This window comes from Salipiger bermudensis HTCC2601, from assembly GCF_000153725.1.
Taxonomy (GTDB): domain Bacteria; phylum Pseudomonadota; class Alphaproteobacteria; order Rhodobacterales; family Rhodobacteraceae; genus Salipiger; species Salipiger bermudensis.
Genome location: NZ_DS022276.1, coordinates 3,403,345 through 3,448,549 on the forward strand (window position 1 = coordinate 3,403,345; position 45,205 = coordinate 3,448,549).

41 protein-coding genes and 4 pseudogenes are annotated in these 45,205 nt (G+C 66.6%); 19 read left to right on the top strand and 26 right to left on the bottom strand.

Annotated elements, in window-relative coordinates; translation table 11 throughout:
* The 3 genes from R2601_RS16130 to purF form a co-directional block, all read right to left on the bottom strand.
* The coding region (locus R2601_RS16130) for an SDR family NAD(P)-dependent oxidoreductase (protein ID WP_007800234.1) at window positions 1-481 on the bottom strand (481 nt) is incomplete at its 3' end.
* Between the two features lie 32 nt (window positions 482-513).
* A complete protein-coding gene (locus R2601_RS16135) occupies window positions 514-777 on the bottom strand; it encodes an amidophosphoribosyltransferase (protein ID WP_040544810.1) in 264 nt (87 codons plus the stop codon).
* Between the two features lie 167 nt (window positions 778-944).
* Window positions 945-2,411, bottom strand: a complete 1,467-nt coding sequence (purF, locus tag R2601_RS16140; protein WP_007800237.1) for an amidophosphoribosyltransferase — start codon at window positions 2,409-2,411, stop codon at window positions 945-947.
* A 223-nt stretch (window positions 2,412-2,634) separates the two neighbouring features.
* Between purF and R2601_RS16145 the strand changes: the two genes are divergently transcribed.
* From R2601_RS16145 to R2601_RS26395, 3 genes are read left to right on the top strand one after another with little or no spacing between them, the layout of a single operon-like run.
* Window positions 2,635-4,062, top strand: coding sequence for a cytochrome ubiquinol oxidase subunit I (locus tag R2601_RS16145; RefSeq protein WP_007800239.1), 1,428 nt, complete (start codon window positions 2,635-2,637; stop codon window positions 4,060-4,062).
* A 16-nt stretch (window positions 4,063-4,078) separates the two neighbouring features.
* The gene (gene cydB, locus R2601_RS16150) at window positions 4,079-5,095 is read left to right on the top strand and encodes a cytochrome d ubiquinol oxidase subunit II (RefSeq protein WP_007800241.1); all 1,017 of its coding nucleotides are present in this window, start codon (window positions 4,079-4,081) and stop codon (window positions 5,093-5,095) included.
* Window positions 5,095-5,199: a hypothetical protein gene (locus R2601_RS26395; protein ID WP_007800242.1), complete on the top strand. Its 105-nt coding sequence runs from the start codon at window positions 5,095-5,097 to the stop codon at window positions 5,197-5,199. Before cydB ends, R2601_RS26395 begins: the two co-directional genes overlap by 1 nt.
* A gap of 425 nt (window positions 5,200-5,624) precedes the next feature.
* Here the strand turns inward: R2601_RS26395 and R2601_RS16155 are convergent, their stop codons facing one another.
* From R2601_RS16155 to R2601_RS16210, 12 genes are all read right to left on the bottom strand, one after another.
* A complete protein-coding gene (locus R2601_RS16155; protein WP_007800244.1) occupies window positions 5,625-6,197 on the bottom strand; it encodes a CvpA family protein in 573 nt (190 codons plus the stop codon).
* Between the two features lie 40 nt (window positions 6,198-6,237).
* Complete coding sequence (gene radA, locus R2601_RS16160; protein WP_007800245.1) at window positions 6,238-7,602, bottom strand: DNA repair protein RadA; 1,365 nt, start codon at window positions 7,600-7,602, stop codon at window positions 6,238-6,240.
* 57 nt (window positions 7,603-7,659) lie between these two features.
* Window positions 7,660-8,505 carry a DNA repair protein gene (locus R2601_RS16165; protein WP_254656060.1) on the bottom strand — a complete coding sequence of 282 codons (846 nt, stop codon included), beginning with the start codon at window positions 8,503-8,505 and terminating at the stop codon, window positions 7,660-7,662.
* 174 nt (window positions 8,506-8,679) lie between these two features.
* Entirely contained in the window at window positions 8,680-9,147 is a 468-nt protein-coding gene (locus R2601_RS16170; RefSeq protein ID WP_007800250.1) for a paraquat-inducible protein A, read from the bottom strand.
* Window positions 9,148-9,151: 4 nt separating this feature from the next.
* The gene (locus R2601_RS16175) at window positions 9,152-9,535 is read right to left on the bottom strand and encodes a hypothetical protein (protein ID WP_007800252.1); all 384 of its coding nucleotides are present in this window, start codon (window positions 9,533-9,535) and stop codon (window positions 9,152-9,154) included.
* A gap of 3 nt (window positions 9,536-9,538) precedes the next feature.
* Window positions 9,539-10,285, bottom strand: a complete 747-nt coding sequence (locus tag R2601_RS16180) for an ABC transporter ATP-binding protein (protein ID WP_040545448.1) — start codon at window positions 10,283-10,285, stop codon at window positions 9,539-9,541.
* A 17-nt stretch (window positions 10,286-10,302) separates the two neighbouring features.
* Complete coding sequence (locus R2601_RS16185; RefSeq protein WP_007800255.1) at window positions 10,303-11,085, bottom strand: MlaE family ABC transporter permease; 783 nt, start codon at window positions 11,083-11,085, stop codon at window positions 10,303-10,305.
* Complete coding sequence (gene alr / locus R2601_RS16190) at window positions 11,082-12,119, bottom strand: alanine racemase (RefSeq protein WP_007800256.1); 1,038 nt, start codon at window positions 12,117-12,119, stop codon at window positions 11,082-11,084. Before alr ends, R2601_RS16185 begins: the two co-directional genes overlap by 4 nt.
* 61 nt (window positions 12,120-12,180) lie before the next feature.
* Window positions 12,181-13,665 carry a replicative DNA helicase gene (locus tag R2601_RS16195; protein ID WP_007800257.1) on the bottom strand — a complete coding sequence of 495 codons (1,485 nt, stop codon included), beginning with the start codon at window positions 13,663-13,665 and terminating at the stop codon, window positions 12,181-12,183.
* A gap of 245 nt (window positions 13,666-13,910) precedes the next feature.
* Window positions 13,911-14,591, bottom strand: coding sequence for an orotate phosphoribosyltransferase (locus R2601_RS16200; protein ID WP_007800258.1), 681 nt, complete (start codon window positions 14,589-14,591; stop codon window positions 13,911-13,913).
* A 186-nt stretch (window positions 14,592-14,777) separates the two neighbouring features.
* Window positions 14,778-15,812: a dihydroorotase gene (gene pyrC / locus R2601_RS16205; RefSeq protein ID WP_007800260.1), complete on the bottom strand. Its 1,035-nt coding sequence runs from the start codon at window positions 15,810-15,812 to the stop codon at window positions 14,778-14,780.
* 286 nt (window positions 15,813-16,098) lie between these two features.
* Window positions 16,099-17,298, bottom strand: a complete 1,200-nt coding sequence (locus R2601_RS16210; RefSeq protein WP_007800261.1) for a cytochrome b/b6 domain-containing protein — start codon at window positions 17,296-17,298, stop codon at window positions 16,099-16,101.
* A 183-nt stretch (window positions 17,299-17,481) separates the two neighbouring features.
* Here R2601_RS16210 and fabD point away from each other — a divergent pair, with 183 nt between their 5' ends.
* From fabD to R2601_RS16225, 3 genes are all read left to right on the top strand, one after another.
* Complete coding sequence (gene fabD / locus R2601_RS16215) at window positions 17,482-18,423, top strand: ACP S-malonyltransferase (protein WP_007800263.1); 942 nt, start codon at window positions 17,482-17,484, stop codon at window positions 18,421-18,423.
* 134 nt (window positions 18,424-18,557) lie between these two features.
* A complete protein-coding gene (gene fabG / locus R2601_RS16220; RefSeq protein ID WP_007800265.1) occupies window positions 18,558-19,295 on the top strand; it encodes a 3-oxoacyl-ACP reductase FabG in 738 nt (245 codons plus the stop codon).
* Window positions 19,296-19,513: 218 nt separating this feature from the next.
* The gene (locus R2601_RS16225; protein ID WP_007800270.1) at window positions 19,514-19,747 is read left to right on the top strand and encodes an acyl carrier protein; all 234 of its coding nucleotides are present in this window, start codon (window positions 19,514-19,516) and stop codon (window positions 19,745-19,747) included.
* A 355-nt stretch (window positions 19,748-20,102) separates the two neighbouring features.
* Here the strand turns inward: R2601_RS16225 and R2601_RS16230 are convergent, their stop codons facing one another.
* Both R2601_RS16230 and mazG read right to left on the bottom strand, forming a co-directional pair.
* Entirely contained in the window at window positions 20,103-21,104 is a 1,002-nt protein-coding gene (locus R2601_RS16230) for a Fe(3+) ABC transporter substrate-binding protein (RefSeq protein ID WP_007800272.1), read from the bottom strand.
* Between the two features lie 83 nt (window positions 21,105-21,187).
* Complete coding sequence (mazG, locus tag R2601_RS16235; RefSeq protein WP_007800275.1) at window positions 21,188-22,024, bottom strand: nucleoside triphosphate pyrophosphohydrolase; 837 nt, start codon at window positions 22,022-22,024, stop codon at window positions 21,188-21,190.
* A 63-nt stretch (window positions 22,025-22,087) separates the two neighbouring features.
* Between mazG and R2601_RS16240 the strand changes: the two are divergent.
* From R2601_RS16240 to R2601_RS16270, 7 genes and pseudogenes are all read left to right on the top strand, one after another.
* Window positions 22,088-23,236 (top strand): annotated as a pseudogene (locus tag R2601_RS16240) (M20 aminoacylase family protein); the annotation flags it as partial.
* Window positions 23,237-23,302: 66 nt separating this feature from the next.
* On the top strand, window positions 23,303-24,469 hold the full coding sequence (locus R2601_RS16245; RefSeq protein WP_040545451.1) for a M20 aminoacylase family protein: 1,167 nt from the start codon (window positions 23,303-23,305) through the stop codon (window positions 24,467-24,469).
* 22 nt (window positions 24,470-24,491) lie between these two features.
* Window positions 24,492-25,449 (top strand): annotated as a pseudogene (gene speB, locus R2601_RS16250) (agmatinase).
* Window positions 25,450-25,623: 174 nt separating this feature from the next.
* Window positions 25,624-26,034 (top strand): DUF1499 domain-containing protein, encoded by a 411-nt coding sequence (locus R2601_RS16255; RefSeq protein ID WP_007800281.1) that lies wholly within the window; start codon window positions 25,624-25,626, stop codon window positions 26,032-26,034.
* Between the two features lie 93 nt (window positions 26,035-26,127).
* Window positions 26,128-27,177, top strand: coding sequence for a peptide chain release factor 1 (prfA, locus tag R2601_RS16260; protein ID WP_007800282.1), 1,050 nt, complete (start codon window positions 26,128-26,130; stop codon window positions 27,175-27,177).
* An 11-nt stretch (window positions 27,178-27,188) separates the two neighbouring features.
* Complete coding sequence (gene prmC / locus R2601_RS16265) at window positions 27,189-28,037, top strand: peptide chain release factor N(5)-glutamine methyltransferase (protein ID WP_007800284.1); 849 nt, start codon at window positions 27,189-27,191, stop codon at window positions 28,035-28,037.
* Window positions 28,038-28,258: 221 nt separating this feature from the next.
* Window positions 28,259-28,975 carry a DUF4167 domain-containing protein gene (locus tag R2601_RS16270; RefSeq protein WP_007800286.1) on the top strand — a complete coding sequence of 239 codons (717 nt, stop codon included), beginning with the start codon at window positions 28,259-28,261 and terminating at the stop codon, window positions 28,973-28,975.
* Window positions 28,976-29,065: 90 nt separating this feature from the next.
* On the opposite strand, the gene rsmA is transcribed toward R2601_RS16270, so the two are convergent.
* From rsmA to lptF, 6 genes are all read right to left on the bottom strand, one after another.
* Complete coding sequence (gene rsmA / locus R2601_RS16275; protein WP_007800288.1) at window positions 29,066-29,902, bottom strand: 16S rRNA (adenine(1518)-N(6)/adenine(1519)-N(6))-dimethyltransferase RsmA; 837 nt, start codon at window positions 29,900-29,902, stop codon at window positions 29,066-29,068.
* Between the two features lie 79 nt (window positions 29,903-29,981).
* The gene (gene pdxA / locus R2601_RS16280; RefSeq protein ID WP_040544814.1) at window positions 29,982-30,971 is read right to left on the bottom strand and encodes a 4-hydroxythreonine-4-phosphate dehydrogenase PdxA; all 990 of its coding nucleotides are present in this window, start codon (window positions 30,969-30,971) and stop codon (window positions 29,982-29,984) included.
* Window positions 30,968-32,200, bottom strand: a complete 1,233-nt coding sequence (locus tag R2601_RS16285; RefSeq protein ID WP_040544816.1) for a peptidylprolyl isomerase — start codon at window positions 32,198-32,200, stop codon at window positions 30,968-30,970. The genes pdxA and R2601_RS16285 overlap by 4 nt, the downstream gene beginning before the upstream one ends.
* Window positions 32,191-34,374: an LPS-assembly protein LptD gene (locus R2601_RS16290; RefSeq protein WP_007800295.1), complete on the bottom strand. Its 2,184-nt coding sequence runs from the start codon at window positions 34,372-34,374 to the stop codon at window positions 32,191-32,193. Before R2601_RS16290 ends, R2601_RS16285 begins: the two co-directional genes overlap by 10 nt.
* On the bottom strand, window positions 34,374-35,468 hold the full coding sequence (lptG, locus tag R2601_RS16295) for an LPS export ABC transporter permease LptG (protein WP_007800297.1): 1,095 nt from the start codon (window positions 35,466-35,468) through the stop codon (window positions 34,374-34,376). The genes R2601_RS16290 and lptG overlap by 1 nt, the downstream gene beginning before the upstream one ends.
* Window positions 35,465-36,580 (bottom strand): LPS export ABC transporter permease LptF, encoded by a 1,116-nt coding sequence (gene lptF, locus R2601_RS16300; protein WP_007800299.1) that lies wholly within the window; start codon window positions 36,578-36,580, stop codon window positions 35,465-35,467. The genes lptG and lptF overlap by 4 nt, the downstream gene beginning before the upstream one ends.
* A 149-nt stretch (window positions 36,581-36,729) precedes the next feature.
* On the opposite strand from lptF, the gene R2601_RS16305 reads away from it, so the two are divergent.
* Together R2601_RS16305 and R2601_RS16310 are read left to right on the top strand one after the other, a co-directional pair.
* Window positions 36,730-38,202 (top strand): leucyl aminopeptidase, encoded by a 1,473-nt coding sequence (locus R2601_RS16305; RefSeq protein WP_040545452.1) that lies wholly within the window; start codon window positions 36,730-36,732, stop codon window positions 38,200-38,202.
* Window positions 38,203-38,261: 59 nt separating this feature from the next.
* Window positions 38,262-38,720 carry a DNA polymerase III subunit chi gene (locus R2601_RS16310; protein WP_007800303.1) on the top strand — a complete coding sequence of 153 codons (459 nt, stop codon included), beginning with the start codon at window positions 38,262-38,264 and terminating at the stop codon, window positions 38,718-38,720.
* Window positions 38,721-38,771: 51 nt separating this feature from the next.
* Here R2601_RS16310 and R2601_RS16315 read toward each other — a convergent pair whose 3' ends face one another.
* On the bottom strand, window positions 38,772-39,353 hold the full coding sequence (locus R2601_RS16315) for a retropepsin-like aspartic protease family protein (protein WP_007800304.1): 582 nt from the start codon (window positions 39,351-39,353) through the stop codon (window positions 38,772-38,774).
* 61 nt (window positions 39,354-39,414) lie between these two features.
* Window positions 39,415-40,035, bottom strand: coding sequence for a MarC family protein (locus R2601_RS16320; RefSeq protein WP_007800306.1), 621 nt, complete (start codon window positions 40,033-40,035; stop codon window positions 39,415-39,417).
* A gap of 218 nt (window positions 40,036-40,253) precedes the next feature.
* On the opposite strand from R2601_RS16320, the gene R2601_RS16325 reads away from it, so the two are divergent.
* The 4 genes and pseudogenes from R2601_RS16325 to R2601_RS26515 form a co-directional block, all read left to right on the top strand.
* The gene (locus tag R2601_RS16325) at window positions 40,254-40,538 is read left to right on the top strand and encodes a LysR family transcriptional regulator (RefSeq protein ID WP_007800308.1); all 285 of its coding nucleotides are present in this window, start codon (window positions 40,254-40,256) and stop codon (window positions 40,536-40,538) included.
* Between the two features lie 23 nt (window positions 40,539-40,561).
* Window positions 40,562-40,792, top strand: a pseudogene (locus R2601_RS26045) (transposase); the annotation flags it as partial.
* Between the two features lie 1,273 nt (window positions 40,793-42,065).
* Complete coding sequence (locus R2601_RS26050; protein WP_217626373.1) at window positions 42,066-43,544, top strand: SIR2 family NAD-dependent protein deacylase; 1,479 nt, start codon at window positions 42,066-42,068, stop codon at window positions 43,542-43,544.
* 529 nt (window positions 43,545-44,073) lie between these two features.
* Window positions 44,074-44,286: pseudogene (locus R2601_RS26515) on the top strand (NUDIX domain-containing protein); the annotation flags it as partial.
* A 149-nt stretch (window positions 44,287-44,435) separates the two neighbouring features.
* Here R2601_RS26515 and istB read toward each other — a convergent pair.
* Window positions 44,436-45,205, bottom strand: a 770-nt coding sequence (istB, locus tag R2601_RS16345; RefSeq protein ID WP_007800317.1) for an IS21-like element helper ATPase IstB, incomplete at its 5' end; no start/stop codon positions are given.

A 45,205-nucleotide genomic window follows, 5' to 3' on the forward strand; every position in this document is an offset into this window, starting at 1 on the left:
ACCGCGCGAGGGCGATCTGGGCGGCCTTGGTCGCTCCGTAATTGCCGTAAAAGCGCGCGCCCGCATGCGGGTCGTCGAAGAACAGCGCCTGGCCGGTCTCGCCCAGCAGCGGTGCCATGTAGGGCACGAGATAGCCCATCGGTGCCACGTTGATGTCGAGCGCCTTCTGGAAGTCCTTGGGCTCCATGAGGCTCGCCGGCGCCAGCGGCGCGGCGTGGATCGCCGTGTGGACCCAGAGCGCGGCACCGCCCCAGCGGTCGTAGACCGAGCGGCAGAGCTGCGCCATGGCGTCGCGCTTGGTGATGTCCATGGGGGCCAGCGTGGCGCTGCCGCCGCGAGCCTTGATGCGGTCGTCGAGATCCTCGAGCCCGCCCACGGTGCGGGCGACGGCGACGACGTGGTAGCGGGGCGCGAGCGCCTCGGCGAGGGCGAAGCCCAGGCCGCGCGAGGCGCCGGTGACGATGGCAATCTGGTCGGTCATGCCTGCCCCATTGGCCCGCTCGGCGGGGTTTGTCAACGTCCGCCGAGCTGCTCGAGCCAGTAGGCCTTGCCGCCCCGCGCCAGCGCGATGCGACCGGTATCGATTGCCACCACCTGGCGGCCGTTCACCCGATCGCCAAGCGCCACCGTGTCGAGCCGCCCGTTGGGCAGACGCACGAGCGCTTCCGGGGCGGTCTCGTTGCCGAACACGCCAAGCAGCATCGGGCCGGTGCGCGGCATATCAACGGATTCAGTGGCGCGTTCTGCGACCTGTCTCGGGGTTTGTTGCTGAGCCATTCTGGCCATCCTCCTGTCTGGTCCCCTTGGGATGGACGGCTGGATAAAGCCGGTGGACCGGACAGGAAAGACGGGGTGCCGTCACGCCGCCGTGAGTTCGGGGCAGCCTTGGCGGAAAATTGGCGGGAAGGAGCCGGCGCGCCGGCAAGGGCGCGCCGATGCGGCGATTATTCCGCCGCCTTGAGCTTGAAGCCCTTCTCGATCATGTCGGCCGGTTCGACCGGGTACTCGCCCGAGAAGCAGGCATCGCAATATTGCGGGCAGCTGTTGTTGCGGCCCTCGGATTCGCCTGCGGCGCGGTAGAGACCGTCAAGAGAGATGAATTTCAGCGAGTCGACGCCAAGGTGCTCGCACATCTCGTCCTCGGACATGGTCGCGGCCAGCAGCTTCTCGCGCTGGGGCGTGTCGACGCCGTAGAAGCAGGGCCACGCGGTCGGCGGCGAGGCGATGCGGAAATGCACCTCGGCGGCGCCGGCATCGAGGATCATTTCCTTGATCTTGCGCGAGGTGGTGCCGCGCACCACCGAGTCGTCGACCAGCACCACGCGCTTGCCGCGGATCAGGGCGCGGTTGACGTTGAGCTTGAGGCGCACCCCCATGTTGCGGATCTGCTCGGTGGGCTCGATGAAGGTCCGGCCCATGTACTGGTTGCGGATGATCCCCATGCCATAGGGAATGCCGCTCTCGTGGGCGTAGCCGATCGCCGCCGGGGTGCCGCTGTCGGGCACCGGGCAGACGAGGTCGGCCTCGATCGGGGCCTCGCGGGCCAGCTCGACGCCGATCTGGCGGCGGGTCTCGTAGACCGAGCGGCCGCCGATGATCGAATCGGGGCGCGAGAAATAGACGTGTTCGAAGATGCAGAAGCGCGAGTTGCGGCTGCGGAAGGGATGCGTGCTTTCGACCCCCTTCTCGGTGATCACCACCATCTCGCCGGGCTCGATCTCGCGCACGTACTCGGCGCCGATGATGTCGAGCGCGCAGGTCTCGGACGAGAGGCACCAGCCGTCGCCAACCTTGCCCAGCACCAGCGGCCGCACACCGAGCGCATCGCGCACGCCGATCAGCTTGGTCCGGGTCATGGCGACGACCGAGAAGGCGCCCTCGACACGGCGCAGCGCGTCTTCCATCCGGGCCGGGATGTCGCGCTGCAGCGAGCGCGCCATCAGGTGGATGATGCATTCGCTGTCCGACGAGCTCTGGAAGATCGAGCCGCGCTCGATCAGCTCGCGGCGCAGGGCCTCGGCATTGGTGATGTTGCCGTTATGGGCAATCGCCGCGCCGCCCATCGAGAACTCGCCGAAGAAGGGCTGGACGTCGCGGATCTGCGCGCCCTTGGAGCCGGCGGTGGAGTAGCGCACATGGCCGATGGCCAGCGCGCCGGGCAGGGTTTCCATCAGCGACTGCTTGGTGAAGTTGTCGCGGACATAGCCGAAGCGGCGTGCCGAATTGAAGCCGTGCTCGGGGTGGTAGGAGACGATCCCACCGGCTTCCTGACCGCGATGTTGCAGGGCATGAAGGCCGAGGGCGACGAAATTGGCGGCGTCGGTGACGCCGATCATTCCGAAGACCCCGCATTCCTCGTGCAGCGTGTCGCCGTCGACGGCATCGAAATCAAAGGGATGGGCGGGGGGCATATGGCGCTCGGACAAGGGCAGCTCCGAATCCGGTATTGGGGAGAGATGGCCCCCACATAATCGCATCCGCGATACATGTCACGGAAGGATCATAAAACTCTGGGTTCGCGCAATCACAGCGCGAGTCGACGCCGCGCAGGCGCGACGCATTGCCGCGATCTGCCACTGGCACGTGCAGAAATCCGCTCTAGGTGATGCTGCGACCGCATTTGGAGACCTCGGCATGGACACATTCCTCGGCCTCGACGCAACGCTGCTGGCACGCATCCAGTTCGGCTTTACGGTGTCGTTCCACTTCATCTTCCCGTCGATCAGCATCGGCCTCGCGAGTTACCTCGCGGTGCTGAACGGGTTGTATCTTTGGACGCGGGATGAAGTGTACCTCCGGGTGTTCAACTTCTGGGTCAAGATCTTTGCCATCGCCTTCGGCATGGGCGTGGTCTCGGGCATCGTCATGTCCTACCAGTTTGGCACCAACTGGTCGGTGTTCTCGGATCTGGCAGGGCCCGTGGTCGGACCGCTCATGGCCTACGAGGTGCTGACGGCGTTCTTTCTCGAAGCCGGCTTCCTCGGCATCATGCTCTTCGGCCGCGACAAGGTGGGGCCGGGTCTGCACATGTTCGCGACCGCCATGGTCGCGGTGGGCACGGCGATCTCGGCCACTTGGATCCTGTCGGTGAACTCGTGGATGCAGACGCCGCAGGGGTTCGGCATGAACGCCGACGGTCAGTTCATTCCCGAGGACTGGTGGGCCATCGTCTTCACGCCCTCGTTCCCGTATCGGTTGGCGCACACGCTCACCGCCGCCTACCTCACCACCGCCTTCATCGTTGGCGGCGTCGGCGGCTGGCAGTTGCTGCGGGGGCGGGCACACAACGCCGCAGCGCGGCGGATGTTCTCGATGGCGATGTGGATGATCGTTGTGACCGCGCCGCTGCAGGTCATGGTGGGCCACGAGCACGGGCTTAACACGCTCGAGCATCAACCGGTGAAGATCGCCGCGATGGAGGGGCATTTCCACAGCCACGAGGACGGCGCGCCGCTGATCCTCTTCGGCCTGCCGGACCAGGAGGCGGGCGAGATGCGCTACGAGCTTTCGATCCCGCATCTGAGCTCGGTGATCTTCGGGCTGGGCTGGAACGGGGCGATGGAGGGGCTCGACGTGGTGCCCGACGAAGAGGAGCCGCCGGTGGCGGTGATCTTCTGGTCGTTCCGCGTCATGGTCGGCCTCGGCTTCCTGATGGTGGGCGCCGGTCTCTGGGGGCTGTATGCGCGCTGGCGCGGGCATCTCTACGCCTCGCCCTGGCTCTGGCGGGCGATGGTGGCGATGGGGCCGTCGGGGCTGGTGGCGGTGATCGCCGGCTGGATCACCACCGAGGTCGGACGGCAGCCCTATGTCGTCTACAACCAGCTTCGTACCGCCGACGCGGTCTCGCCGCTGGGGGCGAGCGCGGTGGGCTGGTCGCTGATCGCCTTCATCGTGATCTATTTCGCGGTGTTCGGGGCAGGGGTGCTCTACATCCTGCGGCTCATGCATCGCGAGCCCGACACGGGCGAGGACGATGCGGACGCCGAGCCCGGTCCGACCCGCGCCGCCGGCATCACGCCCCAGCAACAGATGGACCGGGGCCGCGCGGCCCCGGCGGAATGAGCCGGAGGAACGCGCAATGGCACTCGATCTGACCACCGCATGGGCGCTGCTGCTGGCCTTCGCCGTCTTCGTCTACGTGGTGCTCGACGGTTTCGACCTCGGGCTCGGCATCCTTTACCCGTTCTTCCCCAAGAAGGACGACCGCGACCTGATGATGAACACCGTCGCCCCGGTCTGGGACGGCAACGAGACGTGGCTGGTGCTGGGCGGAGGCGGGCTCTTCGCGGCCTTTCCACTGGCCTATGCCATCATTCTGCCGGCGACCTACCCGCTGATCATCGCCATGCTGCTTGCGCTGGTCTTCCGCGGGGTGGCCTTCGAGTTCCGCTGGCGCTCGACCAGCCGGTTCTCGCGCTGGAGCTGGGACATGGCCTTCATGGGCGGCTCGACCGTGGCGGCGCTGGCGCAGGGCATGACGCTGGGAACGCTCTTGCAGGGCATCACCGTCGAGGGCCGCGCCTACGCCGGCGGCTGGTGGGACTGGCTGACGCCGTTCACGCTGCTCTGCGGGGTCGCTGTGGTGGCGGGCTACGCGCTGCTGGGCGCCTGCTGGCTCAACCTCAAAACCGAGGGCGAGATCCAGGAACGCTCGCGCTGGATGGCGCGGATCGCCGGGCTGCTGACCGTCGCCGGCATCGTCGCGGTGAGCGCGGCGACCCCCTTCCTCGAGACCGCTTACTTCGAGCGTTGGCTGGCCTGGCCAGGCATTCTCGAGGTGGCCATCGTGCCGGTGCTGGTTGGTGTGCTGACGTTGTGGCTGGCGCGGTCGCTGACCTCCGGCAAGGGGCCGGACTGGCTTCCCTTCGTGCTGGCGCTGGGTCTGTTCCTGCTGTGCTTCGCGGGGCTTGGCGTGTCGATGTGGCCCTATGTGATCCCGCCCTCTGTGACGCTCGAACAGGCCGCCGCGCCAGAGAGTTCGCAGCTCTTCATGTTCGTGGGCGCGGTGGTGCTGGTGCCGATCATCCTTGCCTACACCATCTACGCCTACTGGGTGTTTCGCGGCAAGCTTCAGCTCGGCGAGGGCTATCACTGATGGCGGCGCGGCTGCGCAGGGTCGGGTGGTTCGTGCTGCTGTATTTGTGCGGGCTCGCCGCGGTCGGGGCGGTGGCCTACGCGATCCGGGTCGTGCTGCTGTAGGGGCGGGCAATTAGGTGCGCGCTGTGCAAGGCGAGGGGCTGATGCTGCAGCTTTCGGGCGGCCCCTCGCTCAAGGCACGCGCGGGATCGGCGCCAATGGCCCTGCGCATCGCCGGGTCAGCCGTTTGCGGCGAGGTCCGAGCGATGTGGGGCGCGGAATCAAGGCCGTAGGCCGCCGCGCCATCGGTCATGCTGAAAGCATGCCTCCGGCATGACCCGCCCCCGGGCTGGTGATATGGTGGGGCTGGGTACTCAGCTTCGAGGTCCTTCGGACTCGGCCGAGATAAATCGAGAAATTCGATTTGTCATTCGCCACCCCGCAGGCCGGCGACGGCGCGGCGGGTCGAGAGGTCGCAAGCGTCTCTGGAAACGAAAACGCGCGGCCGAGAAGGCCGCGCGCTTTGCATTCCGGGAAGCCTATTTGGCTCAGGCGTCGTTCGGGCCCGGCGCCTGGCAGACTGCGACCAGTTCTTCGTATTGGCGGGTCACCCAGCCGAGCGCGGCCTCGGGGTTCTGGTCCTCGATGCGGTCGGTGAACTGGGCGAAAACCGCCGCCGAGCGCGAGTCGTCGATCATCGGGATGCCCTGCGCGGTGATCACCGTCTGGTAGACGAAGAAGCCGATCGCCACGAGCAGGATGCCGCGTGCGACGCCGAACATGAAGCCAAGCCCCTGATCGAGCCCGCCAAGCGCCGAGCGCTGCACCAGGCTCGAGAACACCGGGGTGAACAGCGAGATGATCACCAGCGCCAGCGCCAGCACCGCGGCGAAGGCTGCGATCAGCGACAGCTCGCAGCTGTCGGTGAGGAACTCGCCGATCACCGGCGCTTCCTGCACCAGCGGCTGCACCTGAGGCGCGAACATGTAGGCCAGGATGGCGGCGGCAATCCAGCCGGCGATCGCCAGGGCCTCGCGGACGAGGCCGCGGGAATAGGCCAGCAGCGCCGACAGCACGATGACGACGGCAACGACGCCATCAACTACAGTGAAACCTTCCATCCGATCCTGTCCCTTGTCGTCCCGGTCTGTGCGGGCCCTCTTAACCGGCGCCGAAGACCTCGCCAACCACGCTGGCGAGATCCGCCATTTCGGTCAGCTCCATCCCGGAACCCTTGGCCTTGCCGCCGCGCGGCAGAATGGCTGTGGAGAAACCAAGTTTCTGCGCCTCTTTCAACCGGTTTTCGGTCTGACCCACCGGACGCAGCGCGCCAGAGAGGCTGATTTCTCCGAAAACCACCGTCTCGGGCGGAACTGCCACATCCTCGCGCGCCGACAGAAGGGCTGCGGCAACGGCGAGATCGGCGGCCGGCTCGCTTACCTTCATGCCACCCGCCACGTTGAGATAGACGTCGAGCCCGGCGAAGGGGATGCCACACCGCGCCTCGAGCACCGCGAGGATCATCGCCAGCCGGCTGCCGTCCCAGCCCACCACCGTGCGGCGCGGGTTGGCCTGCGGCGTGGGCGCGACCAGCGCCTGGAACTCGACCAGAACAGGGCGGGTGCCCTCGATGCCCGAAAACACCACCGATCCGGGGGCCGGCTTGCCGCGCTCGGACAGGAACAGCGCCGAGGGGTTTGCCACCTCCGAAAGCCCCGCGCCGGTCATCTCGAAGACGCCGATCTCGTCAGCCGGGCCGAAGCGGTTCTTGACGCTGCGCAGGATGCGGAACTGGTGGCCGCGCTCGCCCTCGAAATACAGCACCGTGTCGACCATGTGCTCGACCACGCGAGGGCCGGCGATCTGGCCGTCCTTGGTCACGTGGCCGACCATGATGACGCTGGTGTTGCGGCTCTTGGCGAAGGTCGTGAGCTCATGCGCGGCGGCACGCACCTGCGCCACCGAGCCCGGCGCCGAGCCCACGTTGTCGGCCCACATGGTCTGGATCGAGTCGATGATCGCCAGCGTCGGGCGCTCTTCCTCGAGCGTGGTCAGGATGTCGCGCAGGTTGGTCTCGGCGGCGAGCTTGACCGGCGCCTGTTCGAGACCCAGCCGCTGCGCCCGCATCCGCACCTGCGCGCTGGCCTCTTCGCCGCTGGCATAGATCACCTTGAGCCCGGCCTGCGCGAAGGCGGCAGCGGCCTGAAGCAGCAGCGTCGATTTGCCGATGCCCGGATCGCCGCCCACGAGGATCGCCGAGCCCGGGACCAGCCCGCCACCCAGCACCCGGTCGAGCTCGCCGATGGCGCAGGCGGTGCGTGGCGGCGGCGCTTCGGGATGCGACAGGTCGGTCAGCTTGGCAGCGCGGCCACGCGCGTTGCCGAGGGTCTTGCCGGAAGGGCCGCTCGACAGCGGCGCCTCCTCGACGATGGTGTTCCATTCGCCGCAGGCTTCACAGCGCCCCGACCATTTCGAGGTGGTGTTGCCGCAGGACTGGCAGACAAAATTGGTGGATGCACGCGCCATGCCGCCTCTTTGGCGCAGCGGCCGGTGAGGTGCAAGCACCTCGGAACGCGGCGAGAGTTATTCCGCCGCGCGCCGCGCCAGCATCGCCACCACCGGCTCGGGATGGGCGGTCTCGTGTTCGTCGTCCTCGTAGTGATCCGGCCCCGTGACCCAGCCGGACTGCACGTTGCTCAGCGTGGCGACATTCTGCGCCGGCTCCTGGTGTTCGGACACGTTGATCTCGGGCAGGATGCCTTCGAGCTGTTCGCAGAGCCGTGTCAGCTGGGCCTCGGCCACGTCCTCTTCGAGCTCGACGCGCATGTGCCAGTTGTGGATCTCGTTGGCGACGCGCTTGGCCTCTTCGAGGCGGATGTTGAAATCCTCGATCTCCTGCTGGCGCGCGGTGAGGAAATCGCGAGCGCGCTGCACCTTGCTGTCGGAATAGACCTCGGCCAGCTCGTGCGAGACGTGGCTCATCTGGGCCGCCACCTCGAGCACCGACGGCTCCAGATCGCCGAGATCGGGATGATCGCGCAGGAAGGCGATGCGCTCGCGCACCGAATCGAACTCCGAAGACATGGTGAACACACCCTCGCGGTCGGCCCGGTGCGAAGCGGCATAGGCGCGGGCAACGTCGCGCATGGTCATGTGAAAGCGCCGGTGCGAGTTTTCCAGCGTCATGATGCGGGCGTTGGAGGGCAGGAAGAACATCAGCCCCAACGCCAGCGCGGTAAGGCCGAGCTGGATGTAGATGCCGGCCTGCGGCACGACCTGATCTCCGAAGGTGAGCGGCATGGTCAGCCACTCGGCGTAACCGAGCGCGGCGGCGGCAGAATATGCGCCAAGGCCAAGTCCAAGGGAGAGGATCAGCAGGAAGGAGACCCGCTGCATGAGATATTGGATGAGTAGGGCCGTGGCACGCATCTGCGTCATCATGGGTCTATGCCCCCGGGAAAATTATGAATTGCATAAATCGACAACGGCAAGAATACGCCGAAGGTTGCAATTTCACCTAGATTTTTTTTGAAGGCGGCGAGAGCAACCCGGTCGAGGTTAGGTAATTCTTAACCGAATCAGAGAACTGTTTCCTGATACAGGTCAACTGTGGCGTGTTTTATCCCGGGATTCCGCCAACGAAATCAGGAGCGATGCGAGGATGCAGCCGGTGAACAGGTAGAGCCCCCAAGCGGTCTCGATCCGGCCCACGCCGATGCCCTTGGCCAGCGTGATATAGACCGCGATGAGGAAGATATCGGCCATTGCCAGCTTGCCGAGGATGTTGACGGCGGGCAGGGCGCGCCGGTCGAGCAGGCCGAACTGGATGAGTGCAAGGCCCAGTGTCTTGAGCCACGGCGCGAAGAGCGCAAAGACCGTGACAATGAGCGCGAGAAAGATGTCGCTGTCCCACAGCGCCTGAAGCCCGGACAGCACGCTGATCTCGTCCAGCCCGAAGAGCGGCAGGAAACCCGCGCGCACCAGCGGCGCCGCCCAAGCCACCGGATAGAGCACGAGAAGCGCGAGATTCGCGGCTTTCAGCACCGGTACGGTCAGGCGCGGGGCGGCCATCGCCTCAGACCAGACGCGTGGCGAGCCAGAGGCCAAAAAGGAGGATCAGCAGAACCACATGCGCGATGTCGAGCCCCCGTCCGCGGCTGCCGGGCAGGTAGGCGCTGGCGGCCAGGACGAGCGAGGGGATCAGCAAAGGCAGGATGCCGCCGCCCATAGCCATGAACCGCGCCGCCGCTCCGGCCACGGCGCCCCCGGTCAGCCCGGCCACCGGGGCAAGGAGCACGATGGCCCCGAACACCGCCAGCACCAGCGCCACCACCGCCGCCCCACGGGACGGGCCGGCGGCGCGCATCGCGCGGGCCAGCGCCAGCGCGGCGACAAGCTCGAGGAAGATGAAGCGCTTGAAGATCAGGAAGGCAAGCAGGATGGGAGTGGGCTCTAGCATGGTTTACCTCACGGCCTCGATCGGGCCCTCGGCGCGCCCGTGGATGAATTGTTGCAGATAGGGGTCGGCGGCGCGGTCCATCTCGGCCACAGGGCCAGTCCACTTGATGACGCCGTCATGCAGCATCGCCACGTCATCGGCGATGGCGCGCACCGAGCTCATGTCATGGGTGATGGTCATCGCGGTGGCCCCCATCTCGGTGACGATCTCGCGGATCAGATCGTTGATCACGCCGGCCATGATCGGGTCGAGCCCGGTGGTGGGCTCGTCGAAGAAGATGATCTCGGGGTCGGCGGCGATGGCGCGGGCGAGGCCCACGCGCTTCTGCATCCCGCCCGAGAGCTCGGCCGGGAAGGCATCGGCCACGTCCGGGGTCAGCCCGACGCGGCGCAGCTTCTCGATGGCGATCTCGCGCGCCTCGCGTTTGGGGCGCTTCAGCGCGCCGCGCAGCAGGCGGAAGGCGACGTTCTGCCAGACCGGCAGCGAGTCGAAGAGCGCGCCCCCCTGGAACAGCATTCCGAAGCGGGCGAGAAAGGCGTCGCGGTCGCCCTCGTGCATGTCATGGCCATCGACGAAGATCTGCCCGGCATCGGGCTCGATCAGCCCGAGGATGCATTTCAGCGTCACCGATTTGCCGGAGCCCGAGCCGCCGATGATCACCATCGAGGTGCCGCGCGGGATGCTCAGATGCACGTCGCGCAGCACGGTCTTGTCGCCGAAGGCCTTGGCCACGTGGCGCATCTCGATCATCGGGGGCAGCGCGTCGGTCATATCGAGAAGAACACCCCCGTGAGCAGGAAATTCGCCGCAAGGATCAGCACCGCTGCCGCTTCGACCGAGCCCTTGGTGGCGCGGCCCACGCCCTGCGCGCCGCGACCGGACTGCATGCCGTAGAAGCACCCCATCAGCGCCGCGATGCCGCCGAAGGCGCAGCCCTTGACCAGCGACGACACGATGTCGAGGGGCTCGAGGAAATCGACGGTGTTCTCGAGATAGGCCGCCGGGTTGAAGCCGAGCGAGCCGGTGGCGACGAAATAGCCGCCGAAGATGCCGATCACGTCGCCGACCGCCACCAACAGCGGCACCACGATCAGCGCCGCGAGGAGGCGCGGGACGACGAGGTATTTCATCGGGTGGGTCGAGAGCGTCACGAGCGCGTCGATCTGCTCGGTCACCTTCATCGTGGCGATCTCGGCGGCGATGCTCGAGGTCACCCGCGCGGCGATCATCAGCCCCACCAGCACCGGCCCGAGCTCGCGCACCATGCCGATGGCGACGATCTGCGGCACCACCGCCTCGGCATTGAAGCGGGCGCCGCCGGAATAGATCTGCAGCGCCAGCGCGCCGCCGGTGAACACCGCCGTCAGCCCCACCACCGGCAGCGACAGCCAGCCGATCTGCAACAGCGCGTTGAGGAACTCGCGGCCGTAGACCGGCGGGCGCACCACATGGCTGATCGCAGCACACGCAAAAAGTGCGACGCGCCCGATGGCGGCAAGCAACCCAAGAGCCGCGCGGCCGATCAGCGCCAGTGGCGTGGCGAGGCTCATGCCCCGGTATAGGTCCGGGCGTAGCGGTTGCCGAGCGAGGTCAGAACCTCGTAGCCGATGGTGCCGATGGCGTCGGCCACGGTGTCGACGCTTTGCTTCTGGCCCAGAAGCTCGACCTGCTCGGGCACCTCCTTGAGCGTGGTGACGTCGATGGTGATCAGGTCCATCGAGACCCGGCCGAGGATCTTGCAGCGCGTGTTTCCAGCCCAGACATAGCCCTTCTTGGCCAGCGCCCGGTGGATGCCGTCGGCATAGCCTGCAGCAATCGTGGCGACCTTGGTGGGCACGCGCGCCACCCAAGCGTTGCCATAGCCCACCGACTCGCCCGGCGTGACCTCGCGGGTCTGGATCACCGGCAGCATGAGTTCGACCACGGGTGTCGCATCCGCGAAGGGCAGACCGCCATAGATCCCGATGCCGGGGCGGGTGAGCTCGAAATGGTAGTCCGGGCCCATCAGGATGCCGCCGGTGGCCGAAAGCGAGCGCGGCGCATCGATGTCGTCGGTCATCTCGCGGAAAGTGCGCAGCTGCAGCGCGTTCATGCCATGCTCGGGCTCGTCGGCGCAGGCCAGGTGCGACATCACCAGCCGCGGCTTCTGCGCCAGTGCAATCTCGCGCAGCGCCGCCCATTCCGACGGCTCCATGCCAAGTCGGTTCATGCCGCTGTCGAGTTGGATGCCGAACGGATGGCCGGGCAGGGCCTCGACATGGCGCAGCATCTGGTCGATCGAATTGATCATCGGCACGAGGTTCGCGGCGCGCAGCGCCTCGGCATCGCCCTTCATGTGGCCGGAGAACACGCAGATCTCGGGCCCCTCGCCAAGCACCCGGCGCAGGGTCACGCCTTCCGAGGCGATGGCGACGAAGAAGCGCTTGGCGCCGGCGTCGGCCAGCACCGGGGCGACCTTGTCGACCCCCAGCCCGTAGGCATCCGCCTTGACGACGGCCCCGGCCTCGCCGGTGGTGAGATCTGCGAGCGCGCGCCAGTTGGCGCGGATCGCGGCGAGGTCGATAGAAAGCTGTGCCTGTGCCATGCCTTGCTTGAAATCCAACCCCGCAGGGGCGTCAAGTGGGAAAGCGGTCGCGGGCGGCGGCTCAGAAGCCGTCGCCGTCCTGCTGCCACGGTTTGACGAGGTTTCCGAAGCGGGTGAACTGGCTCTCGAAGGACAGCTCGACGGTGCCGATGGGGCCGTGACGCTGTTTGCCGATGATCACCTCGGCCTTGGCGTGCAGACGGCTCATGCGCTCCTGCCACGCGGCCATCTCGTCGAGACGGTCGTCCGAGGGCTTCTCGCGCTCGACATAGTATTCCTCGCGGAACACGAACATCACCACGTCGGCGTCCTGCTCGATCGAGCCCGATTCGCGCAGGTCCGAGAGCTGCGGCCGCTTGTCGTCGCGGCTTTCCACCTGGCGCGACAGCTGCGACAGCGCGATCACCGGGATGTTGAGCTCCTTGGCGATGGCCTTCAGGCCCATCGAGATCTCGGCGATCTCCTGCACGCGGTTGTCGGCGGTGCCGCGCAACAGCTGCAGGTAGTCGACGATGATCAGGTCGAGCCCGTGGGTCCGCTTCAGCCGGCGCGAGCGCGCGGCGACTTGGCTGATCGGCAGGGCCGGGGTGTCGTCGATGAAGAGCGGGCAGGCCTCGAGCTCCTTCGCGGCCTCGACGAAGCGGCGGAACTCCTTCTCGTCCATGTCGCCCTGGCGGATCTTGTGGCTCGAGATCTCCGAGGCCTCGGCGAGGATCCGGCCGGCGAGCTGTTCGGCGCTCATCTCGAGGCTGAAGAAGCCCACGACGCCGCCGTCGATGGCGCCCTCGGAGCCGTCATGCTTCTGGCCGCGCTTGTAGGCCTTGGCGATGTTGAAGGCGATGTTGGTGGCGAGCGACGTCTTGCCCATCGAGGGGCGCCCGGCGAGGATCAGAAGGTCCGACGGGTGCAGCCCGCCGAGCTTCTTGTCCATGTCGATGAGCCCCGTCGAAATGCCGGCCAGTCCGCCCTCGCGCTGGTAGGCGGCGTTGGCCACGTTCACGGCCTCGGTCACGGCGCGCAGGAAGGACTGGAAGCCGCCCTCGGTCTGGCCCTGTTCGGCCAGCTTGTAGAGCGCCTGTTCGGCCTCGACGATCTGTTCCTTGGGCTCGGATTTCACGTCGACCTTGGCGGCCTTCGAGGCGATGTCACGGCCCAGCTGGATCAGGTCGCGGCGCACCGCGAGATCATAGATCATCTGGGCGTAATCGCGGACCGCGAAGCTCGAGACCGCGGCGCCGGCGAGACGCGCAAGATATGCCGGCCCGCCGAGCTCTTTCAGGCCCTCGTCATCCTCCATGAACGCCTTCAGCGTCACCGGGGAGGCGAGGTTGTTCTTGGCGATGCGCGCGGCGGCGATCTCGTAGATGCGGGCGTGCACCGGCTCGAAGAAATGGTGCGCGCTGAGGATCGCAGCGACCCGGTCGTAGATGTCGTTGTTGGTCAGGATCGCGCCCAGCAGCTGCTGCTCGGCCTCGATCGAATGCGGCATCGTTTCCGGCTGCTCGACCTCGACGCCGGTCGGATTGAACACGCTGTGATCGTTCATTGCTCTGCCCTGTCCTTGCCTGTCTCTGCCCTGTTATCCCACTGCCCAGGTGGTTCGTGCGTGATAGCCAATGACGGCGCAAACACCAATCGGGATATGTTTGTGGACAACCGGCGGATAAGCCGGTGGAGATCGCGAGCAGCGCCCGCGACCATCTTCATATCGTATCACGGCCGGGAAGTATCGCAACATTTAGAGAACCTGTCGCGATTCTCCACGGCGCGTCGCCCGGCTTGAAAACTGGCCTATGCGCCGTTTTCCGCCTGCCATTTACGCGGGTCGGCGAGGAACGCCTCGACCTGCGCGAGGGTGTCGGCGTCAAAGCCGCCGCGCGCCTTGGCCTCGGCCAGCACGTCGTGCCAGGTGCAGAGATAGTGCAGCTCGACACCGTGATCGCCGAGCGTCTTGGTGGTCTCGGGGAAGATGCCGTAATAGAAGATGACGGCGGTGTGGGCACAGCTGGCGCCGGTCTCGCGGATCGCGTCGACGAAGCTCAGCTTCGAGCCGCCATCGGTGGTGAGATCCTCGACCAGCAGCACGCGCTGGCCTTCGGTCATCACGCCCTCGATGCGGGCGTTGCGGCCATAGCCCTTGGGCTTCTTGCGCACATAGGTCATCGGCAGCGCCATGCGCTCGGCCACCATGGCGGCAAAGGGGATGCCCGCGGTCTCACCGCCGGCGATGTTGTCGAAGGCCTCGAAACCGGCATTGCGCATCACGGTGACGGTGAGGAAATCCATCAGCGTCGAGCGCACGCGCGGGAACGAGTTCGGCTTGCGGCAGTCGATATAGACCGGCGAGGGCAGGCCGGAGGCCAGCTTGAACGGCGCGCCGTTCTCCATGAAATGCACCGCGCCGATCTCCCACAGCATGCGCGCGGTGAGGCGGGCCATTTCTTCGGACGAGGGATAGGACGAGGGGATCATCGGGCGCACTCCAGGCTGAAAGACGCCGTCCCTCTAGCCCGAAACCGCCCCCGCAGGGAAGGCCCTGCATCTTCTCTGGTTCGACAAATACCTCGGGGTGAATGCCGCGCCCCGCGCGGCAGAGGGGCAGCGCCCCTCGCACCGGCCGAGCGGCCGGTGCCAAAGGTTTCCGGTGCGCGGTTCGCCTCAGAGCACCCGCCAGTGCAGCGGGAAGCCCGGATCGAACACGGTGACCGGGCCGTCGCCGGTCTCGATCTTCTCGGGATAGCGCACCGCGTTGCCTTTCTCGAGCGTGATCCGCGCCTCGTTCGGCTCCAGCCCGTAGAAGGCCGGACCGTTGAGCGAGGTGAATCCCTCGAGCCGGTCGAGCGCGCCGGCCTGCTCGAACACCTCCGCCAGAACGGACATGGTGTTGGTGGCGGTGAAGCAACCGGCGCAGCCGCAGGCGCTTTCCTTGTTGGGATCGGTATGCGGCGCGCTGTCGGTGCCGAGGAAAAAGCTCTTGTCTCCGCACGTCGCCGCCTCGAGCAGGGCCTGGCGATGGGTTTCGCGTTTGGCCACCGGCAGGCAGTAGTAATGCGGCTTGATGCCGCCGACGAGGATGTGGTTGCGGTTGATCACCAGGTGATGCGTGGTGATCGTGGCGCCAAGATCGTCGCCGCCCGCACGGGCGTAGTCGGCGCCGTCCTTGGTGGTGATGTGTTCCATGACGACGCGGAGACCAGGCGTGGCGCGGCGGATCGGGTCGAGCACGCGGTCGATGAACACCGCCTCGCGGTCGAAGATGTCGACATCGCCATCGACCACCTCGCCATGCACGCAGAGCGGAATGCCGTGCTCGGCCATGGTCTCGAGCACCGGACGGACCTTGTCGAAATCGCGCACGCCCGAGGCCGAGTTGGTCGTCGCGCCCGCCGGGTAAAGCTTGACCGCGGTGATGATGCCCTCGGCCTTGGCCTTCGCGACGTCCGCCGGATCGGTCTCCTCGGTGAGATAGAGCGTCATCAGCGGGGTGAAGCCGCTGCCCTCGGGAATGGCGGCGCGGATGCGCTCGCGATAGTCCGCCGCCTGCGCGCCGGTCACCACCGGGGGCACGAGGTTGGGCATGATGATGGCGCGGCCGAAATGGCGCGCGGTCTCGGGGGTCACGGCGCGCAGCATCGCGCCATCGCGCAGATGCAGGTGCCAGTCGTCGGGGCGTCGCAGGGTGATCTGGGTCATGGCCGAGCCGATAGCACGCGGCGCGGATCTGGGCCAGCGGGAAGCGCCCGGAGCGCCCCACCTCGATGCGGTGCCTGGGGACCGGGCGGTCAAGAGACGCTGCACCTGTCACGCCGGAGGTGTGCCTTCGAAAGAAAGGAGGGGGCGCTGCCCCCTCTTGGCCTACGGCCAATTCACCCCCGAGGTATTTTTGAACCAAAGAAGCCAGAAGCGCTGCGCCCCTGGCTTCTCTTCGTCAAAAATACTCCCGCCGGAGGCAGGCCGGTCGGTGGGGCCTGGTGCCGCCTCAGGTGCCGCCGCTGCGGGTGGCGGTCAGATCGATCAGCACCTCGACCTCGAAGCTCAACTGCCCGGGGTCGGCCATGTTGTCGCCGATGCCGTAGTTGCGACGGTCGAGCGTGGTGCGGCCCTGCATCTCGGCGGTGTCGCCGTCGAGGGTCAGTGTGAAGGGCAGGGTGACAGGCATCTCGGCGCCCTTCAGGGACAGCGTGCCCTGTGCCTCGTAGCCGTCGGCCACGTTCATGAGGTCGGCGCGGAAGCTGGCCGTGGGAAACTCGCTGGCGGCAAAGAAATCCGCTCCCAGTGCCTGGCTGGTGACCGAACCGAGCGTCAGCGAGGGGATCGAGATCGTCACATCGACCTCGCCGGCCTTGCCGGGCGCGTCCTGCGGCTCGAAGGCGATCGCCGCGGTCCAGTCGGCGAAGCTGCCGGTGACCTCGGAGCCCATCTGCACGAGGCTGATCGAGAGCGTGCCCTCCTGCACCTCCCAGTCCGAGGCCGCGGCTTCGAGCGCCGGCGCGTCGCTGCTTTCGTCGTTGGTGAAGTACCCGGCTGCCGCGCCGCCGCCAATCACTGCGATCCAGGCTGCCAGCGCCAGCGCCGCAGGGGCTGCACCGCCGTGGCGCCCGCCGGGCTGGCCGGCGGGTTCGCCGCGGGCCATGCGGCGCAGGGTGGCGTCGCGGTCGACCGCGGCGTGCTTGATGGCGCCCGCCACATGCAGCACCAGCGCCCCCACCAGCAGCCACTGCGCGAGGAAATGCACCGTCGCCATGGTCTCCGCCAGCTCCGGCGAATTGGGCACGAAGGGCAGGTCTTGGCCGAAGGGCCACCAGATTGGCGCGAAGCCGTCGGTTGCGGCGTGCTCGATCCAGCCCGACAGCGGCACGATCACCAGCGCTGCGTAGAGCGCCCAGTGCACGGTGTCGGCCAGCGTGGTCTCGGCGCGGCGGTCGGGATGCAGCGGCACCGGGCGCGGCTGCACGATGGCCCAGAAGATGCGCCCCAGCGCCAGCAGGAAGATCGCCACGCCAAGCGTCTTGTGGGCCGAGAACAGCGCCGTCTTGAGCGCGATTTGGCCTGCGTCCTGCATCGGCGCGAGATGCGCGATCCAGCCCAGCGGGATCATGATCAGGATGCCGAGCGCGATCAGCCAATGGAAGGTCCGCGCGAGGCTGCCGTAGGAGGTGGCGGTGTTGGAGAGGGGCATCCGGGGCTCCTGTCGGGAGTGGTTGATATGCCGGCAAACCTAGCCTTGCTGCGCCGCAGCGCAATTGCGGAGCCGCGCACAGGTCTCGTGCGTCAGCGTTGCGAAGCCGTGGCAACGGCGCTAAGGGAGGCCTCCATCGGCACGGCAGACGTGCGCAAACTGCAACAGTTGGGAGGACCGCAGATGTCCCGAGCATTCATTTTCCCCGGCCAGGGCGCACAGGCGATCGGCATGGGCAAGGCGCTGGCCGAGGCCTACCCGGCGGCGCGCGCGGTGTTCGAGGAGGTCGACGAGGCGCTCGGCGAGAAGCTCTCGACGCTGATCTGGGAGGGCGAGGCCGAGACGCTGACCCTGACCGAGAACGCCCAGCCGGCGCTGATGGCGACCTCGCTGGCGGCGATGCGGGCGCTCGAGGCCGAGGGCATCGCCGTCGGCGCGGCCAGCTTCGTGGCCGGGCACTCGCTGGGGGAATATTCGGCCCTCACCGCTGCCGGCGCGCTCAGCGTCGCCGATGCAGCGCGGCTGCTGCGCACCCGCGGGCGCGCCATGCAGCAGGCGGTGCCGGTGGGCGAGGGCGCCATGGCGGCGCTGCTCGGGCTCGACCTCGCCACCGCGCAGGCGGTGGCCGCCGAGGCCGCGGAGGGCGGCGGCGTCTGCGCCGCGGCCAATGACAACGATCCCGCGCAGGTGGTGATCTCGGGCAGCAAGGACGCGGTCGAGCGCGCCGTCGAGATCGCCAAGGAGAAGGGCGCCAAGCGCGCCGTGATGCTGCCGGTGAGCGCGCCGTTCCATTGCGAGCTGATGGCGCCCGCGGCCGAGGTCATGGCCGAGGCGCTGGCCGCGGTCGAGATCGCCGCGCCGAGCGTGCCGCTGGTCGCCAACGTGCGCGCCAGCGCCGTCACCGATCCGACGGAGATCCGCGCGCTTCTGGTCGAGCAGGTGACGGGTTCGGTGCGTTGGCGCGAGTCGGTGGAATACATGGTGGCGCAGGGCGTCACCGCGTTCTGGGAGATCGGCGCTGGCAAGGCGTTGACCGGCATGGTGCGCCGCATTCACCGCCCCGCGGGCGTTCAGACCGTTGGCACGCCCGAGGACGTCGCCAAGGTGCTGGAAGCGGCCGAATAAGGCGCGCCCGGCCGCGCGAGGGAGGGCGCCGCGCGGCGCTCTCGCCCTTGCCCTAGGGGCGGGCCGGTGCGATACGCGACGGCAAGCACTGAGACCTGACAGAACTGACAAGAGATAGAGAGGCAAGCCGAGCCATGTTCGATCTGACTGGAAAATGCGCGCTGATCACCGGGGCTTCCGGGGGCATCGGCGGTGCCATCGCCAAGGCGCTGCACGAGGCGGGCGCGACGGTGGGGCTCTCGGGCACCCGCGAGGCGCCGCTGCAGGCGCTGGCCGATGAACTGGGTGAGCGCGCGTTCGTGCTGCCCTGCAACCTGTCCGACCCCGAGGCCGTGGCGGCGCTGCCGAAACAGGCGGCCGAGGCCATGGGCAGCGTCGACATCCTCGTCAACAATGCCGGCATTACCCGCGACAACCTGTTCATGCGGATGTCGGACGAGGAGTGGCAGTCGGTGCTCGACGTCAACCTCACCGCCACCTTCAAGCTCTGCAAGGGCGTGCTGCGCGGCATGATGAAATCCCGCTGGGGCCGCATCGTGAACATCTCCTCGGTGGTCGGCGCCACCGGCAACCCGGGGCAGGGCAACTACGCCGCCGCCAAGGCCGGCATGGTGGGCATGTCGAAGTCGCTGGCCTACGAGGTCGCGTCGCGCGGGATCACCGTCAACGCGGTGGCGCCGGGTTTCATCGAGACCGCGATGACCGACAAGCTGAACGACGACCAAAAGGCCGGCATCCTCGGCCAGATCCCCGCGGGACGCATGGGCAGCGCCGACGAGATCGCCTCGGCGGTGCTCTACCTCGCGAGCCCCGAAGCAGGCTACGTGACCGGTGCAACGCTGCATGTGAACGGCGGCATGGCGATGCTGTAAAAGCGTGTTTCATCAGGGGCGGAAAGCATTTGCCAACCCGGTCCCTTATGATATAGGCGCGCAATGAACGAGGCCGGGGGGTGCGATATGTCGCACTGCAAGGCCGGACCCGGACCATCCCGGGATGAGGCGCCCGCTACGGGCGAAGTTGAGCCGCCACCCCGGTGGGGCAAGGGCAGAGAGGGCCGCAGGGCCCGGACAAATGTGAGGACGGAAACATGAGCGATATCCCTGATCGCGTGCGCAAGATCGTTGTCGAGCATCTCGGCGTTGAAGAAGACAAGGTGACCGAGAGCGCCTCGTTCATCGACGATCTGGGCGCAGACAGCCTCGACACCGTCGAGCTGGTCATGGCCTTCGAAGAAGAGTTCGGCATCGAGATCCCGGACGACGCCGCCGAGACCATCCAGACCTTCGGCGACGCGGTCAAGTTCATCAAGGAAGCGTCGTAAGCGACGCCTCCGGACCGACCGGAAGTTATCAAGCGGCGTCCCCTTGGGGCGCCGTTTTCGTTTTGGACGGGCGCTCGTATCTGCCCGGCGCCGCGCCGCGTCCGTGCTGTCGGGCCGTTGGGGGCGCTGCCCCCGTCCGCGCAAGGCGCGCGGACTCCCCCGGGATATTTTCCGCCAGAAGAAGACAAGGGTGCTGCACCCCTGGCTTCTCTTCGTCAAAAATACTCCCGCCGGAGGCTGGCCGTGGATCGCGGCCGGGCGCGGGTCCCGGGACAGCGCACACCGGCCGGCCATGAAAAAGGCGCGGGCCCCGAAGGGCGCCGCGCCTGAGGTCGGTCCGTGAGAGGACGGCGGGTCAGCCGTCGAAATCGACCTCTTCGATGATCCGCAGCGCGTCGGCGCGGAGATCGGCCAGCGTCATCAGGTTGACGTCGTCGGCCTCGAAGCTGCCCCAGCCCTGCACGAGCGCGTCGGCCTCGGTGCCGGGCGCGATGGGGTATTCGTAGTTGGCGTGGGCATAGATTTCCTGCGCCTCGGGCTGGGTCAGGAATTCCATCATCTTCAGCGCGTTCTCGCGGTTCGGAGCGGATTTGGTCATCGCCACGCCGGAGATGTTCACGTGGGTGCCGGCGCCTTCGAACTCGGGGAACAGCACGTTGACCGACTCGGCCCAGGCGGTCTGCTCGTCATCCTCGAGCATCTTACCCATGTAATAGGTGTTGCCGAGCGAGATGTCGCATTCGCCGGACCAGATCGCCTTGACCTGGGCGCGGTCATTGCCTTGCGGCTTGCGCGCGAGGTTGGACTTCACGCCCTCGAGCCAGGTCTTGGTCTCTTCCTCGCCGTGGTGGTGCAGCATCGCCGAGACCAGCGCCACGTTGTAGGGGTGGGTGCCGGAGCGGGTACAGATGCGGCCTTCCCACTTGGGATCGGCAAGATCCTCGTAGCTCGTCACCTCGGACGGATCGACGCGGTCCTTGGAGGCGTAGACGATGCGCGCGCGGGTGGTCAGGCCAAACCAGTGGCCCTCGGGGTCGCGATACTGCTCGGGCACGTTCTCGTTCAGCACGTCGCTCTCCACCGGCTGCGTCAGCCCGGCATTGACCACCGCCGACAGGCGCGAGATGTCCACGGTGAACACCAGGTCGGCGGGCGAGCGGTCGCCCTCGGCCTGCAGGCGTTCGACCATGCCCTTGTCGAGGAAGGCCACGTTGACGTCGATGCCGGTGGCCTCGGTGAAGGCGTCGGTCAGCGGCGCCAGAAGTTCAGGCTGGCGGTAGGAATAGAGATTTACCTCTTCGGCCAGCGCCGGGCTCGTGGCGGCGATCAGGGCAAGGGCAGTGGTTGCAAGGCGCATATATCGGTCTCCCATCGGTGCGGATTGCAGATGGCGCGACATAACCTGATGGTTTTGGTCAGGTCAATGACCGACTGTTCCCCTCAGGATTTTTCGGACTTCTCCCGCGCCTTGGCCGCGTCCCAGAGCGCGTCCATCTCGGCAAGGTCGCTGTCCTCGGGGCGCTTGCCGCGCTCCGCCAGCCCGGCCTCGATCGCCTCGAAACGGCGGGTGAACTTGGCGTTGGCCGCGCGAAGGGCCGCTTCCGGGTCGATCTTCAGGTGCCGGGCGAGGTTGGCCATGACAAAGAGCAGGTCGCCGAACTCTTCTTCGACATGTGTCGGGTCGGTGGCCTCGCGCAGCTCCTGCGCCTCCTCGACGATCTTGTCGATGACCTCGTCGGTGGAGGGCCAGTCGAAGCCCACCCGCGCGGCGCGCTTCTGCAGCTTGACCGCGCGCAGCAGCGCCGGCAGTCCCAGAGCGACGCCGTCGAGCACGCCCTTTTCGGCCCGCGCGGCGCGCTCCTCGGCCTTGATCGCCTCCCAATCCGAGACCTGCTGGTCGGGCGACTTGGCGTTCGACTCGTCGCCGAACACATGCGGGTGCCGTGCCACCATCTTGTCCGACATGGTGTCGGCCACCTCGTCGAAGGTGAAGAGCCCGCGCTCGCTGGCCATCTGGGCGTGGAACACCGACTGGAACAGCAGGTCGCCGAGCTCGCCCTTCAGCTCGCCCCAGGCCTCGCGCTCGATGGCGTCGGCGACCTCGTAGGCCTCCTCGATGGTGTAGGGCGCGATGGTGGCGAAATCCTGTGCCACGTCCCACGGACAGCCGGTCTCGGGATCGCGCAGCCGGCGCATGATCTCGAGCAGGCGCGGCATGCCGCCTTGCGGATCGTGGATCAGGTCATGCGCCGCTGCGTCGCTCTGCGTGTCGCTCATGGACTTCCCCCGCGTTTCGGTATTGGGTGCAGTCCTGCGCCAAGGAAGTCCCGGAGTCCACCCATGCCCATCGTCAACCGCATCGCCGATTACGCCGAGGAGATGAAGACCTGGCGCCGGCACCTGCATCGCAATCCCGAGCTCAGCCTCGAGTGTCACGAGACCGCCGCCTTCGTGGTCGAACGGCTGCGCGATTTCGGCATCACCGATATTCACACCGGCATCGCGACAAGCGGCGTGGTGGCGATTGTCGAGGGGCAGGGCGCGGGGCCGGTCACCGGTCTGCGCGCCGACATGGACGCACTGCCGATGGACGAGGAGACCGGCGCGGACTACGCCTCGGAGGTGCCGGGCAAGATGCATGCCTGCGGCCATGACGGCCACACGACGATGCTGCTGGGCACGGCGAAGTACCTCGCCGAGACGCGCAACTTCTCGGGCAAGGTGGCGCTGATCTTCCAGCCGGCGGAAGAGACCATCGGCGGCGGCCGCATCATGGTCGAGGAAGGCATCATGGAGCGCTTCGGCATCGAGCAGGTCTACGCGCTGCACACCGATCCGTCGCGTCCCTTGGGCGAGATCGCCACACGGCCCGGCCCGCTGATGGCGGCGGTGGACGATTTCGAGCTGCGGCTGACCGGGCGCGGCGGACACGCGGCGCATCCCGACACCTGCATCGATCCGATCCCCTGCGCGCTGGCCATCGGGCAGGCGCTGCAGACCGTGCCCGCGCGCAACACCGACCCGCTGGAATCGCTCGTGGTCTCGCTCACCGTGGTGCAGACCGGCTCGGCCACCAACGTGATCCCCGAGACCGCCTATCTGGCGGGGACCGTGCGCAGCTTCGATCCCGGCATCCGCGACATGGCGGAGAAACGCATCCGCGAGATCGTTGCCGGGCAGGCGATGGCCTATGGCGTCACCGCCGAGCTCGACTACCAGCGCAACTACCCGCCGACCATCAACCACGCCGAGCAGACCGCCTTTGCCGTCGAGGTCGCCCGCGAGGTGGTGGCCGAGGTGGTCGATGACAGCGTGCCCTCGATGGGGGCCGAGGATTTTTCCTACATGCTCGAGGCGCGGCCCGGTGCCTTCCTCTATCTCGGACAGGGCGAGGGGCCGTTCTGCCACCATCCGAAGTTTGATTTCAACGACGAGGCGGCGCCGATCGGGGCGAGCTTCTTCGTCAAGCTGGTCGAGGCCCGGCAGCCCTGCAGCGCTGAGCGCTTGAGGTTCGATATCAAAAGCGGGTTCGGGGACCCCGCTAGGGAGAGCGACATGCCAGTGATCAATTCCATTGCCGCCGAGGCCGACACGCTGACCGCGTGGCGCCGGCACCTGCACCAGCAGCCGGAGCTGCTTTTCGATTGCGTCAAGACCGCCGCGTTCGTGGTCAAGCAGCTCGAGAGCCTCGGCATTTCCGAGATCCATACCGGCATCGCGAAAACCGGCGTGGTGGCGATCATCGAGGGGCGCAAGCCCGGCCGCACCATCGGGCTGCGCGCCGACATGGATGCGCTGCCGATGGAGGATCTTTCGGGCACCGAGCACGCCTCGAAGATCCCCGGCATGGCGCATACCTGCGGCCATGACGGTCACACCACGATGCTGCTGGGCGCGGCCAAGTACCTCGCGGAGACGCGCAACTTCGCCGGCCGCGTGGCGCTGCTGTTCCAGCCCGCCGAAGAGGGCGGCGGCGGTGGCAAGGTGATGGTGGACGAGGGTATCATGGACCGCTTCGACATCGAAGAGGTCTACGGCATCCACAACGCACCGGGCGAGCCCGAGGGCCATATCGTTACCGCACCGGGCCCGCTGATGGCCTCGGCGGACGAGTTCCGCATCGATATCGAGGGCGTCGGCGGCCACGGCGCCGAACCGCAGGAAAGCGTCGACCCGATCCCGGCGGCCTCGGCCATGGTGCAGGCGCTCCAGAGCATCGTCAGCCGCAACGTCTCGGCGATCGACAAGCTGGTGGTCTCGGTGACGCAGATCCACGCCGGCACCGCGCATAATATCATCCCCGGCACCGCCTTCCTCGCCGGCACCGTGCGCAGCTTCCGGCCCGAGATCCGCGACCTTGCCGAGAAACGGTTGCGCGAGATCGCCGAGATGCAGGCGCAGGTCTATGGCTGCACGGCGACCGTGACCTACGAGCGTGGCTATCCGCCCACGGTCAACCACGCCGAGCAGACGCGCTTTGCCGCGCAGGTGGCGCGCGAGGTGGTGGGGCCCGAGAACGTGCGCGACGACATCGACCCGATCATGCCGGCGGAGGATTTCTCCTACATGCTCGAGGCGCGCCCGGGCGCCTACCTGTTTCTCGGGCAGGGCGACACGCCGAACTGCCACCACCCGCAATACGATTTCAACGACGCGATCGCGCCGATCGGCGCGAGCTTCTTCGCGCGGCTGATCGAGACCGCGCTGCCGCTCAAGAGCTGACAGAAGAATACCGAGGGACAGCATGGCACTGGAAGACGCAAAGACCCAGATCGATCACGCTTCACTCGCGAGGAGCTGAAGGGGCCGAGCTTCGAGAACGTGTTCGGCGGCGCCGCCTCGTTCTGCGGCGCAAGTATACCAAGGACCTGCGCGGGGTCGACGTGGCGGTCACCGGCGTGCCCTTCGATCAGGCGGTGACCAACCGTAGCGGCACCCGGCTCGGGCCTCGGGCGATCCGCGAGGCCTCGCTCCTGCAGCCCTGCGATGCGCCCTATGGCTGGGGCTATGACGTGCTGAGCGAGTTCGCCATCGCAGATTATGGTGATCTGGCCTTCGACTATGCCAACGTCCCGGCCTTCCCGGCGACGCTCGAGGCGCATGCCAAGGGAATCCTCGAGCAGGGCGCGGCGATGGTCACGCTGGGCGGCGATCACTCGATCACCCTGCCGCTGCTGAAGGCCCATGCGGCCAAGTACGGCCCGTTGAGCGTGATCCAGTTCGACGCCCACACCGACACATGGGCGGATGACGATTTCGACCGCATCGACCACGGCACCTTCATGTACAAGGCGGTGAAGCTCGGATTGGTGGATCCCACGCGCTCGGTTCAGATCGGCATCCGCACCGACAATCCCGACACGCTTGGCTTTCACATCCTCGATGCGCGCGCGGTGCACGGGCAGGGGCCCGAGGCGATCGTGGCGCAGGCCAAGGCGATCGTAGGCGATCACCCGGTCTACCTGAGCTTCGACATCGATGCGCTCGACCCGGCCTTCGCGCCGGGCACCGGAACGCCTGTCTGGGGCGGGCTGACCAGTCATCAGGCGGCGGTGATGCTGCGCGGGCTTGCCGGGATCGACCTCAAGGGCGGCGACGTGGTCGAGGTCTCACCGCCTTTCGACACCACCGGCGCCACTGCCATCGCCGGCGCCCACGTGGCCACTGAACTGCTCTGCCTCTGGGGCTGGACCCGCCGCTGAGCCATGCTGCGCGGGATACCGCGAACGTGAGACCGTCGGCCTTTTCCTGCCGCCGGAATCATGGGAACACAGGGCCGTCCGTGTGTTGGACGGTCCGTGCCGAGTGTGCCGGTCGCCGCGCGCGGTCCGGGATCTGTTCCGACCCAACCGCAAGACCCGAAAGGACCGGTCTCCGTGCGTAAGATTTTCTGGCTCATCGTGCTTGTCGTCATCGGCGGTCTGGCCTGGATCCGGCTCGCCCCCTCTGACCCCGAGGTATGGCACGTCGATCCCAAGGTTTCGGCTGACCAGGACCTCGCTCACGGCGTGCGCCGCCGGGTGCCGGGCAACGAGGCGATGTTCGCCATGCTCCACCGCACCATCCTCGAGACCCCGCGCACCGAGGTGCTTGCCGGCAGCCCCGATGACGGTCGCGTGACCTATATCACCCGGTCGCAGTGGATGGGCTTTCCCGACTACACCACTGCGCAGTTCAACGACGGTTTCCTCGAGCTCTATGGCCGGCAGCGCTTTGGCCAGTCCGACATGGGCACCAACAAGGCGCGCGTCGACGGCTGGCTGGCGCAGCTCGACACCGCGGAGTGAGCCTCGTCTCGGAGGGGCCGGCGGCGGAAATCTCGCGTCTGGCGTCGGGCCCGCACTTGACCCGCCGGTGGTTTCGGGGAAGACAGTGGCGCCATGATCCCCTCTGACCGTCTTCAGCAAATTCGTGAACGTTTCGAGTATCTCGAGGCCCGCATGGCCGAGGGATCGGGCGATATTGCCGCGCTAGGCCGCGAATATGCCGAGCTCCGGCCCGTGGTCGACCAGATCCACGACTGGACCAGCCTGCAGGCCGATCTCGCCGAGGCCGAGGCGATGCTCGACGATCCCGAGATGAAGGAATTGGCCGAGGAAGAGCTTCCCGGTCTGCGTGCGCGGTTGCCGGAGGCCGAAAAGGCGCTGCAACTGGCGCTGCTGCCCAAGGATGCCGCCGATGCGCGGCCCGCCATGCTCGAGATCCGCCCCGGCACCGGCGGCGAGGAGGCGGCACTCTTCGCCGGCGACCTCGCGCGCATGTACCAGCGCTATGCCGAGGCGCGTGGCTGGCGCTGGGAGGTGATCGAGGAACAGCCCACCGAGCTTGGCGGATTGCGGGAGTTGGTGGTGCGGATCGAGGGTGACAACGTCTTCGCCCGGCTGAAATACGAATCCGGCGTGCACCGCGTCCAGCGCGTGCCCGAGACCGAGAGCGGCGGTCGCATCCACACCTCTGCCGCCACCGTGGCGGTGCTGCCCGAGGCCGAGGCAGTGGATATCGACATTGCCGCCGCCGACATCCGCATCGACACGATGCGCGCCTCGGGCGCCGGTGGCCAGCACGTCAACACCACCGACTCGGCCGTGCGCATCACCCACATTCCCACCGGCATCGTGGTGACCAGCTCGGAGAAATCCCAGCACCGCAACCGCGAGATCGCGATGAACGTGCTGCGCACGCGGCTCTTCGACCTCGAGCGTCAGAAGGCCGCCGATGCGCGGGCCTCGGACCGCAAGGCGCAGGTCGGCTCCGGCGACCGCTCCGAGCGCATCCGCACCTACAACTTCCCGCAGGGCCGTATGACCGATCACCGCATCGGCCTGACGCTCTACCGGCTCGAACAGATCCTCGCCGGTGACCTCGACGAGATCATCGACGCGCTCACCGCCGACGCGCAGGCCGCGCAGCTGGCGGAGATGGGCGCGTGAGCGCTGGCCCGATGACCGGCTCGGCGCTGCTCGCGCAGGCCACGCGGCGGCTGGCCGAGGCGGGTATCCCCGATCCCGGCCGCGACGCGCGGCGCCTGCTGGCGCACGTGCTCAAGGTGCCGCCGGGGCGGCTGACGCTGTTCCTGCCGGATCCGGTGGAAAGCGAGCACGCGCTGCTCTTCAACGCGGTTATCGAGAGCCGCGCCGCGCATGTTCCGGTCTCGCATATCACAGGGCGGCGCCAGTTCTACGGCCGCGAGTTCCTCGTCACCCCCGAGGTGCTCGACCCGCGCCCCGAGACCGAGATCCTGATCGAGGCGGCGCTGGCCGGGCCGTTTTCCCGCGTGCTCGATCTCGGCACCGGCTCGGGCTGCATCCTGCTGACCCTGCTCTGCGAGCGCGAGGGGGCCACCGGCATCGGCACCGATCTGTCGGAAGAGGCGCTCGAGGTGGCGTTCTGGAACCGCAACGCGCTCAGGCTCGAGGCCCGCGCGGCGTTGGCCCGCGGCAGCTGGTTCGGCGCGCTGGGAGAGGACGACCGCGAGCGTTTTGACCTGATCGTCTCGAACCCGCCCTATATCGCCCTCGACGAGATGGACGACCTGTCCCCCGAGGTGCGCGACCACGAGCCGCGCATGGCGCTCACCGACGAGGGCGACGGCCTGACCGCCTATCGCATGATCGCCGCCGGTGCGCCCTCGCACCTGCTCCCGGGCGGGCGGCTGATGGTCGAGATCGGCCCCAGCCAGGGCGCCGCCGTGGCGGATCTGTTCCGCTCCGCGGGGCTTCAAGAGGTGGCGGTGATCACCGATCTCGACGGGCGCGACCGGGTCGTGGTCGGGCGAGTCGCCGCGGTCTGAGCCGCGGATCGTCGCAACTTTCAGCGGTTTTCTCTGCTGTTTCCACATTTTCCCTTGTTTCCGCGGCCCCGACATGGTTAGCAGGAGGGGTTCGGTGCGGTGGATGCCTTCGGCGGTCCCGCCCGACTTCAACCCAACATTGATGTGACCCCGCACACGATGGCGCCAGAGGCGCCGCAGGGTCACAGGGACAGTCAGACACAAGGCTGATAGCAGAACAGATGCGATCCTCGAAATCCCGTTCGCGGTCGAAGAACAACCGCAACCGCAACTCGCTGGGCAACGTCGTCAACCGTGTGTTCGACAGCAATGGCCCCGAGGGCAAGGTGCGCGGCACGCCGCAGCAGATCATCGACAAGTACAACCAGCTGGCCCGTGATGCGGCGCTTGGCAATGACCGGGTGGCGGCGGAAAACTTCCAGCAGCACGCCGAGCATTACCTGCGCATGCTCTCCGAAGCGCAGCGCGAGGTCGACGCCAAGCGCGAGCAGCAGGAGCGCGAGAACCGCGAGCGTCAGGCGCAGCGCGACAAGGAGCGTGCCGAGCGCGACGCGCAGAAGAGCGCCGAGCGCGAAGATCGCGACAGCAACCAGGGCCAGTCCGACGGTGGCAATGGCAATGGCAATGGCGAACAACCGCAGCCGGCGCCGCGGGCAGAGCAGCGGTCCGAGCCGAAGCCTGCCGCTCAGGACGACGTGATCGACACGAGCGAGGGCACTGAGTCCGGCCTGGTCGAGACCCCCGAGAACCGCTCGGCCCCATCGCCTGCGCCGACCGAGGACAAGCCCAAGCGCACCCGTCGCAGCCCGCGCAAGAAGGCAGAGCCCTCTGCCGAGGGCGAGCCGGCCGAGGCCAGCGAAAAGCCTGCGAAGAAGACCAGTCGCAGCCGCAAGCCGGCCAGCAGCGACGAGGCGCCGACGCCCGACGCCGCCGAGTAAGGCACGCCACCTTCGAGACGAAAAAGACGCCATCTCCAGCCGTGGAGATGGCGTCTTTTCTTTTCTGGTGCGTGACGCGGCTCGCGGGTGTCAGGCCAGCGCCCGGGCCAGGGCGCAGAACTGCTCGAGCGAGACCTGCTCGGCGCGCTCGGTGGGGGCGATGCCCGCAGCCTCGAGCCGGTCTTCGATATCCGGCGCCAGCCCTTTCAGCGCGGCGCGCAGCATCTTGCGGCGCTGGTTGAAGGCCGCGGCCACCACGCGCTCAAGCGCGGCGCGCTCGGCCGGGAAGCGCGGCTCGGGCAGGGCGCGCAGATGCATCACCGCCGAGGAGACCTTGGGGGGCGGGGTGAAGGCGCCGGGCGGCAGGCTGAGCACGATGCGCGCCTCGGTGCGCCACTGTGCCAGCACCGCCAGCCGGCCATAGGCCTTGGATCCCGGCTGCGCCACGATGCGCTCGGCCACCTCGCGCTGGAACATCAGCGTCAGGGTCTGCCAGAACGGCGGCCAGTCCTCCGGGGTCAGCCAGCGCACCAGAAGCTCGGTGCCGACATTGTAGGGCAGGTTGGCGCAGATCGCGATCGGGGGTGTCAGATGCGCCAGAGGGTCGATCTGCAGCGCATCGCCCGAGATCACCTCGAGCCGGTCAGGATAGGCCCCGGCGATCTCTGCCAGCGCCGGGAGGCAGCGGGTGTCCTTCTCGATCGCCAGCACCTTGCGCGCGCCCTCGGCCAGCAGCCCGCGGGTCAGCCCGCCCGGGCCCGGCCCGATCTCGAGCACGTCCATGCCCGACAGGTCGCCCGCCTGCCGCGCGATCTTGGCGGTCAGGTTCAGGTCGAGCAGGAAGTTCTGCCCAAGCGATTTTTTCGCCGACAGATCATGCGAGGCGATCACCTCGCGCAGCGGTGGAAGCCCGTCGATGGCGCTCATGTCTTCTCTGGTTCCAAAATACCTCGGGGGAGTCCGCCCCCGGCGGACGGGGGCAGCGCCCCCGCAACGACCGCCCCGCTCACGCGGCGCCCTCCAGCTCTCCCCCGGCCATCCGCCACGCCATGCGCAGCGCCTCGATGGTCGAGGTCGGGTTGGCCACGCCCTGTCCTGCGATGCCGAAGGCGGTGCCGTGATCAGGCGAGGTGCGGATGAAGGGCAGGCCGAGCGTGACGTTGACACCACGGTCGAAGGCCAGCGTCTTGATCGGGATCAGCGCTTGGTCGTGATACATCGCCACCGCCGCGTCATAGCCTGCCCGCGCCTCGGCGTGGAACATGGTGTCGCCGGGCAGCGGACCGATCAGATCCATGCCCTCGGTGCGCAATTTGTCGAGCACCGGCGAGATCAGCTCGATCTCCTCGCGGCCCATGCGCCCGCCTTCGCCTGCATGCGGGTTGAGGCCGGCCACGGCGATGCGCGGCGCGCTGATGCCGAAGCGCTCGATCAGCGCCGCATGGGTGATGCGCAGGCGTTTCTCGAGCAGCGCGGGGGTGAGCGCCGAGGGCACCTGGGAGACCGGGATGTGGATCGTGGCCGGCACCACCCGCAGCTCCTCAGAGGCCAGCATCATCACCACCTCGTCGACCCCGCCGAGGGCGGCGAGATACTCGGTATGGCCGGGATAGGCGAAGCCCGCGCCCTCGGCCAGCGCCTGCTTGGAGATCGGCAGGGTGCAGAGTGCCGAGCACGCTCCCTCCTGCACCAGCCCGACACCGCGGGCAATCGAGGCGATGACCCCTGCGGCCTGGGTCGGCTGCGGCGTGCCCGGCACGCGCGGGCCGGGGATGTCGAGCGCCAGAACCGGCAGGCCGTCCTTGGCGGCCTGCGCCGCCTCCTCGGCGCGCTCCACCACGATGTGGGGAACGGTGCCGGGCAGATGCTCCGGTGCGCCGAGATAGACGAAGGGCAGCGCCGCGCCGAGCGCTTTCCAGGCGGCTTCCGCGAGCTCCGGGCCGATGCCCGAGGGCTCCCCGCAGCTCATCGCCACGGGGGCGGGCCGGGGGCTCATTGCTCGACGATGCGCGCGTTGGCGCGCAGCTGCGCGAGGTAGCTGTCGGAGACCTCGCTCAGGCGGCGGTTGCGCAGGCCGATCTCGACCTGGCTGCGATCGGCATCCTCGGCCACCGCGGCGGTGCGGCCGCAGAGCATCAGGAACACCAGCGTCTGGCCTTCGGCGCGCGTCAGCGCGGTCGAGACCTCGCCGGGATCGAGCTTGGAGAGCTCGTAGGCGATGTCGGTCGGGATCTCGGCGGGCGGCAGGGCGCCACGGTCGAGCACCTCCTCGGGCTGGCCCTTGGCGACGGCATAGAGATCGTCGCAGCGGTCAATCCGTTCGGCCAGCACCCGCGCCTGGGCGAGGGTCTCGGGCGACCGGCCGCCTGCCATGTAGTAGGCGGCGTAATCGATGGCTGCGTAGTCCGGGCGGGTATAGCCGGTCTCTTCGATGTCGCGCAGCTGGAACAGCGCCACCGCGCCCTGGATCGGCAGCGGGTCGGTGACCTCGCCCGGCGCCAGCCCAAGCACCAGCGAGCGGATCTGCGGCGGCAGTTCGGTGAGATCGCGCCACGGCAGACGGCCGCCATTGTCGCGCGTCGCTGTGGCGGAATACTGCCGTGCCTGTGCAGAGAAATCCGCGGTCGAAGTCATCTGCGAAATGCGCTCGGCACGGGCCTGCACGGACTCGGCGTTCTGGGCGTTGATCGGCATGATGATCTCGGAGAGCAGGACCCGCACGTCGGAACTTCCGCCGCCGCTGGCCAGCGCCCGGTCGACCTCTTCGGGGGTGACCTGGGTGCGCGAGGCGAACTGCGCCCGCACCAGATCGCGCCAGGCGGTGCCGGCGCGGACGAAATCGCGGAATGTCTCTTCGTCGACGCCGCCCTGGTTGAGCACCGCGACGAATTGCTCGCGACTGAGGTCAGCGCGGCCGGCGAACTCGTCCATGCCGTCGAGGATGTCCTGTTCGGAGGGCTCGATGCCGGCCGCGCGCGCCGCCTTGAGCCGCAGCCGGTCGTCGATCAGCTGCTCACGCGACAGCTCGTTGACGTTGCCCGGGGCGTTCAGCAGGGTCATCATGCGGCGCCGCTGCTCGATCTCGTAGCCGGTGATCACCATCTCGTCGACGGTGATGGCGGGGGCGAAGAGGTTCTGCGCCGGTGCCGTGCCCGGCGTCACGGTCAGCGCCAGCCCGGCCGTCAGGGTGAGGGCGCGAAGAAGGCGGGCAGGGGTCATTTGCATGTGCGTCGATACTCCTTGTCGCTTGCGGCGGTGCCGAAGCCTGTCAGGGCGACCGTGAGGTCGAACTCCGTGGACGGTTCGAGGTTGGTCGAGGAAGCGAAACGGCGCAAGACCGACGCTTCCACCTGAACGCATTCGTTGCGGTATTGCAGCCCCAGACCGGCGCGGTCAACCCGGCGGTCCGCGAGATCGTAGCGCCACTCTCCCGAGCCGGTCCAGTGGCGGCTGATCCGGTAGCGGCCTTCGAAGCGCCACTCCGCCTGGCTCTCGTCACGGTCCTCGAGCGGGTCGGCAAGGAGCAGAAGGTAGGAGGCGTCGAGCTCGGTGCGGTCGTTGAACCAGCTCGCGCGGGCCTCGCCCTTGTCGAACTCGCCGTTCGAGTCGAGCAGGCCGCGGGCCGAGAGGCTGAGCCCGAGCGGGTTGGCGAACCCCCCCGAGATCAGCCAGTCCGAGGTCTTGCCATCGAGACCGGAAGAGCGGCCGAAATCGTCGTCGACCTGCTCGCGCCAGACCCGTCCGACGGTGACGCCCGCGGTCCAGCCGGTGGGTGCCTGGTGCTGCCAGCGCAGCCCGGCCGCCCCCACGAGACCGCGCTCGTGGCGGTCGCTCGCGGGGAAGCGGCTGAGCGACAGCAGGTTGGCCTCGTCGAACTCGACGCGGGTGCTCTCGTCATTGGGAATGTTGGGTCGGTCGCCGCCGATCCAGCCGACCTGAGCCACCGGCTCGAGCAGAGAACGGCCGCCGAAGGCTTGCCTGTTGACCAGCGGCCAGCGCAGCTCCACCGAGGCCCCCGGCGTGAGCTGCGACGCCTCGGCATCGGCGCTGGCATCGTCCCAGACCGCGTAGCGGTCGGCCCAGAGCTGCCCCAGCACGCCAAGCCGGAGGCCGCCCGCCAGCGTCCAGCGCCGCCGCCAGCTGGCCTCGGCGCTGAGACGCGCCATGTCGCGCCCGTCGACCACGCTGTCCTCGTCATCGCTGTCGATGTCGAGATCCGAGCGCCGGTAATGGCCGTGCAGGATCGCCCCGAGCCGGAACTCGCCGCCGATGCGATCGGGGAAGAACCGTCGCTCGTACTCGGTGTTCACCATCACCGAGGGCTGGGTCTCGTCGTCTTCGGCGGCGCGCAGCGTCTCGTAGTAGATCAGGTCGGTCGAGAAGAAATCGTCCCGCCGGGCGCGGCTGAGGGTGAAGGCGCTGTCGAGGCGCTCGTTGTCGCCGTAGTCGTAGTCGTTGAAATACGAGTCGTCCGAGACGGTCTCGATGTCGAAATCGAAGCGGAACCCGTTGCGCAGCGCGAATTCGCCCGCGGCAAAGAAGTAGCCGCGGGTGTCGCCGGGCAGCAGCGAGTCCTTGGTGATCGCACCGTTGAGCTCGATGTTGCCATAGGTGAAGGCGCGGCGGTAGCGCGCCTCGAGGGTGCGGGTCTCGCTCGACAGGTACGGGGTCAGGGTCAGGTCCTGATGGTCGCCGATCGGGATGAAATAGGGAAGGCGCAGACCGGTGCCCAGCAGGGAGGTGCTGCGGAGCGTCGGGGTCAGGAAGCCGCGGGCGCGCTCGAGGGTGGGATCGGGCAGCCGCAGCTGCGGCACCCACAGGATCGGCACGTCGAGCACCCGCAGTTGGGCGCCCTCGAAGTAGAGCTGGCGCGCGTCCTGATCGTGGATCACCCGGTCGGCGCGGATCTGCCAGAGCGGCGTCTCGTTGCGGCCGCAGACTTGGCAGGAGGTCACCGCGACGCGGCTGAGCTGGGTGTAGCGCCCGCCGACCCGCTGCGCTTCGACGGCGGCAAGCTGAAGCTGGTCGTCCATCACCATCCGCGCGCCGCTGAGCAGGCCGTTGCGCAGACCTTCCTCCATTTCGGCGGCATCGGCGAGCAGCTGGTTTCCGGCCTCGTCGGTGATGCGGATCGGGCCCTCGATGGTCAGCAGGCCGGCGTCCTGATCGAACAGGATGCGGGTCGCGCTCAGGCGTATGCCGTCATGCAGCGCCTCGACATTGCCGGTGGCGACAAGCCGCGAGCCGTCCTCGACGAACACCTGGTCGGCGACGAGCAGCGCCGGCTCGGAACCTTCGTCGGAGGCATCGGCGGCCACGGTCACGGTCTGCGCCAAGAGCGGCGCAGGGGCGGTCATCGCCAGCAGGGCGGCGAGCCACGCGGCGCGGGCGGTCTTCATCAGCCGTCCTCCATCTGCAGGACAAGCCCCAGCGCGAGCAGCAGCGAGGCAATGGGCGGAATCCACGCGGCGAGGATCGGCGGCAGCTGGCCGTTCTCGCCCATGATCTGCGCGAAGTTCCGCACGTAGTAGAGGCCGAAGCCCAGAAGCACCGCCGCCAGCACGTGCAAGCCGGTGCGGCCAAGCCGGGCGGGGCGCATGGTAAAGCCCGCGGCGACCAACACCATCGCCACGAGGAAGACCGGCCGCGCCAGCTCCATCTGCAGCCAGACGACATGGCGCCGGGCCGAGAAGCCGGCCATCTCGAGCCCTTCGATGAACTCCGGCAGGTCCCAGATCGCCACCGAGGACGGCTTGCCGAAGCGGTCGCGGATACCGTCCTGAGTGAGGTCCGACGGTAGCTCGAGGCGCTCGAACCGCTCCGACATGCCCTCGGGCGAACGCCCGCTTTGCAGCGGCCAGGCCTTGGCGTCGCGCAGCACCCAGGCACCGTCCTGAAGCGCCGCTTCCTCGGCCTCGATGCGGCGCAGCGGGCCGCTCTCGGCCTCGTATTCGACGAAGCTCACCTCGTAGAGCACGGTGGCGTCGGGGTTGGCGCGCGCGGCACGGATCACCGTATCGCCTTCGTCGCCGCCCTGGCGCAGCCACAGCCCCTCGCGCCCGATCGAGATCGTCGAGGCCCCGTTGCTCTTGTAACTCTCGGTGAGATCCGAAGACTGCCGCGAGGTCGCCGCGACGATCGGGTTCAGAATGGCGACCGACACGCCGCTGATCACCAGCGCCACTGCCACCGGGCCGGCGAGAGCCGTCAGGCCCGAGCGCCCGGCGGCGCGCACCACCACCAGCTCGGAGCTGCGTGCCATCATCAGGAACAGTGCGGCGGTGGCGAGGATCATCACCAGCGGCAGGATCTCGTAGAGACCGGAGGGCAGGTTCAGAAGCGTCAGGTAGACGACCTGCCCGAAACTCACGTCGCTGCCGAAGCGGCGCAGCTGATCGACCAGATCGAGCAGTGCGAGAAACAGCGCGAAAACTGTCAGGATCGACAGGAACATGGTCAGGAAGCGGCGGGCGAAATACCGGTGCAGGATCATGCGGCAACCTCGGCATCTTGCCCGCGCCGGCGCTCGGGGCGGAACGGCCGCGCCGCGCGCCAGAGCAGCACGGCGGCCAGCGCGAAACCCACGAGGCTGGGAAGGTAGACCAGTGGCCAGAACGCCGGGGTCGAGCGCACGGGTTCGGTGATGGCGCTCTCGACCAGCTTGACCAGAACCAGCAGGAAGATCGCGCCGACGATCTGCTTGGTGACTCCGAAGCGCGAGAACGTGCCGGTCATCAGCGCGGCATAGCCGATCAGCGCGGCGACCACGCAGAGCAGCGGCATCTGGAAGCGGTTATGCGCCTCTTCGAGCACCTCGCCGATGCTGTCATTGACCTCCTCGGCCACCGCCTCGGTTTGGGTCAGCAGCTCCAGCGTCGGGATCTGCCGCGCCCGGCGCCGCTCGGAGCCGCCTGAGGTGATCAGCCCGCTGATGTCATAGGTCAGATCGGTGAAATTGGTCGTCGAAAGGGTCAGGTCCTTTGTCTGAACCTCCTGCGCCAACCCGCTGCGCATGGTCAGCTTCGGCCCGCCGTCGTCACGGGTGACGTAGGCGGTCTCGGCGGTATAGGTCACGGTGCGCTGGTCGTTGCGGCGGTCGCTGAGATAGACATCGCGCAGCTCGCCATCGTCGGTGATCTCGCGGATGTAGAAGGTCACCCCGCGGGCCGGGTGCAGGAAGGTGCCCTCGTGCAGCAGCCGTGCGGCCACCGACTCGGAGATCTCGCTCTCGCGATCGCGCAGCTGCGCCACCGAGGCGGGCACCAGCGCATGGGTCAGCACCGACATCATCAGAGCGATCAGCACTCCGAAGACCAGCACCGGGCGGCCCAGCCGCCACGGCGACAGCCCGCCGGCCTGCAGTACCGTCATCTCGGATTCGTTGGACATGCGGTTGGTCACGTAGACCGCCGCCCCGAAGGCTGCCATCGGCAGCACCAGCGCGATGACGCCGGGCAGGCTGAGCAGGCTGAACTCGAGGAAGATGCGGGCCGAGTGGCCATCGGTGATCAGCTCGTCGAACAGGCTGACCGACGCGTTGACCCAATAGACCATGACGAGCACCAGGGCGAAAAACCCAAACACCACCATGAGTTGCGACAGCATGTATCTGTCGAATCTCTGCACGCGTATGTGCCCTCCAGATCCTGTGCTGCGGTCCAAGCTATCGGATTGGTATGTGCTGGAAAAGCTGCCTCTGGTCAATGCCGTCACGCGGCTCTACGACTCTGAGGGATAGACAACAGGAGAGCATGATGACCGATCTGCGCGAGTTCACCTTTGCCGAAACCGATCTCGACGCCGTGGCGGGCGCGGAAGGCCGCGTCGCCGTCTTCATCGACAGCGCGGGAAAGCTCGGACGCGGCGCGCGGCGGCTGAACCGGCTGACCAAGGGTGCGGTGGCCCGCGCCGTGGCCGATGAGGGGTGGGCGAAAAAGCCCGCCGGCAGCGTGGTGAGCCTCTCCTATCCTTCCGGCATGGAAGCCGAGGCGGTCGATATCGTGAAGCTCGAGCGCCGGCCGGATGTCGCCGATGCGCGCAAGGCGGGCGCCGCCATCGCCAAGGCGGCGGGATCGCGTCCGGTCACGGTGCTGGGCGAGAGCCAGATTGGGCTCGAGCAGGCGTTGCTCGGCCTTGCGCTGCGCGGCTACACCTTCACCGACCACAAGAGCGACAAGGGCACGGCTCTGGCCCCGGCGCATGTGTTCTGCTCGAAGCCGGCCGAGATCGAGGCGGCCGTGGCGCCGATGCTGGCGGTGGCCGGCGGGGTGTTCTTCACCCGCGATCTGGTCAGCGAGCCTGCCAACGTGCTCACCACCACCGAGTTCGCCGCTCGGCTCGAGGGGCTGCGCGAGCTGGGTGTCGAGGTCGAGGTGATCGACGAGGACCGCATGGAAGAGCTTGGCATGGGCGCGCTGCTCTGTGTCGGGCAGGGCTCGGTGTCGCCCTCGAAGCTGGTGATCATGCGCTGGAAGGGCGGCGAGGGCGCGCCGCTGGCGCTGGTCGGCAAGGGCGTGGTCTTTGACACCGGCGGCATCTCTCTGAAGCCTGCTGGCGGCATGGAAGACATGACGATGGACATGGGCGGCGCGGGCGTGGTCTCGGGCGTTATGAAGGCGCTGGCGCTGCGCAAGGCCAAGGCCAACGTCACCGGGCTCGTCGGGCTGGTCGAGAACATGCCCTCGGGCAATGCCGTGCGCCCGGGCGACGTGGTCACCTCGATGAAGGGCGACACCATCGAGGTCATCAACACCGATGCCGAGGGCCGGCTCGTTCTGAGCGACGTGCTCTGGTACGCGCAGGAATTCGAGACGCCCGCCGCGATGGTCGATCTCGCCACCCTCACGGGCGCCTGCATCGTGGCGCTGGGGCACGAGAACGCCGCGGTCTACTCCAACGATGAGCGCTTCGCCGCGGGCTTCCTCAAGGCCGCCGAGACCGAGGGCGAGGGCGCCTGGCGGATGCCGCTGGGCAAGGCCTATGACGACATGCTGAAATCCCCCATTGCCGACATGAAGAACGTCGGCGGACGCCCGGGCGGCTCGATCACCGCGGCCCAGTTTCTCAAGCGCTTCGTCAAGGACGAGATGCCGTGGATCCACCTCGACATTGCCGGGGTCGCCTCGCTCAAGTCCGAGAGCACCTTTGCACCGAAGGGCGCCACCGGCTGGGGCGTCATGGCGCTCGACCGGCTGGTCCGCGAGGGCTTCGAGACCAAGGAGGGCTGAGCCCATGGCCGCCGCTTTGGCCGGCCGCGCCCTGAGCCTCGTGATCGCGGGAGGCTGAGATGGGGGCGGCCTATTTCTACCACCTGACCCAGCGCCCGCTCGAGGCGACGCTGCCGCTGCTTCTGGAGAAGTCGTTGGCGGCGGGCTGGCGCGTGGCGGTGCGCGGCACCGATCCCGGGCGCATCGACTGGCTCGACCAGAGGCTCTGGATGGGGCCCGAGGACGGATTTCTGCCGCATGGGCAGGCCGGCGGAAAGCACGACGCCTTACAGCCGGTGCTGCTGACGGTGCAGGAGGCGCTGCCCAACGATCCCGCCTGCCTGATGGCGGTGGACGGTGCGGGCGTGGCGCCCGAGGAGGTCAACCGGCTCGAGCGGGTTTGCATCCTCTTCGATGGCCATGACGGCATGGCGCTCGACGCGGCGCGCGGCCAGTGGCGGGCGCTCACGGGCGCCGGGTGCAAGGCGCAATACTGGTCGGAAGAGAGCGGCCGCTGGGAGAAAAAGGCCGAGGCCTGAGCGGCGCCGCCATCGCGTCGCTGCCTGCCCGGTCGTTCCGGATCGCCCGGTTCAGCGCTCGAGGATCAGCTGTCCGTTCGAGATTTCCAGCCGGTCGAAGCGCTGCAGGTAGCTCATGCCCAGAAGCGAGGTCCGCATCTCGCCCTCGTTGACATAGGCGCGGACGTTGCGGTCGGTGAAAGGCCCCAGACCCACGCTCTCGAGCCGCACCGGCGCGGTGCGCACCATGCCGTTGGCGGTGTTGGCCTGGCCGCGAAAGATCAGCTGATCCGGCGTCAGCCCGGCGCGCTCGGCATCGTTGCGCGACAGCACCATGCCGGTGGCGCCGGTGTCGACCACGAAGCGCGTGGGCACGCCGTTGAGATCGAGCGAGACGTAATAGTGCCCGTCGGGCGCGCGGGGCAGCGCGACGCGACCGTCCTCGGCGAACACCGCCTGCTGCGGCATGACTGTCTGCCGGATGTCGCCCCAGAGCCCGACCGCCGCAATGGCGCCGAGCAGGATCAGCGCCCAGACGCCCAGATATTGCAGCTTGAGGCCGAGCCGGGTGCGGTCGCGGAAGAAGAACCACAGGACCAGCGCCAGTGCGAGCAGGCCGAGATAGGCCAGACGTCCGTATTCGTGTCCTGTCATGGTCTCATCCGTGGCGGGGCGTTTCCCTCAATGTAGAGGCTCCGGCGCAGGATAACAGGGTTTATCCGACCGCACCGATGTTGCGCAGCCCGTCGATGACGAACTGCACCGAGAGCGCTGCGAGCAACATCCCCAGCAGCCGCGTGACCACGACGATGCCGGTATGCCCGAGCAGGCGCTCGATGATGGGGGCCGCGAGAAACATCATCAGCACGATCAGCAGCACCGAGATCATCACGCCGATCACCGCCGCCATCTCGAGCGCTGAGCCGGTCTGCCCCACGAGCAGGATCATCGTGGCGATGGCGCCGGGGCCGGCAATCAGCGGGATTGCGATGGGAAAGACCGACGGGTCGGGCAGGGCGTCTTCCTCCCCGGCCTTGTCCTCTCGCCGCTTGGAGCGGCGCTCGAACAGCATGTCGAGCGCGGTCAGGAAGAGCAGGATGCCGCCGGCGATGCGAAATGCGGGCATCGAGATGCCGATGAAGCCCAGTACCTGCTCGCCGAAGAAGGTGAAGAGCATCAGGATCGCGATGGCGATGCCGCAGGAGCGCAGAGCGAGGATGCGACGGTGCCGGCTGTCCGCACCGGAGGTCAGCGCGATGAAGATCGGGGTGAGCCCGATCGGGTCGATCACCACGAAAAGCGTGGCGAAGGCGGTGATGAGAAAGGCGCTGTCCATGGCTCAGGGGTAGGACGGCGCGCCCGGCCTGTCCAGCGCAGTGTTCACCTGTTGGGGCGCGCGGGCGCAGGAGGAAAGGGGCCGCCCGTCGCCGCCTTCCCGCCGCGCCGGATCGCCCTCCGCGAGCGCGCGCCGTTTGGACTGCGGCGTGCCGGGATCTCTGCGCGATCAACGCTTCGCCGGTTTCGCTCGCGCAGGGATCGTGCTTTGGATGGGGCATGGACAAGCTCTCGGTCATGAACGCTTTCTGTCGCATCGTCGAACGCGGCAGCTTTGCCCGCGCGGCGGAGGACCTCGGCGTGTCGCCGGCTTTGCTGAGCCGCGAGGTGAAACTGCTCGAGCAAAGCCTTGCCGCCAGCCTCCTGACCCGGTCGACGCGGTCGATGTCGCTGACCGACAACGGTCGGCTGTTCTACGAGGAGGCGCAGAGGATTCTCGGGGCGGTCGGGCAGGTCGATGGGCGTTGTTGCAGAACTCATCAGCCTCCGGGATTAACTGCGTGAATCCGGTGGGTTAAGAGCCTGCCATGAGCAAGCTCGAACCTGCCCCCTACCGTACGACCAACCGGAAATCTTATAACGACGCGCTGAAGCGGCGCGGACCTCTGCTCGTCTGGCTAGACCGGGACATGGACTGGCTTGCGCCGAACGCAGGCAAGCCCGGACGTCCGCCGGTCTTCTCCGACGCCGCCATCCAGTTCTGTCTGATCATCAAGGTGCTCTTCGGCCTGCCGCTTCGGCAAACGACCGGAATGGTTACCATGGCCTGCTGCCTCTTTCTGTGTCGCAAGCTGGCTCGTCAGAGATCTCAGCGCGTTTGCGCGCGCCATGAGGAAAGCCTCGCGGATCTGGCCGATGTGCTCCAGACCGTAAGGTGCGAAACCGGAAATCGTCCGGAACGTCTCGCACAGCTGTTCGGTCCGTTGCGGGGACAGGATGGCGTCGCGCTCCGTCGCATGCTGGTGAACCACGGCCTCAAGGCAGGCGGGAGACCAATCCGGATTGATTGCGGAGGGAGGAAATGTCTTCTGCAGCCCATCCTCGACGAGGCTTTCGATCGCGACCAGCAGGGCATCGCGCCGCATTCCGTCTTCAGGGCGAACGCGGCCGGACATGCGCGTCATGCGGTGCTGCCTGCGGATCGTCTCCAGCGACTCGGAGAGCGTCGCGTGGATATACGCGTGGACCAGAGTGTCGGGCAGAGGTGGCTGCAGGCAGACAAAGGACTCGAACAACGTGATGAACTCCCGGGAGAGGATTTCTATCGACGTATGCGCGAATTTTTCGTCCCGCATCGGCAGGCGAAGCATGATGGGGCGATTTTTTCGGGAGAACCCCGGAATCCGGCGCCGGAAGTAAAGGTCGTCAGCGCGTCGGTGAAGGTATTGGCAGGTCGTCATGGTGTGGTCCCCGTTCAGGACCCATAACCGAAAGATCAAGAAAACCATGCTGGGCTTGATGTAACCGGAGGTGTAACCAAACTGCCAAGAACATCGCAGCACCGTCGGGGTGGATTTACTAAATCCAGTCTTCACAGTGCCTTGCGCTGTAAATGGCTCCGGCGGTAGGGGGCGCATCGCCCGACTGACACCACCGAAAATAAACGGTTTTCGCTCCGAATATCTCCATCGACTCCGGATGTGTAAGGATCTGTGCCACACGGTGTGACCATGGTCAATGAACGGGATCCATTCAGAGTGTTGCGTTTGAAAAGCGCGAACGGAAAGGACTACGAGCTTCTGCCTCCACCTGACTTCTTGTCGTAAGGTGAAGCACTCAAGGAGCAGCGTGGAGAATACCGGTCGAACTCAGATGATCAGCGAGAAGTTCGCCGCGCAGGGCAGATAATAGCAAGTAGCCCGGGTCGAGCAGCCTCACGGCCTCCGGATCGGTCGCTCTGGGCGGAGAGCGGAAGTTCGCTGCGCCAAGCATGAGTGGCCGTAACACGTCGAGAGCAACCTCAGCAAAGCCATAGCCGCTAGGGGTGACGATCTCCCGACAGCCTTGCTCTGTGTTTGACAATATAGGGACGTGCTGAAAAAGTCAGATTTGGCGCTGACAAAGTTGCCTCTGCAACGATATGTATCGCTCATTAAACCACAGATATCCTATGCCCATCTGCATCACCTCAAAAAATTGAAGGGCCGAAGTTTGACTGAAGCAAAACCCGCTGCTGTGCCGAGCTACTCTCAGCGCATGGATGCAAAAATTAGAGACGTTCTTCTTGAGTTTGAATGCCAGCCGATACTGTTCATGGGGAGCGGGATTCCCAAGCGCTACTTTGAAGCACCAAGCTGGCTGGAACTTCTGAGGATAGTTCTGGATGGAATGCCAGTACATCACGGAAAATTCGAGTACTACTATCAAAAACACTCTGGAGATCCGATCGCGATAGGGTCAGAGTTGTCGGACTTGGTTTTCGAGTGGGCGTGGGGCGCTGGTAAAGCCTCATTTCCAGAGGCACTCTTTGAAGCCGGCATGAGCAAGGACTGCTTTCTGAAAAGCTTGGTTTGCGATCACCTTTCGAAAGTAACACCCGGGAAGCGGGAAGACTTCAGCATACTTCCAAAAGAGGTGGCTGCGCTGTCAGATATCAGGCCACATGCGATCATTACAACAAATTACGATCACTCTCTCGAGGTGATCTTTGAGGGATACGTCCCAGTGACTGGGCAGACAATAATCCGCTACAACACCAATAGCTTCGGTGAAATATTTCACATCCACGGTGATGTCAGTGAGCCATCCTCTATTGTTTTGACGCGTGAGGATTATGAGGAATGGAAAGACAAGAAAAAGTATATCTCCGCTAAGCTTCTGACCTACTTCGCGGAGCACCCCGTTTTCATTTTCGGTTATGGGCTTGGGGATCCAAACGTCAAAGAAATCTTGCGAGACATTGGTGAACTCGTCGCTGACGATACTGGCCTTATTGATAACGTATATCAAGTCATCTGGGTGGAAGATCTTCCCAAGAACCCTCCTGAACAGGCGGTCTTTTCGGTCGATGGCAAGGAATTTCGCATTAATGCGGTCTACGCGCAAAACTTCCAGTGGGTCTTCGAGGCGCTGAAGAGCCAATCAGCTTTGACATCTGTAAACCCGAAGCTAGTTCGCGCACTGGCCGCAAGAACAATGAAGCTTATTCGTCATGATATTCCCACTGGCAGTGTCGAAGTGGATTACGATGTGCTTGAGAGGGTTGCGGATCAGGATTCCGAGCTTCCTAACCTTCTTGGGATCGCGATAACTAATAATCCAAACCATACGCATCCGCTCAATAACTCAAGTAGCCAGCGGCTTGGATTTAATCACTGGTCTGGAGCGAATAAGCTTGTCAACCGGGTCAAGGATGAGACGGGGGTAGACCTTCGGTCATCTGATAACTCATATCATTGCCAAATCAAAACCGGACCTGGGAAGAACAGCAAGGTCCGGAAATGGTCCCTGAAAAGCGTAGATTTACTTCAAAAAGTCAAGTCAGATGAGGAATACGCTATAGAGCTGTGATTGGCGGATTGTGCATTTAAACTACCCCACGCGACCTCGGAGATGAACCGTGCCACAGCAGCATACAAAGAAGTAGCTGGATTTAGCGCCGGCCGTCCGCTTCATCGGAGTTGAATGAAATCAATGGGCCATCACTTGGCTCGCCACCGTTGAACTGCGCGCATGACGTCTGGTCCGGCGCTCCATCCCCAGGCGGCACCGATTGCGGTGAAAACCAATACTCCAGCGATCGCTCCGAATACTCCGCCAACGATACCGGTGCCAGCACCGGCAAAGAAGCCAATCACGCCTCCTGTGAGGCTGCCAAATACTCTGCTTTTCATCTTGTGCTCCCGTTTGTTTGTGGCAGCGTTAGCGTAGATGTCCGCTATCGGAAAGCTGCATTGCGGCATTACCGTTCTAACCAAAGGTCGGCTCAGGGCCGTCTCCGCCGGTCAGCCCCACTCACCAGGGCGGCCAGCACGCCGCGCCGCCGCAAGCCCGCTCCGAGCCCTTGTTGGCCGTTCCTTGTCAAGATAGGCAGCACTCCATGACTATATGGCGTCCACCTCAAGAAATTCGCCTCAAGGCAATCGGACTGCACTGGCGTGACGGACGGTTGCTGGCGGCAGAAGTACTCGATGACGAAGGCCGGGTTAAGGGCGTGCGCCCGCTTGGAGGCAGCGTTGAGTTCGGCGAGACCTTGGAAACTGCCGTGATCCGGGAGTTTGATGAGGAGCTGGGAATTCACGTCACACCAAGCGGCTCCCCGTTCTTTTTCGAGAACCACTATCTCCATGAGGGGGCTCGGGGTCACGAGATCTGTGGCGCGACATCGCAGTTGAGTGCTGGGCGACATCGCAGGTGGATGACGGTGACGTTTTTTGACGGTGCCGGTTTGCGGCCGTCAGATCAAGTTTCGATCTCGCTGCTCAATGTCGCTGGCCGCGAGTTGTCCTTCGCTGTGGCGATCTCCTTTTCGGGCTGTTGTTTGTCGCGGTCATCTTCGATGTCGCTGAGCGATGTCGCGGCGGCATAGGCGGCACGGCGTCGGTAGCTTTCGACGTTCATCTCGAAGATTGTTGCATGGTGAACGAGCCGATCGATGGCGGCGATGGTCATCGCCCTGTCGGGGAAGATGGCGTCCCAACCACTGAACGGCTGATTGGCCGTGATCATGATAGAGCGCCGCTCGTATCGTGCGGAGATGAGCTCGAAGAGGGCGCTGGTCTCGGCCTGATCCTTTCGCACGTACGACAGGTCGTCGAGGATGAGCAGGTCGAACTTGTCGAGCTTCGCGATCTCCTGAGTGAGCGCCAGGTCCTGCCGCGCCACTTGCAGGCGTTGGACCAGGTCCGACGTCCTTGCCATAAGCACACGGTACCCTCGTTGGATGAGTTCGTATCCGATGGCCCCCGCGAGGTGCGTCTTGCCCGAGCCGGGCGGGCCGAAGGCCAGCAAATTGTGCCCTGCCTGCAGCCAGCTGTCGCCTTCGACCAGCGCTCTGACGCGGGCCTGGCTCAAGGTGGGTACCGCCAGGAAGTCGAAGGCGTCGAGCGTTTTCCCTTGTGGCAGCCTTGCAGCGGCAAGATGGCGTTGGGTGGGCGGCCCCTGTTCCCGCTCGCTCAGCTCCAGCTCGCACAGCGCCGCCAACAAGCGTTCGGCCGGCCAACCCTCCTTGT

Excerpts from the sequence above, each read along its gene's own strand:
- R2601_RS16320 (WP_007800306.1), bottom strand. The coding sequence starts at position 40,035 with ATGGACAGCGCCTTTCTCATCACCGCCTTCGCCACGCTTTTCGTGGTG.
- lptG (WP_007800297.1), bottom strand. The coding sequence starts at position 35,468 with ATGATCCTGCACCGGTATTTCGCCCGCCGCTTCCTGACCATGTTCCTG.
- R2601_RS16165 (WP_254656060.1), bottom strand. The coding sequence starts at position 8,505 with ATGCGTGCCACGGCCCTACTCATCCAATATCTCATGCAGCGGGTCTCC.
- R2601_RS16170 (WP_007800250.1), bottom strand. The coding sequence starts at position 9,147 with ATGGCCGCCCCGCGCCTGACCGTACCGGTGCTGAAAGCCGCGAATCTC.
- R2601_RS16175 (WP_007800252.1), bottom strand. The coding sequence starts at position 9,535 with ATGCTAGAGCCCACTCCCATCCTGCTTGCCTTCCTGATCTTCAAGCGC.
- R2601_RS16245 (WP_040545451.1), top strand. The coding sequence starts at position 23,303 with ATGCCAGTGATCAATTCCATTGCCGCCGAGGCCGACACGCTGACCGCG.
- R2601_RS16270 (WP_007800286.1), top strand. The coding sequence starts at position 28,259 with ATGCGATCCTCGAAATCCCGTTCGCGGTCGAAGAACAACCGCAACCGC.
- R2601_RS16155 (WP_007800244.1), bottom strand. The coding sequence starts at position 6,197 with ATGGAAGGTTTCACTGTAGTTGATGGCGTCGTTGCCGTCGTCATCGTG.
- radA (WP_007800245.1), bottom strand. The coding sequence starts at position 7,602 with ATGGCGCGTGCATCCACCAATTTTGTCTGCCAGTCCTGCGGCAACACC.
- rsmA (WP_007800288.1), bottom strand. The coding sequence starts at position 29,902 with ATGAGCGCCATCGACGGGCTTCCACCGCTGCGCGAGGTGATCGCCTCG.
- R2601_RS16230 (WP_007800272.1), bottom strand. The coding sequence starts at position 21,104 with ATGCGCCTTGCAACCACTGCCCTTGCCCTGATCGCCGCCACGAGCCCG.
- purF (WP_007800237.1), bottom strand. The coding sequence starts at position 2,411 with ATGCCCCCCGCCCATCCCTTTGATTTCGATGCCGTCGACGGCGACACG.
- pdxA (WP_040544814.1), bottom strand. The coding sequence starts at position 30,971 with ATGAGCCCCCGGCCCGCCCCCGTGGCGATGAGCTGCGGGGAGCCCTCG.
- R2601_RS16290 (WP_007800295.1), bottom strand. The coding sequence starts at position 34,374 with ATGAAGACCGCCCGCGCCGCGTGGCTCGCCGCCCTGCTGGCGATGACC.
- fabD (WP_007800263.1), top strand. The coding sequence starts at position 17,482 with ATGTCCCGAGCATTCATTTTCCCCGGCCAGGGCGCACAGGCGATCGGC.
- prfA (WP_007800282.1), top strand. The coding sequence starts at position 26,128 with ATGATCCCCTCTGACCGTCTTCAGCAAATTCGTGAACGTTTCGAGTAT.
- pyrC (WP_007800260.1), bottom strand. The coding sequence starts at position 15,812 with ATGACCCAGATCACCCTGCGACGCCCCGACGACTGGCACCTGCATCTG.
- R2601_RS16210 (WP_007800261.1), bottom strand. The coding sequence starts at position 17,298 with ATGCCCCTCTCCAACACCGCCACCTCCTACGGCAGCCTCGCGCGGACC.
- R2601_RS16180 (WP_040545448.1), bottom strand. The coding sequence starts at position 10,285 with ATGATCGAGATGCGCCACGTGGCCAAGGCCTTCGGCGACAAGACCGTG.
- R2601_RS16315 (WP_007800304.1), bottom strand. The coding sequence starts at position 39,353 with ATGACAGGACACGAATACGGACGTCTGGCCTATCTCGGCCTGCTCGCA.
- R2601_RS16145 (WP_007800239.1), top strand. The coding sequence starts at position 2,635 with ATGGACACATTCCTCGGCCTCGACGCAACGCTGCTGGCACGCATCCAG.
- R2601_RS16305 (WP_040545452.1), top strand. The coding sequence starts at position 36,730 with ATGACCGATCTGCGCGAGTTCACCTTTGCCGAAACCGATCTCGACGCC.
- R2601_RS16195 (WP_007800257.1), bottom strand. The coding sequence starts at position 13,665 with ATGAACGATCACAGCGTGTTCAATCCGACCGGCGTCGAGGTCGAGCAG.
- mazG (WP_007800275.1), bottom strand. The coding sequence starts at position 22,024 with ATGAGCGACACGCAGAGCGACGCAGCGGCGCATGACCTGATCCACGAT.
- R2601_RS16285 (WP_040544816.1), bottom strand. The coding sequence starts at position 32,200 with ATGCAAATGACCCCTGCCCGCCTTCTTCGCGCCCTCACCCTGACGGCC.
- R2601_RS26395 (WP_007800242.1), top strand. The coding sequence starts at position 5,095 with ATGGCGGCGCGGCTGCGCAGGGTCGGGTGGTTCGTGCTGCTGTATTTG.
- R2601_RS16135 (WP_040544810.1), bottom strand. The coding sequence starts at position 777 with ATGGCTCAGCAACAAACCCCGAGACAGGTCGCAGAACGCGCCACTGAA.
- prmC (WP_007800284.1), top strand. The coding sequence starts at position 27,189 with ATGACCGGCTCGGCGCTGCTCGCGCAGGCCACGCGGCGGCTGGCCGAG.
- R2601_RS16225 (WP_007800270.1), top strand. The coding sequence starts at position 19,514 with ATGAGCGATATCCCTGATCGCGTGCGCAAGATCGTTGTCGAGCATCTC.
- R2601_RS16325 (WP_007800308.1), top strand. The coding sequence starts at position 40,254 with ATGGACAAGCTCTCGGTCATGAACGCTTTCTGTCGCATCGTCGAACGC.
- lptF (WP_007800299.1), bottom strand. The coding sequence starts at position 36,580 with ATGCTGTCGCAACTCATGGTGGTGTTTGGGTTTTTCGCCCTGGTGCTC.
- cydB (WP_007800241.1), top strand. The coding sequence starts at position 4,079 with ATGGCACTCGATCTGACCACCGCATGGGCGCTGCTGCTGGCCTTCGCC.
- alr (WP_007800256.1), bottom strand. The coding sequence starts at position 12,119 with ATGGCACAGGCACAGCTTTCTATCGACCTCGCCGCGATCCGCGCCAAC.
- fabG (WP_007800265.1), top strand. The coding sequence starts at position 18,558 with ATGTTCGATCTGACTGGAAAATGCGCGCTGATCACCGGGGCTTCCGGG.
- R2601_RS16200 (WP_007800258.1), bottom strand. The coding sequence starts at position 14,591 with ATGATCCCCTCGTCCTATCCCTCGTCCGAAGAAATGGCCCGCCTCACC.
- R2601_RS16185 (WP_007800255.1), bottom strand. The coding sequence starts at position 11,085 with ATGAGCCTCGCCACGCCACTGGCGCTGATCGGCCGCGCGGCTCTTGGG.
- R2601_RS16310 (WP_007800303.1), top strand. The coding sequence starts at position 38,262 with ATGGGGGCGGCCTATTTCTACCACCTGACCCAGCGCCCGCTCGAGGCG.